Below are 57,472 nucleotides of genomic sequence, written 5' to 3' on the forward strand. Positions count from 1 at the left end.
CGACGTGCAGGTCGCCTTCCTTAACACCCCGGTCTTTAAACCCGGTTGCTTCGAGCAAATGCTTCTGAACGACGTTCGCGAAGGCTTTGCTGTCCGCACGCTCGTAATAGAAGGTTTCGGTACCGCCGGCTGTCGGAGTCGCCTTGTTCCCGTGGATTGAAAGGAACAGGTCGGCATCCAGGTTATTGGCAAATTCGGAACGGCCTTTCAGTGTGACAAAAGTGTCCGTCGAACGTGTCATATAGGTCTGGATGTTCGGTTCTTTCTCCAGCAGCTTCGCTACTTTATTCGCTACGGCCAGTACAAAATCCTTTTCTTTCTTATTGGTCAGGGAAACCGCGCCTGAATCGGTTCCGCCGTGACCGGCGTCAATAACGACTTTGTATTTGGTTTTACCCGGTTCCGGAGCTTTCAAAACTCCAACGAGCAGGTTGGCTTGTCCCGCTGCGGCGCTGATCGTAAGATCCGCTTTCGCTTTCATGTCAAGCGTAATTCTTACGGTAGCCGGATCGTTGTCGAAATTCGAAAACCTTACCTTCTCCACCATCGGATGCAGGGAAGGGGCTTCTCCGACATTGTTGACGAGTTTGGCGGCCAGCGAAGCGTCAAGCTCCGTACCCGGCAGATCGATGACGATCCGGTCCGGCGAGGTAAGCTTGAATACGTTCGCCTGGGGAGACTTCTTGTCCGTTCCGACCAGAAGCTGATCCTTGGTCAGTTCGATCGTTTTCACAAGCACCTTATCCGATACCTGACCGGGATTCGGCGTTGGCGTCGGTGTCGGAGTCGGCGTTGTGGGCGGTGTTCCCGCACCGGAGCCTTGTCCGCTCTTCGGGAAAATTTGTACTGTGCTGGTTGCTTGTACCCATTTGAAATCGTAGCCGATTTTCTGTCCGACGAACCTAACGGGAACGAGCACATTGCCCTTCACGTTCATCGGGGCGACCTCAAGTTGTTCAGCCCTGCTTCCGTTGACGACCGGATTGCGGTCCCCGACCGTAAGCTGGATCTTCATGCTGTCACGAACAATAGTCGCGGTCTGCTTCGACTGATCCCAGGTCACCTTGGCGCCGAGTTTCTCGAAAATTTGCCGAATCGGAACCAACACATTACCATCCACGTTGAGCGGGTCCACTTCGGTTGTCAGCGTCTTGCCGTCCAGCACGATTTTAGCGGTTGGGGGGGACGTTGCACCGAAAGCCAATGAGGGCAGGAGCAGAGCGATCATGAGCAGCGTGGCGACAGTGGACCAAAGTTTCATCATACACCTCTTACACTTATTTTTCAGCGTTCGTCTCTTCTCACCGAGTTGCCCGCCTCTTCTCTATTCTACCAAATTATGCTACGGTCGGACAACGAGAGCATAGATTCGACGGCGCCGAACATAGAGTTAGACGCAGGTTTAATGCCAAAAGTTGCACTATTTCGCCTAATAACCTTGTATATCGGCTTTTTGGGGGTTGTTTGATAGATTTAAAGAGATATATTGGAAAAGAAGATAACGGCGAAAAACCGCTCCCTGTGGAAGGGAACGGCTATTGGTAAAGAGGAGGACACGCCGTTTACAGATTCAGTGCAAGGCGTTCTTGATGCTGTGCTTCGTAAGCGGAAATTTTATCCACGTGCTGCAGCGTCAGCCCGATATCGTCAAGCCCTTGAAGAAGAAATTGGCGACGGTGCTCGTCAAGATCGAAATCAATTTTCAGACCGTACTCGTCGGTCAGCGTCTTGTTTTCCAAATCGACATTGAGCTTGTAACCCTCGTGTTTCGCTGTGCACTGGAACAATTCTTCCACCTGTTCTTCGCTCAGCTTGATCGGCAAAATGCCGTTTTTGAAACAGTTGTTGTAGAAAATATCCGCGTAAGAAGGCGCGATGACGACTTTGAAGCCGTAATCGAGAATCGCCCATGGCGCGTGTTCACGGGAAGATCCGCAGCCGAAGTTAGCGCGCGAAATGAGCACGGATGCTCCCTGATAACGCGGCTTATTCAGGTCAAAGGTCGGGATCACCTGACCGTCCTCGGTGAATCTCCACTCGAAGAACAAAAATTGTCCGAAGCCGGTGCGCTCGATACGTTTCAAAAATTGTTTAGGGATGATAGCGTCTGTATCTACGTTGACACGGTCAACCGGTCCGACGAGTCCGGTGTGTTGTTTGAATGCTTCCATGATTGATTTCCTCGCTTCCTGTTATCTCGTTCTGGTTACGCTTCCTGCGGCACTCTGTACGTCCAGCCGCGCACGTCCGTGAAGCGGCCTTCGATCGCCGCAGCCGCGGCCATCTCCGGAGAAACAAGGTGCGTTCTGCCTCCGCGGCCCTGACGGCCTTCGAAGTTGCGGTTCGATGTGGACGCGCAGCGCTCGCCCGGGCTGAGAACGTCCGGATTCATGGCGAGGCACATGCTGCAGCCCGCATCGCGCCATTCGAAACCCGCTTCGATAAAGATTTTATCGAGGCCTTCTTTCTCGGCCTGCAGCTTAACGCGGCCCGAACCGGGAACGACGATGGCGTTGACGTTCGCATTGACTTTGTAGCCGCTCGCCACGGCCGCCGCACGACGCAGATCCTCGATGCGGCCGTTCGTGCAGGAGCCGATGAATACGCGGTCGACGGCAAGCTCCGTCATCGGTGTTCCGGGCTCAAGGCCCATATATTCAAGCGCCTTCTCGGCCGCTTTACGCTCGTTCTCCGTCGTCATTTCCTGCGGGTTAGGCACACTGCTCGTTACGCCCGTGCCCATGCCCGGGCTCGTGCCCCAGGTAACCTGCGGAACGAGGGACGCGGCGTCGAAGTCAACGACGAGGTCGTAGGATGCGCCTTCGTCCGTAGTCAGCAGCTTCCAGGCTTCGACCGATTGATCGAAAGCCGCGTCCTGCGGTACATACTGGCGGCCGCGCAGGTATTCGAACGTCGTCTCGTCAGGCGCGATCAGTCCCGCTCTCGCACCGGCCTCGATCGACATGTTGCAGACGGTCATGCGCTCTTCCATGGACAATCCGCGGATCGCTTCGCCCGTGTATTCGATGACGTAGCCTGTCGCAAAGTCCGTTCCGTACTGGGCGATAATGCCCAGAATAAGATCCTTTGCGGTCACGCCTACGGGCAGGGCGCCGTTCACGCGGACTTCCAGCGTCTTCGGCTTCGCCTGCTGCAGCGTCTGGGTAGCCATCACGTGCTCGACTTCGCTTGTGCCGATACCGAACGCCAGGGCGCCGAAAGCACCGTGCGTGGACGTATGGCTGTCGCCGCAAACGATCGTCTTGCCCGGATGAGTCAAGCCGAGTTCAGGCCCCATAACGTGGACAACGCCTTGATCCACATGGTTCAGGTCGAACAGGGTAACGCCAAAATCGCGGCAGTTCTGCGAAAGCGTGTCGATCTGTTGCTTGGAAATCGGATCTTTGATGTTAAAACGGTCTTTCGTAGGCACGTTGTGGTCCATCGTGGCAAAAGTCAGCTCCGGACGGCGCACCCGGCGCCCGCTGAGACGGAGTCCTTCAAAAGCCTGCGGAGAAGTTACCTCATGCACAAGATGAAGATCGATATACAAGATGCTCGGTTTTCCTTCTTCCTGGTAAATCACGTGGTTGTTCCAAATTTTTTCGAATAATGTTTTTTTGCTCATGTCGCTCACCCCAGATAAAGATTCCGTTAATTAATTGATAATCTTATGCTATCATTTCTTTCTTCATTGTTCCAAGATATAATAACTATAACCTTCATAGGTAAAACCAATAATTAGAGGAGCCTTCATATGGAACTTCGCCAACTGCAATACGCCGTACAAATCGCACTGGAGCGCAATTTCTCGCGGGCGGCCGAAAAGCTTCATATCGCCCAGCCTTCGCTCAGCCAGCAGTTGTCCAAACTCGAACGCGAAATAGGCGTTCTGCTTTTCCAGCGCAGCACCAACTCGGTAGAGCTGACTCACGCCGGTTCTATTTTTGTAGATAAAGCCCAGGCCATTCTTGATTCGCTCGAGCAGTTGAAGCAGGAGATGGAAGATATCTCCCAGATGAAAAAGGGCAAGCTCGTTGTCGGAAGCATGCCGATCACCGGCTCTACGATCATGCCCTATGTGCTGCCCGTCTTCCAGTCCGCCTACCCGGATATCGAGGTCGTTCTCGTCGAGGAGACTTCCGCCAATCTGGAGAAATTGACGACCAGCGGCCAGACGGACATCTCCCTGCTCTCCCTCCCCTTGCAGGAAGATTCGCTCGTATACTCCCACCTGCTGGAAGAAGAAATCGTCATCGCTTTTCCGCCAAGCCACCCTCTTGCCAAGCGTCACATGGAAAACGGGGAGCCTGTCACGATCTCCGAGCTCGAAAACGAAGCGTTCATCGCGCTCAAGAAAGGCCAGGGGTTCCGCAAAATCAACGTCGCTCTGTGTCAGGAAGCCGGCTTCACTCCGAATATCGTCTTCGAGAGTTCCAACATGGAGACGGTTCAGTCTCTTGTCGCCGCCGGAATGGGCATCGCCTTCGTTCCTTATCTGATCGCCAAAAGAACGCGCAGCGAGCTGTCCCCTATTCACCTTCCGCTCCGGAATCATCCGTCCCGGACGCTCGTGATCGCCCACAGGCGGGGGCGTTACCTGTCGAAGGCGGCAGACGCCTTTATCGAGACGATTCAGGCGGTCATGAAGGAACAGGGCAGCTTCGAATAAGCGGATATAAGGAATTCGTGCAGCCTCCATTTGTTTCATCTCGCTTCCTGCCGGGTAGAAAAAAGTACGGCAGAATCAACAAGAGAAAGGGGAGTGGAACCATGATAGGCTTCATTATTACCATTATAATGGCCGTAGTCATCGGGATTATCGGCGACGCGATCGTCAGAAGCAATATGCCGGGAGGCATACTGGGATCCATGCTGGCCGGTTTTGTCGGAGCGTGGCTCGGTTCATTGCTTCTCGGCAGCTGGGGTCCCGAAATCGGCGGCTTCTCTGTCATTCCGGCTATTATCGGTGCAGCGTTATTCGTTTTCCTGATCGGTCTTGCCAGCCGTGCTTTTCACCGCACCAATGCTTAACACGCGGAAACACTTCACATTTCTATAAATGTATTCTGTGTTTTAAAAAACTGATATTCAGGTAAAGGAGATGGATCACATGTCTAACGAATCCAAAGGTAATGGCGTATTGCTTGGTACTCTGGTAGGTGCAGGTGTAGGCGCGATCACCGCCCTTCTTCTTGCCCCTAAAACAGGCCGTGAAATGAGAGAAGATCTCTCGGCCAAATATTCCGAATGGATGGCGAAAGGTCAAGAACTCGCATCCGACGCCAAAACGAAAGTTGCGGATGTTGCCAGCCGCGTGAACGAACAGACCAGCAATCTGGTTGACCGTTCGAAGGATTTGGTAAACAGCGCAGCGGACTCCACCAACCGCGCTCTCGATAATGTGAAAGAAATGAAAGAAGAGCGTACGGACCAGATGCTTAACAGCATGGACTCGTCCAACAAACCGATGAACTGAACCGCTTCGGGAACATCCCATTGAAATTGTTCCGAGCATCGGCAGCCAGCTTCTCTGCGGAGAGCTGGCTGTTTTGGCGAAAGCCGCCCCCAGGAGCCGTTCAAACTGACCGAAAGAGGTGCATTCCGTATGAGACATTCTTCTCCCACCCGTGAGCGCCGAGTCCCTGGAGAGGTACCGATTCCTTCCCAGGAACCGAGCCGGAAGGAATTGGCGCTGGAACGCCTTGCCACCATCCTGGAACGCTCCGAGTATAAAGATGTGCTCGAAAATTATCTCAATCCGCGCAAACGGATTATTACGAATTTTACGGCCGGCCTAGCCAGAGGCTTGGGGCTGACGATCGGTACCACGGTTGTTGTCGCTCTGCTCGGCTGGATCGTTTCCCAGTTCCTATCCATGCCGATCATCGGGGAATTTATCGCGAAGCTCGTATCCTACGTGGATATGTATAAATAAAACGAAGACTGCTCGGCGGGCCAAAGGCTCGGGCAGTCTTTTTTCTTCTACAAAAAACAGCCCGGAAGCAGATCACTCTGCCCCGGACTGTCGTTATTTCATTATGCAAAGAGTGCATTCACTTGTTCACTCTGCATCTCTTCGTTCAGAATTTTGCTGACCGGAATCGGATGTTTATCCGGCTTTACCAGGAAAGTCTCCTGCAGGTAAAACCCGTTTTCTTTCGCCTTGGCGTAGGTTTCACAAAAATGATCGGCTGCACGGACCGCACGGTAGAATTCTGAATACGTTTCCAAAACATTCCCATTGCCAAGCGGGTTCGTACTAGCACGTATACAAAGCTGATAAGTTGCTCCGTCAACTTCACGAACCAGAATCTCGCTGCCTTCACAGTCGATCGTATATTTGACTGTCATAAGACTCACCGCCTCCATTATAGTGGGAATACATTTTAATTGGGTATGGATAGTATTTACCCATGTTTCCCCCTACTTGAAACCGTTTCTTCTGGCAGCCGTCCGTTATCCGAAAAACCGGACCGGCCTCTTACGAAGCCCATCCGTTTATTTCAGATTGGAATTTTTGTTTTTCCCCTTGATAATATCGCCTGTCCAGCCCTTCCAATGAAGCCAGCCGAGGACTACAATAGGGAGAGCGACGATGAGACCCAAGGCCAGATAATAGCCCGCCGTCCACTTCAGCTCCGGCATATTCTCGAAGTTCATGCCCCATATTCCCGCCAGCATCGTAGGCGGCGCAAATACGGCCGTAAAGACCGTCAACGTCTTCGTAATCTCATTCCCACGGTAGTTCGCAATACTCGTATCCAAGGCCAGCAGAGCCTCTACCTCTTCCGTATACAGCTTCAGCCGCGTCATAATCCGCTCGATTTTGATGCACATTCTGCGGTGTTCCAATCCTTCTTCCATATTCTCGACAAACAACTCTTTGGTCGTCATCATCGTGTCTTTGAGCGGACGCACCCATTTGGTCAGGTCCAGCAGCTCGTGACGGCGGTCAAGGATGCGGTCCAGCAGTTTGGAATTGTTTCTTTTTCTCATATGCTCCCCGACCTGGCGCATCTTTTTCTCATATTCCGTCAGAACATGCAGCAGCCGCTCCGCGATATAGCCAAGGATAACGAAAAGGCCTTCCAGCGCATTCTTGGCATTCAAGGCCTGTTCGCGGATCAAGTCCGGATCGAAGGGAGACAGCAGCTCTTCTTTGAAATTGATCGTAACCAGATGATGCTCGTTGACTAGAAAATGAAAGATCGGAGTGCCTTCCCGGCATTTGGAATCAAAATCGTAATAAAAAGCCCCCTCCAGCAGCTCGCTTCCTTTATGACGGTATAAACGGGCCTCGAACGGTTCCGCTGCGGCCTGTTTCACAAGCGGCTTCAGCTCTTCGGGCAGCGCATCGACCGCTACATTCAGATCTCCTTCCTTATCATGCAGGTCGTGCCAAACCCAATTCGATGAAGATTCCAGCTCTTTATCTTCCATGTACACCCTTCCTTTACCAGAATGCTGTCATTAAAAAAGAACACGCTATAGCAACGTGTTCTTTTCTGCAGGTTCTATTGCTGCATGAACGGGTCAAGCTCCTTCACCGGGCTTGTTCTTCTCGAAATATTTGCGCAGCTTATCCAGCGCCCTTCGCTGAATACGGGATACGCTCATTTGAGAAACGCCAAGATCCTGGGCGATGGTTCTTTGCGAATATCCATCCACGTAAGCCAGCATCAGGACTTTCTGCTCCTCAGGCTTGAGGTGGCTCAGCGCCTCCTGCAAATCGAGTTTATTGTCGACATTGAGATACTCATCCACTTGAGTACCCAATACATCGCCAATCGTCGACCCGTTCTCTTCCGTTGAAAGCGGCATGTCCAAGGACACATAATGATAGCATTCACGTCCGGCCAAAATTTCAATCGTTTCCTCGACTGTCAGACCCAGCTCTTCCGCAATCTCATTGACATTGGGGGAGCGTTCCAGCCGCATCGTCAGATGATCGATCGCCTGTTGGATCTGGAATCCTTTTTCTTTAATCCGTCTCGGAACCTGAATATACCAGGACTTGTCACGAAGATAATTCTTCATGTGGCCGATAATGCTCTTCATCATATAAGCATCAAACTGCACACCGTGAGAAGGGTCAAACTGTTTAAACAGCTTCAACAGGGAGATTTGCCCGATTTGAATCAGATCTTCATACAGATCCGGTCGGTTGCGGGACATCTTCGCTGCAGCCATTTTCACAGTAGACTCGTATTGAATAAGCAAAGAGGTAGCGATATCATTGCATTCGGTTTCCTGATACTGTCGAATCAGATCATGGATATGCTCCATCTCTTTCCTCTCGGATTGTAATTTCATACCATTTCCTCACTTTTGCTGACCAGCTTCGTTAAGATAACTACAGTCCCATGATCCCCTTTCACCTCTACATGGTCCATCAGGGCTTGCATGAGATATAATCCGAGGCCGCCGCTGCTCACTTCATCGAGTGATTTGTTGTGCAAAGAGTCGGCGGAACCCACTTTCGTGACATGATCAAAGCTGAGACCCTGATCCTGCACGATAATTTTAATGCCGCCTTCCACCTCTTCGAAATGAACTTCCATTTTGCCGCCCTGGCCCGGCTCGTAAGCGTGAACCACAACGTTGTTGCAAGCCTCCGAAACGGCGACTTTCATATCTTCGATATCTTCATAAGAGAACCCCATCTTGGAGCTGATTCCATAGAGCGTCAAACGGACAAGATCGATGTATTCAGCTTCAGCAGGCAACGTTAAACTCACAGTACGATTTTTGGATTCCATAGACCCTTTTCTTTCCTTTCTTAATTCACAGTATTCGCTACAGCCGACAAAAACGGTGTCAACCCCGTAAGGTCAAACAACTTCTGGACCTTGGGAGGGATATTCTCAACCGCAAAAGACGCTTTTAAAGCGTGACGGGTTTTGATGATCGTAAGGATAACTCCGATTCCCGTGCTGTCGATATAGGTCAGTTCTTTAAGATTGAGAATAAGTTTGCGTCCCACATCTTGCACAAACGGGTCCACGTTTGTATTAAATTCGGAAGCCTTGGAAAGATCCAGCTCCCCAATCAAAGAAATGATGTTATCATCATCTGTAATTTGTTTTTCCATCCGGAATTTGTTTTCTTGCACCATTTATTTGTCCTCCTTAGTAAATGACCCACCAATTATAATAACCTGCGCATACTACTTACTTTACCCGCCATAATTCCAAGTGAAACAGCTTTTTTATCTTTCTTGTTTTTACCAGCCCGCTTCGGGCTGTTCTTTGTAAGAAGCCGTCTTACTTGACGGCTACGCTTTTGCTGTTCGTCGTGCGGCTCTGCTTCAATCTCTTCCACATATCGACCGCTACCGGAACCAGAGGCGCGATTCGGTTCACGATGCTTTTCGGAGAGTTCAGCTCTTTCTCCACTTTGTTTCTCATTGTATTCGTTACGGTAGCCGAGGTCTGGCGCACGGAAGTCGTAATCTCGCTTACCACATCCCCGACATTTTTAATGGTATAAAAGGTTTTATCGAGCGCATGCAGCTTGTTGCGCACGTCCAGGCTAACCTCATTGGTATGACGAAGCAGTTCGTTTGCTTCCTGGCTTACTACCGTCACCTGCTGCTGAACTTGCTGAATGGTCTGGTTCGTCTGGGCAACGAGATCGGTCACCGACCGGAGTGTCTTCACCAGAAAAACGACGAGCACCACAAAGGCAACCGCAATAACCGCTAAACTAATTTGCCATATCATAAGCTATCCCCTCCCTTATACGTGAACCTTGCTCATGAAACCCGCCGAATCGACCGGCTCATCTCAGTTTTACCACCTGCCGGGCTCTTTGAAACACTGGATTTCCCGCTATAATTTGTCTTGTTTCGCCGGGTGGGGCTGCGGGTAATGAGCTTGTAGAGACGACTATTCAGAGTACAAGGGAGGAAATTAACATGGCTAAAACATCTACAGCTAAAGAAAAACAAACCGTAACTTTACTGAATAAACAAGTGGCAAACTGGGGTGTCATGTACGTCAAGCTGCATCAGTTCCATTGGTACCTCAAGGGCCCTTCGTTCTTCGTTCTCCATGTAAAATTCGAAGAGCTCTATAAAGAAGCCGATCTTTACCTCGACACGATTGCCGAGCGTATCCTGGGACTTCAGGGAAGCCCGCTTTCCACAACGAAAGAATTCCAAACGAATTCTTCTATCAAAGAAGTTTCTCCGGAGCGCAATGCCGGCCAAATGGTAGAAGAGCTTATCCAAGACTTCCGCACCATTACGAAAGAATCCAAGGAAGCGATCGAAACCGCCGAAAACGAAGGCGATCCCGGTACGGCCGATATGCTGACTGAAATCTGCACCAACCTTGAAAAACACATCTGGATGCTGGAGTCTTACATAAACGACTAAGACTACCGCAATTGATTCCATAAAGGAAGGAGGGATACCCATGGATCAAGACAAAAATGTCGACATCGAGCAGAGACACATTGAGAAAAGATCGGATTCGAGCGCCGTCGCTTCTACTTTTATCAAATATGCGGCCTATCTCATCATCTTCTTTGGTTTCCTTTACTTCCTCATTAAATATGTATTCCCTAAATTTTAATAGATCTCCTTTAATCAGCCTTCTTGCAAGGCTGATTTTTTGTGTCACCGGCACCCTTGCTCCATATTCTACGCGTAGGTGTATAAGCGCCTTTGAGGCTCTCCAAATAGACAAAACCTATCGGCTGCACCTTATATGATTCTAGTTTTCCGGATCTGCCAAGTCGGCTGCCGGGTTGTCGTGTCTGGTCAATCGAGTCGAGCATAAATGCTAGGACCTAGGCCCTTTCGGGTCTGCCTTGGCCCGGTCATGGTTTCCGGCTCCACGTTACCCTACACAGAGGTGTCTGTCTCCTCCTTTTAACTCGTTACAATCTCGACTTCAGATTTTATCCGAAACAAAACAACAAAAAACCCGCTTAACGCGGGTTTTACCTTCTTAATAGGATTCAAGCAGGTCGTTCTTATTCCGTAACGCTGGAGAAGAAATGAACCGATTTTAACTGACCGCTGTTAGGGTCTACAAACAATTTCAGCGCTTGACTGTCGTGCGTGTAGACCAGGCCGTCCTCGGCTACCCAGTAAGGCTCTCCCAGCGTCTTTTCGAGCGCCTGTAAATTATTCGCCACCGGCTTGCCGTCGAGATTAATCTGTTTGTGATCCGGGGTAACTTCTACATATTCAACCCCATATTCCCCTACGGCAACGCGGCAATCCGGATACTCAAGAATTTTCGTGTCACCGAAAAATTCATCCTTCCGGATGGATTTCGGCTCTCCCTTCCGCTTCACAATCGCATTCACATCGTCGGACAGAGAGATGCCGTTTACGCGTTCCAGTTTGATGGAACCGGACGTCCCTACAGGCGATACTTCGGCCGGAGCTACCGCCGGCATTGCCGACACCGTACCGTTAGCATTAGCCGTCTTGTATCCCGCTATCTCCGTAATGGCACCTCCAGCGCCAAGAACCAAAGGAGGTGCCGCCTGAGAAATGAGTCCGTCATCCGCACCTGCGGACGCAGGCCCCTCAAGTCCATGAGCGCCGCCGAAAAGCAGCGCACCGCCAAGCAGCGCCATCGTCAGTGATTTCTTGTTCATCTGGAGTCCCTCCTAAGACGTATTGGGGTCATGAGCGGCTAAGGGATGATTACAGAGTCTGAAAATATGCTAAAAACATGATTGAAAGTGCAACCAATCGTGTGGTTATTGGCCCGCAGCGGAAGCTTCAAACGCTTGATCCGCATAACTGGCGTCATAGGCGTAAACAAACTGGCTGGGAACCGCCACGACTACAATGCGCCCCCGCGAAATTTCCTCTTCGTAATAAGGAATCGCGCTTCCTGCCAGTCCGAGCGAGATGAGCTTGGAGCGCATCGCCATGCCGCTGCCGCGGAAAACAGTCGCCATCGTATAGGCCATTTGCTCTGCGGAGAAGCCGATACGGCTCGTATAACGCGGCCTCAGCATCTCCTCCGTGTCTACCGCTTCATCGGACAGCACGTGAATGCAGTGCGGTTCGCACCCGGCGGTTTGAAGCTGACGAATGACATCGCGGATTTCCTTCTCGCTGTCGACGACAATAATGGAATGATTCACGTGAATATCCCCCTTAACCGATACGCTGCTCGAGACGAGGCAGGTAAATTTTCGGAGCTTTGTCGTTGATCTTGTAAAGCACCTCATGATCTCCGACCACACTAATCGTTTGGGCATCCGTCTTGCCTACCGTTACACCGTCGCACAATACGCTTCCCTCGCCGATAATGGCTTTATGGAGCTTTACGTTGTTCCCTATCCGGACATTCGGCATAATCACACAGTCCGTCAGAACGCTGCCTTTGCCTATGTAAACTCCATGAGAGATTACCGAGTTCTGAACTTGACCGTACACGGCGCAGTTTTCGCTGATCAGGGAACGGTCGACTTTAGCCGTACGGTCGACGTGCGGCTTTGCATTGGCAACCCGGGCCGTATACATCGGCCATTCGAGTTCGCTCATAAGCGGAGAACCGTTCAGCAGGTCCATTTGGGCCTGCCATAGGCTGTCGATCGTGCCGACATCCTTCCAATAGCCCTCATAAGAGAAGGAATGAACGCGAACACCTTCTTCGACCATCATCGGAATGACATCCTTACCGAAATCGTGAGAAGAATCCGCCGACAAATCGTCACGCTCCAGCACTTTCTTCAGGAAATCCCAGTTGAATACGTATATTCCCATCGAAGCCAGATTGCTCTTCGGCTGTGCCGGTTTCTCTTCAAACTCGACAATACGTCCTTCCTCGTCCGTGTTCATAATTCCGAAACGGCTCGCTTCGTCCCAGCCTACCGGCTTAACCGCGATCGTCGCGACCGAACCGAGCTTTTGATGCTGTTCGATCATTTTACTGTAATCCATTTGGTAAATGTGGTCGCCCGAAAGCACCAATACATATTCCGGATCGTGCTTTTCAATAAAATGGCGGTTCTGATAAACCGCGTTGGCCGTTCCCGTAAATTCGTTGCCGATTACATGTTCCTGGTTCGAGCAAAGCACTTCGACGCACCCTTTGTCCGTTTCACTGAGCCAAGCTTCACCCGTTCCGATGTGCTGATGAAGGGATTCCGGTTTGTATTGGGTGACAACACCGATCGTGTCGACGCCGGAGTTGCGGCAGTTGCTGAGCGCGTAATCGATCATTCGGTAGCGGCCCGCGAAATGAACCGCCGGTTTCGCCGTATTTTGGGTAAGCGCACCGAGTCGGCGGCCTTCACCTCCTGCTAGTAGTAAAGCTACACTCTGTTTTCTCATCTCTGTCACCTGATCCTTTCGTAGTTGTCGATTTTATTTTTTCTATAAGAAAGAGTTCTTGTTTATTTAGTCTCAAGTAAAACTTGTCTAACTTTAAATACCCCGTGCGGAGAATTCATAATCAACTTAATTTGATTTGTTCGCTTTTATTTGTACAATCTGTAAAACTATTGCTGTCAGGGGTCAGCCCGGTTTATATCGCTTCTATCTTATTCCCACCCGCCTCTATATCTTGATAGTACCTGTTCTTACACCGCCTCCCATTCCTTTGAATCAATAAAAAAAGACAACAAAAAAAGCCCCGCAAACCGCATTCTGCGCGTGTTTACGAAGCTTTTATCAAACGCGGAGTTCTTCCGCCTGTACGGTAAAAACAAATTCGGTGCCTTGGCCCTCTTGTGAGTAAACTTCCATTTTGCCGGACATGAGCTCCACAAGATTTTGACAAATGACAAGCCCCAAGCCGGTTCCTCCGTATTTCCGCGTCATCGAAGAGTCCACCTGTGTAAAAGGCTGGAACAGCCGGTTTCTTTTCTCGGCTGGAATTCCGATTCCCGTATCGCGGACCCGGAATTGAAGAATAATCCGGCTGCCGTCCCCGGCTTTTCCCAGATTCGTCACTTGAACCTTAATGCCGCCCGTCTCCGTGAATTTAACCGCGTTGCCGATCAGATTAATGAGCACCTGACGGAGCTTCAGCTCATCCCCGATGAGATGGGTCGGAACATTCTCCGCAATTTCCCGTTCCAGATTGAGGTCCTTCTTGCGGCATTCGCCGTAGAACAGATCCATCGTTTCTTCCATGCAGACGTCCAAATCGAACGGCTCGGTGTTCATCTCCATTTTGGAAGATTCGAGTTTGGTGAAATCGAGAATCTGATTGATAATATGCAGCAGCGCGGCACCGCTCCGCGAAATGGTATCGGCATATTCCCGCTGTTCATCCGAAAGCTCCGTTTCCAGGAGCAGATCGGTCATCGCCATGACCCCGTTCATGGGCGTGCGGATTTCATGGCTCATCAGCGCAAGAAACTCGGATTTGGCCCGGTTGGCGGATTCCGCCGCTTCTTTAGCCGTCAGCAGTTCCTGTGTCCGCATATTCAGCAGCTCCGACTGGTGCTGGAGCTTTTTCTGAACGAGGTACAGGTTCACGAATCCTTCGATCTTGGCTTTCAGCGTGTGAGGCACAAATGGTTTGACGATATAATCAATGGCACCGACGGAATAAGCCGCGAAGACATGCTCCTTCTCATGGGAAGCCGCTGTAATGAAAATAATCGGGATATCCTTCGATTTCTCCCGGGATTTGATCCAACGGGCCGTCTCGAAACCGTCCATGCCCGGCATCTGAACGTCCAGGACAATTACGGCGAAATCGTCGTGCAACAAACATCGAAGGGCCTCTTCACCCGAGCCCGCTTTTACCAGATGGTAGTTCTCTTCCGCAAGAACGGCTTCAAGCGCCAGCAAATTCTCGGGCTGATCGTCTACCATCAGTATTTTAATCGGTTCATCCAAGTTCACTTCGAGAAACCCCTTCCTCCAACTCGTCTCCTCATCTAATGCAGCGTCACTGCACCTTGCGGTAAATTTTGTCGGCTGTACTGACGGCTTCGTAAGCGGACGCGTGCTTGGTGAAAGTGATCGTTTCTTTATCGCCCAAAATCAGAAACCCGGACGGTCCCAGGCTTTCGTAGATGAGCGTATGCACCTGGTTCTGGAGCTGCGTATTGAAATAAATCAATACGTTCCGGCACAAAATCACATGGAACTCGTTAAACGAACGATCCGTAACCAGGTTATGCTGGGCAAAAACAATATTATCACGCAAAAAGGAATGCAACGTAACGGAATCCTTCGAAGCCGTATAGTACTTCGAGAAAGCTTCCTTGCCTCCGGACTGCAGGTAGTTTCTCGTATAGTCTTTCATGCTGCGCAGCGGATAGATTCCTTTCTCCGCCTTTTTAAGCACATCCTCGTTTATATCCGTCGCATAAATCCGGGTGCGGTCGTAGAGCCCCTCTTCGTGCAGCAGGATCGCCATGGAGTAAACTTCCTCTCCGGTGGCGCAGCCCGCATGCCAGATGCGAATCGCCGGATACTGGCGGAGCAGGGGAACCACCTTCTGGCGGAAGCTGAGGAACACCTCGGGATCGCGGAACATCTCGGTTACGTGAATCACCAGATCCGACAGCAGGCGCTCCAGGCACTCCCGATCGTGCAGCACTCTCTCCTGCAGGCCGGAAACGGTCGTCAGCTTCTCCGCCAGGATGCGGTGCCAGATCCTCCGCCGGATAGACGGGTACGAATAATTACGGAAGTCGTATCCGTAAATCCGGTAAATGCCCTCGAGCAGCAGACTGATCTCGATGCGTTCATGCTCGGCCTGCAGCCCGGAAAAAGTCGGCAGTTGATCTATAGGGTGAAAATTCGAATCCAAATTGTCTCTCTCCTTCTCCTCCGAATCGATCCTGCGGCACGTCTTTAGATGTTTCTTATTCAGAGGGTTCGCATTTGCTCCTTCTCTTACTTAAACAACCAAACGCGAATTAGAGACATTAACTGATCATTATTTATCGGTTTTGTTATATAATCCGACGCGCCGGCCCGTATACACTTCTCCCGGTCATCCCGCATGGCCTTCGCGGTCAAGGCGATAATCGGCAGATTATCGAATTGCGGCATGCTGCGGATCTCCTTCATAGCCTCATAACCGTCCATTTCCGGCATCATGATATCCATCAGAACGAGATCAAGATCCGGTTCCTTCTCAAGAATGGACAAGGCTTGGCGTCCGGTCTCCGCAAACAGCACCTTCATATTGTAGCCTTCCAGCAGGTTGGATAGCGCAAACACGTTGCGGATATCGTCATCGACGAGAAGTACCTTCTTGCCGGCAAATACCGCTTCGCTGCTGTGAAGACGCTGCAGAATCCGCTTTTTCTCCTCCGGCAGTGTTTCTTCCACCCGGTGCAGGAACAGCGCCGTTTCGTCAAGCAGCCGTTCCGGCGATTTTACGTTCTTGATGATGATGGACTCCGCGTATTTCTTAAGTCTCATCTCGTCTTTCTTATCGTATTCTTTTTCCGTGTAAATAACAATCGGCAGACGGCGAAGCTCTTCCTCCGCTTTGATCCGCTCCAGCAGATCGAATGCGGAGTGGTCCGCTAGGCCAATATCAAGAACCATGCAGTCGAAATGCCGCTCTCTTAACTTCACGATCGCTTCATCCGCCGTTGTCGCCACTTCGATAAGGACATCGTCGTGACGGATAAGCTCGATCAGATTGTTCATTTGGACGGGATCATCCTCTACAAGCAGGAGCTTCCGCAGATTTTGATCTATGAATCCTTCGAGCTCGATAAAGGCTTGCTCCAGCACATCCTTGCTGGAAGGCTTGCGCATATAGGCTATCGCGCCCATAGAGAGCCCCTGGTGCACTTCGTCGACTACCGACATCACGTGCACCGGGATATGCCGGGTCTCGGCGTTGTTCTTGAGCTGGACGAGAATCGACCAGCCGTCGACGATCGGCAGCTGGATATCCAAGATGATGCCGTCCGGTTTATACTCTTTCGCCATCTGCAGCCCGATATCCCCCTGCATCGCGACCAGAGCCTTAAATCCGCGGCTGCGGGCCATGTCGACGAGCACGTTCATAAAGTGCACGTCGTCTTCCACGATCAGCAGCACTTTATCGTTCTCGGTGATGCTGCCCCGGTCGTCCTCCACCTCTCGCTGGGCGGCTTTCGGAACCGGTTTAACCGGCACGGGCGCAGGTGCCGGAAGCTGTGGCACTGCCGGCGCGTCAGGGAGCGGCAGTGCCTGCTGCTCCTGTCCAGCGGCAGCCGCCTCGGCCGATCCTCCTACGCGCTCGGAATACTTCCGGTGCGGGATGAACAGCGTGAACGTGCTGCCTTCCCCTTCCCGGCTGCAGATTTCGATCGTACCGCCGAGGAGGCCCGCGAGCTGCTTGGAGATGGACAGCCCGAGTCCCGTTCCGCCGAACTGCCGGCTCGTCGTCCCGTCGGCCTGCTGGAACGCTTCGAAGATAATCTGCTGCTTCTCTTCGGCGATCCCGATTCCCGTATCCTTGACGGAGAAAGCGATTTGCGGCTCTCCCTCCTTGACGGGATAGACATGCAGAAGTACGGAGCCTTGGGACGTGAATTTAAAGGCGTTGGACAGCAGATTCCGCAAAATCTGCTCCAGCCGCATGCTGTCCGTATAGAGCATGCGCGGAACGCCGCTGTCGATCGTAATTTCAAAGCCCAGCGCCTTCTTGCGCGCGACTTGTTCAAACGAACGCTGGATCGTTTCCATGATATCCGGCACGAGAACATACTCGGCCTGGACCTCCACTTTCCCGGCTTCTACCTTCGAAAGGTCGAGGACATCATTGATCAATTTGAGCAAATCGGAGCCGGAAGAGTGAATCGTCTCCGCGTATTCCACCTGCTTGTCGTACAGGTTGCTGTCTTTATTCTCCGCAAGCATCTGCGAAAGAATAAGCATACTGTTAAGAGGCGTACGCAGTTCATGCGACATATTGGCCAAAAATTCGGATTTGTACTTCGAAGCCATCGCCAGCTCGAACGCCTGCTTTTCCAGCGCTTCCTTGGCTTCCTCGATCTGGCGGTTAGCCAGCTCCGTTTCTTGAACCTGGGTCTGGAGCTGCTTCGTTTTGCGGAGCAGCTCTTCGTTATTCTGCTCCAACTCTTCCTGCTGGGACTGCAGCAGCTCTTCGGACGCTTTCAGCGCCTTCGTCTGCTCCTCCAGCTTCTCATTGGAAGTGCGCAGTTCTTCCTGCTGGGAAATGAGCTCTTCGGACTGGCTTTGCAGTTCCTCCGTCAAGGCCTGCGACATGCGGAGGAGCTCCTCGACCCGTTCGCGGGAACGGATCCGCCCGATGGAAACCGCGAGATTCTCCGTCAACTGCTCCAGCAGATCCAGTTCATTCTCGCTGAGCATTTTCAGTCCCGCAAATTCAACGACGGCTCCGACTTCTTCTTCGGACACGACCGGCTCCACAACGAGATACTTCGCGTCCAACTGTCCGAAAGAAGATTGGATAGTCAAATACGTATCCACTTCGTCCTGGACCATGATCCGCCGGCCGTCGGCGGCCGCCTGGCCTACAAGACCTTGACCGAGCGCGAACTCGGGCAGAAGATTGTCCTCGGGATCTTTGTCGAAAGCGTAAGCCGAGGACAGAACGAGCCTCGTCCTCATACCTTCCCGCTCCAACAGATACACCGCTCCGAACGTGGCGCCGATCATGCGGGACGCTTCCGAAATAAAACTGTTTGTCAAGTCGTGCATGTTCGTCTGATCCTGAAGGAGCATGCTCATGTTCGCCACGTTAGACTTCAGCCATGCCTGATCTTCGTTCTGCTTGTTGAAGGTCCGTTCGTTGTGCATTAATTCTTCCAGATCGTCGGCCATCACGTTGAAAACTTCGGCTACTTTGCCGAATTCGTCCGTCGTCGTCACCTCAACGCGGTATCCCGGGTCAAACCGGCCGTTGCCGAAACCTTTGATCATGCCGGTCAGCAGGGCGAGCCCGCGGGACAAGCTGCGCATGATCCAGTACATGATCCCTAGGCCGATGACCAGAGCAGCAACCGTCAGCAGAATCGTCAAGAGCAGCGTTTTGCTGTTGGAAGCTTTAAATTCGTTAATCCCTTTTTGTACGTTATCGTCCAGATATTGCGTTAAATGATCCACGCTCTCTGTTACCTGATCTTGATAGCTAACGCCGATATCGGTTCTCAGTTTGTTCGCTTCCGCTACCTTGCCGTTGTCATAAAGCTCGATCGCCTGATTCAGGTAGGACATAAAATTTTCGGTGCTTTTGACCGTCTCATAGGTAAGCTGCTTCTCCACATCCGAATCGGCGGATTTTTGGAGAGCGGCCACCCCTTCTTTCAGCTTCTCTTTGTAAGTGTTCGCTTTAGCCAGGTTTTCCTTGGCTCCCGGCTGATTAGGATCTGAGTTAAGCAGCAGATTCGCCATATATTTGGCGATCGAATTGACGTCCGAGCGGGCCGTGTAGGCCAACCGTGTCTTGTTAAAACGGTTGACAAACGCGCTATCGAGGCTCTCGTCGATACTGCTTATCCGAGTCGTCCCGATTCCCGCCAGCACGAACATCAAGATAAACAAAAGCCCGAAACCCGCCATGAGCTTTGTTGATATTTTCATATAAAACTTCCCTCTCCCCTTTATTCCTTTCTCTGTAAACGGTCCATCCTCAAGGAATATCGATCCAGATCAGACAAATATCATCCATGTGATTGTTTTGGACCTCTTCGTCCAGCAGTTCGTCCACTACCGCGTGAAGTCCCATATCCCCTTTTTGCTGAACAGCCGTGATAAGGCGCGTCGGCAGCTCCGTCTCGGCCTCTTCTATTTCCTCGAGAAGTCCGTCGGTATAAAGCAGAATCCGTGATTTTCCCGTGTAAGTGATCCGACCGGGCTTGATATCCATTTCCTCGAAAAAACCGACCGCACAGGTTCCGTTCGCAAGGGGGATCGCCTTACCGCTGTCGTTCATAAGAAAGCCCGGCGGGTGGCCGGCATTTACGTAGTCGATGGTTTTGTTCTTCGTATCTACCAGCATATAAATCGCCGTGAAATAATAGTTCAAATGATTCTGGTCGTTATGCAGCCGGTTCATATACCGGTTCAGTTCGGCAATTACAAGCTCCGGCGTCACAAACTTAGTAATCGTATCCCGGAGGACCGAGGAGATAAACATGCAGACGAGCGACGAAGAAATGCCGTGACCCATAATGTCCAGCAGCATAACCCCGTAACGGTCTTCGTCTATGGGATACCAGTTGTACAAATCTCCCGCAAGCTCATAAGAAGGATTGTAGTACGCTTCGATTCGGATTTTCTCGGTTTCGATCGGCAGGCTGAGTACGCTGCTCTGCACGTTTTTCGCCAATTGCAGCTCGGAACGAATCCGCTTGTCGTTCTCTTTGTGCCAGTCTTTCTCGTATTTGAGCCGCAGGGCGGATTTAATCCGGGCTACCAGCTCGATTTTGTTGATAGGCTTGGTTACGTAATCGATCGCTCCCGCTTCCAAAGCCTCCGCCAGTTTAATGGAATCTCCCATGGCCGTGATGATAATAATCGGAATGTCTTTCAGTTCTTCGATTTGCTGCAATTTTTTGCAGGCTTCGATCCCGTCGATTTCCGGCATCATCAGGTCCATCAAAATCAAATCGATTTGTAAATCCGAGGAACTCGGATTGTCGATTTTCAACATGTCAAACAGTTCCATAGCAGAAGAAGCGCGGTGCATATTAGAGTAGCCCGCGCTTTTCAATATTTTTTCGATCACAATAAGATTGACCGGATTATCGTCTACAATCATGATGCTCATTCCATGTTCTCCTTTTATAGTGGAATTCTTCTGTCCGTGATTCCTTGATCTACTTGGGAGTATTTTGTAACCAAAGCCGCCCGCGTCCGCTTTCTTACCGCAGCATCGGGTAAAGCCGAAACGCGTCGGTCTGGGGGGATATATCGACTACCGCACACTTTGTCTCCCGTCGGTATCGCCAGAGATTGACGTGCGCCTGAAAATAAAGGTAGCTGCATATCTATCCTATTATATAAAATATCCTATTTAAAAGTAACCCCGAAAACGACTCTTGAATCAGGAAAGATTTGATAGTTCATATACAGGCAAATTTGTCAATAGTTTTGTTTCAGCGAAAAGGAGGGCGGTTAATAAGAGTCATGAACGACAGGCAAACAACCTGAACAACGAAGTCGCCGCGGCATCAGCAATAAGACAAGAAAGCTGCGGCTTAAACGATAAGGAGGAGAATGAATATGGAAACCAAAGTGAGACTTGCAGCTAACGAAGAACAAGCCCTGCGCGAGGTGAAAAATTTGCAGGCGGAAGGCTTTAATCTGGATGAAATTTACGTAATGACACATGATAACGACCGTACCGAAGGCGTTGCGGAAATGACGAATACGAATGAAGTCGGTGTAGCGGAGGAAGGCTTGATGACGGCCGCCGCCAACCTGTTCCGTTCGAAAGGCGATAAGCTCCGTGCCAAAATGGAATCGCTCGGCCTGAGCTCTTCCGAAGCGGATACCTATGAGAAGGAGCTTGACCGCGGTAAAATCCTTGTCATCGCTTATGCGGACCGCGACGGCGACGGCTATCCTCACGACGGACGTCTTCGCGGAGAGGAAACGACGCTCCCGCCTACGGGCATTTACATGAGCGGCCGCGATAATCAGAACAGCAATCTGTTCTAATTAAGGCAGGCAGAATGAGGCCGTGAGGCCATACATGTACAGCCGTTAACGTACTTGCACACGACCGTACCCATATAAAAATACTATCGTTTTAAAGGAGGGTTTCTCATGTTAAAATGGGCTATGATTTTTCTGATCATCGCGATCGTAGCGGGTATTTTCGGATTCTTCGGAATCGTCAGCGCCGCTGCCGGCATCGCCAAAGTCCTTTTCTTCCTGTTCCTCATCCTGTTCGTTATTACACTGATAACAGGTCGAAGATCTTCCGTCTGACGCCGGATTCCGGTTTGCATCCAACAACCCTTTTCCATTAAAAGGGAACGATAAAAACGCAGTCCTTCATCTCGAGGGACTGCGTTTTTTGGCGTTCGCTTTATTCGTATACGGCAGGCCGACGGTCGGCGAATACCGGAATTTTACCGCGTACGGAGGCCACCTCGGCCAAATCGACTTCGGCGAAAATGATTTCTTCCTCTTCCCCGCCCTCGGCCAGCACCTGCCCCCAAGGATCAATCACCATGGAATGACCGAAGAATGAGGTTCCCTTGCTTTCTCCAACCCGGTTGCAGGAAACGACGATCATCTGATTCTCGATGGCGCGCGCCATCAGAAGAGTGCGCCAATGATGAAGCCGCGGATGCGGCCACTCAGCGGGCACGAAGAGCATCTGCGCCCCGTCCAGAGCGAGCTTGCGGGTAAGCTCCGGGAACCGGATGTCGTAACAGATTACGGCTGCGGCCGGAATCCCATCCAGATCGAAACTGCCCCTTTGACTGCCGGCGGCAAGGCTCAAATGCTCGTCCATCAGCTGGAACAGATGAATTTTGGAATATTCGAGAATCTCCTCACCGTTCCGGTTAAATCCGTAGACGGTGTTTTTAACTTCCTCGCCCTTCTTCTCCGCTACGGAGCCTCCGATAATATGTACCCCATGCTCTTTGGCAAAAGAGCCGAGCATGTCCCGGGTTATACGGCCCTCCGGGTCGGCAAGCTCATGAATCCGGTCCAGGGCATACCCCGTGTTCCACATTTCGGGAAGCACGATAATGTCCGGTTTTTGCGCGCCGCCGACCGCTTCCAGAAGAAGCTGCTCTACTTTCCGCCGGTTTATTTCCGGCTCTCCGATTGTAATATCCATCTGAATAAGCGCAAGACGGACTCTGTTCGGAAACGATTGCTGATTATCCACCTGAGCACCTCCTAAATTAGTCTGCCGGGTAAGTCAGTCTGCTTTTATGATAGAGGATCGTCCCCCATAGATCAATTCTTTTCTTCCCGTCCTGCTTAGGGCAAAAAGGGACCGAACTCTCTTTCGTCAAACCATTCGGAAGGAAAATCCTGGTCCCGCGGCGAAATTCATGTTCAACCATCCAATCACGTAGCGATAAGGAGAGATACCCATGAATTCGTCCCGACCTCTCAGCAGAAGAAAGCTGCTGGCCGCACTCGGCGCGGCTGGAGCCGTTATGGCTGCCGGTTCGCTTCCTTCCGCGGTCAAAGCGCGCGGAGCGGAAACGCTTATCCATAACGTAAAAGAATACGGCGCCCTGGGGCAGGGCTCCTACGGCGACACGGACTCCGCCGGGATTCAGAGCGCCGTTCACGCAGCCGCTCAGACCGGCGGCATCGTCTACATACCCGCGGGCCGGTATATCCTGACCAAGCCGGTTCAGCTGAAAAGCGGCATACGGATTATGGGAGCGGGGATCAGTCTGACGACCCTGACGGCTACCGCCGGCTGCGCTTTTACTTCCCTGCCGCCCGCATCGGATATCGAAATCGCCAGCCTCTCCTTCCACGGCGGCAGTGCGCCCGGTCCTGTCGCTTCACCAGTCGAAGACAGCATCATTTCTCTGCTGCAAGCGAGCCATGTCAGCATCACGGACTGCCGCTTTTTCACCTTGTCCAGTCCGGTCTTGCTCAGAAACTGCCACTCGTGCCGTGTCGATCACTGCGACTTCGAGCTTATTCTGGGCAACATACCGGGTAAACCGCATTACGGCACCGGCATTTACTGCAGCGGAGGCGAAGGCCACACCTTTTTCCGCAACACATTCAAGAGCGTAACGAACACAGCCGTGTATCTGGACGGAGGATGTTCCCGGTCGGTGATCCAATCCAATGACGTCACCTACATCGATCAGTACGCCTTCCTCGTCCAATCCGATCAGGCAGCCGAACCTGCCGCCCGGATTGATATTATTTACAACCGGATCACCAATCTGGATGCCGCCAAATCGGGGATAACCGCCATTCTGCTGAAACGCAATGTCTCCGGCTGTACCGTTTCCCACAATGAAATCACCGGTCTCGACGGGGACGGCATCCGGTTGGAAGGCGATCAGGAGTCCGGCAAGCTCCAGCCCGCGGACCATACCCTTCACGGCAATGTGCTGAAAGGAATCAAAGGAAACGGAGTCGTGATCAGCAACGCGGTCCGTGCATCGGTTCACGGCGGAACGTTCCGCAATCTGGGCGCAAGCGGCATTCACATCGAATCGAGAGGGGAAACCGGTTCTCGCGAAACCGCGGCCAGCGGCAATCTGTTCAGCGGCTGCAAAACAGCCGGCATCCGGATTTCCGGCAAGAAAAGCACGGGCAGCCTGCTCTTCGGCAACGGAGGAACAGGCAACGGGCAGAATGTTCTCGACGAAGGAACGGGAACCGTTAAAGACAGCTTTTAAACGGACAATTCCGAGTGGTATACATCCTTTTGAAATCATGATAAAGTAGGGGTAAATTTAGGATCATACCGGGTTTATCCCTAACGGATCAGCATGATGGAGGCAGTAAAATCATGAACGAAAACCTACAAACCGGCCGGTCCACGCAGCCGGATCATAGCCAGTCCCCCTCAACGAACGCGCCTGTAAGACCTTTGCAGATCGAAGCGGCCAGCCGCATGGCAAGCCTGCCTTCGCAGTTTTTTGCGGGACTCGTCAAAAAAGCCAATGCCCAAATCGCTCAGGGGCATGATGTCATCAATCTCGGACAAGGGAATCCCGATCGTCCCACCCCTTCTCATATCGTAAAATCTCTTCAGGAATCCGCGGAGAACCCGCTGTACCACAAGTATCCGCCCTTCAGCGGGTACGGCTTCCTGAAAGAAGCGATTGCCGCACGCTACCGGGAGGATTACGGCGTCACCCTGGACCCGGAGACGGAAGTGGCGATTCTGTTCGGCGGCAAAACCGGACTCGTCGAAATCAGCCAATGCCTGCTGAATCCGGGAGACGTCTGCCTCGTGCCGGACCCGGGCTATCCCGATTACTGGTCGGGTGTAGCGCTAGCCGGCGCCGAAATGGCCTTCATGCCTTTGCGTGAGGACAACGCCTTCCTGCCGGATTACGGATCGTTGTCCGAGAACGACGTAAGACGCGCCAAACTTATGTTCATCAACTATCCGAACAACCCGACCGCTTCTACGGCTTCCGCAGCCTTCTACGACGAAACGATCGCTTTCGCCGCGAAGAACGGGATTGTCGTGGCCAGCGATTTCGCTTACGGCGCGATCGGATTCGACGGCGGCAGGCCCGTCAGTTTCCTCGAACGGCCGGGCGCCAAGGAAGTCGGCGTAGAGTTTTATACGCTTTCCAAAACCTACAACATGGCCGGGTGGAGAGTCGGGTTCGCGCTGGGCAACCCGGACATTATCCGCATCATCAATCTCATGCAGGATCATATGTACGTCTCCCTGTTCGGCGGGATACAAGCCGCTGCCGCCACCGCTTTGACCGCTCCCCAAGACTGCGTGCACGAGCTGAGAGCCGTCTACGAAAGCCGCCGCAATGCGCTTTTCGGCGCTCTGAACGAAATCGGCTGGGAAGCCAAACCTTCACAGGGGTCCTTCTTCGCCTGGCTTCCGGTGCCCCGCAAATACAGTTCGGCTGAATTCGCCGATCTGCTGCTGAACGAAGCCAAAGTCGTCGTGGCGCCCGGCATCGGATTCGGCACTCACGGGGAAGGGTACGTACGGCTCGGATTACTGACGGGTGAAGAACGCCTGCAAGAAGCTGTTCGTCGTATCGGCAAGCTTCATCTGTTCGACAAGTAATCCGCAAATAATCCGCCGAAGCGGACCCGGTTCTCCTTCCCGGAGAGCCCTTCTTTACAACCGGCGGCACGCGTGCTATCCTAGTAAGAAAACATCGAACGTTGTGATGGGAATAGTAAGGATTACCCGCTTTGCTTCAGAGAAAAGCTCCCCGGCTGAAAGAGCTTTGCAGCAGTTTTCCCGAACCCGCCCCGGAACGGTCAGCGACGAGCTGAACAGTCCCCTGCTGTTATCAGGGACAGAGATGGATGTGCATCTCGATCGGACCTTGTTTATGTATGGCCCCTGTTCTCAACGGGTGCCGGCAGGTTCGCTCAGACGGCGCGTCAACCGAAGGTGGTACCGCGGAAGCCCAGGCTTTCGTCCTTACGAGGACGAGAGCCTTTTTTGCATTCTCCCGTTCGGCTCATCCCTGCCGTCCTGCCCGCGTTCTTTTGAAGAAGGTACAGCAAGACCGGAATCAATCGTAAACTAGACGGTCGTACGGACCGTTTTCCTAAGGAAGTGAAAATATGCAGCAGCGAATCGTTGTAAAAATAGGAAGCAGCTCGCTTACCTCGGATGCCGGAGGATTAAACCCGGCTCCTATCGCCTATTTCGCCGCCGAACTCGCCCGGCTTCAGCAAAACGGCTTCGAAGTCGTACTCGTCACATCGGGGGCCGTGGCGGCAGGCTTCTCTTTCCTCGGCTATAAAACAAGGCCGAAGCTGCTTCACGAAAAGCAGGCGGCCGCTTCCGTCGGTCAGGCGCTGCTCATGCGCGCTTATCAGGAAGCTTTTCACCAATACGGTATCGGCGCTGCCCAGATCCTGCTGACCCGGGACGATTTCACGAGCCGCAAGCGGGTCTCCAATGCGACCGCAACGATGGAAGAGTTGCTCCGGCGCGGCTTTATTCCGATTATCAATGAGAACGACACCGTGTCGGTCGATGAGATCAAATTCGGAGATAACGATACGTTGTCGGCTCTCGTAGCCAATCTGCTCAAAGCGGGGCAGCTGATCATCATTACGGATACAGATGGCTTGTATACGGACGATCCCCGCAAAAACAAAGACGCGCGCCGGATCGAGCGTGTCGATGAAATCAGCGACGAGCTTTACCGAATCGCCGGCGGGTCCGGCAGCTCCGTAGGCACCGGCGGGATGCGCTCCAAAATCGAAGCGGCCCGCATCGCCATGCGCGGGGGGATTCCCGTCTTCGTCGGACGCGCCACGGAACCGCATGATTTGAGGCTGGCCGCTGAAGGGAACGGCCGGGGGACGTATTTCTCCGCCGCCGACCATACGCTGTCCATCAAAAAGCAGTGGGTCGGTTTTCACTCCGTTCCCCAAGGCAAAGTAACCGTCGACCAAGGCGCGGAGAACGCTCTCCTGTCCGGCGGCAAAAGCCTGCTGCCTGCCGGCGTGACCGCCGTCGAAGGCGACTTCCACCCCGGCGATGTAATCGAGGTGTGCGGCGAAGACGGCTCCGTGATCGGACGCGGCGTCGCCAATTACGTGGCCTGGCAGCTCCAGGCCGTTATGGGACTGGGCACCGGGGAAATCCAGCGCAGAGTCGAGGTTCCCCGCATCGAGGTCATTCACCGGGATGAGTGGGTCACTCTTCAAGCTTACCGCGCTTCGCAAAACACGTGACGTCTGCGGCGGCCCCGTGCCTTTATCGAAGCGGCTGCCGTAAAACGGAAAAAATCCCGGAACGCCGGATTGCCGGATTGTAGGATTCGGCTCCGTTGTTTTTATTGAAAAATGAAATCCAATTCGATTAGCCAAGGAGTGAGCCCCATGAGTGAAGTCAGACAAAAAGCAACCATCGCGAAAGATGCATCTTCCCGTCTCGGCAACTTAACCACCGGTCAGAAGAATACCGCTCTCTTAAGAATGGCTGAGGCCCTGGTAGCCGAGCAAGACTCCATTATCGCAGCCAACGCCGAGGATCTGAAGCGGGGCGCCGATACCGGCCTTAGCACTTCTCTGCTGGACCGGCTGGCCCTCACACCCGAGCGGATCGAAAGCATGGCCGAAGGGCTCCGCCAGATCATCGAGCTGCCCGATCCGATCGGCGATCAGCTCGAATCGTTTGCCCGGCCCAACGGTCTGCGCGTCGAGAAAATCCGCGTGCCGCTCGGTGTAATCGGCATTATTTACGAAGCCCGTCCGAATGTGACCGTCGACGCCGCCGGACTTTGCCTGAAAACGGGAAATGCGGTCGTTTTGCGCGGTGGCTCTTCAGCGCTGCGCTCCAATGAACGGATCGTAGAAGTGCTGCAAGCCGCACTGGCAGGCACGGACGTCCCTCCGGGCGCCCTGCAGCTTATCTCCGATCCCGACCGGGCTTCGGTTGATGAAATGCTTAAGCTGAACGGACTGCTTGACGTGCTCATTCCCAGAGGCGGAGCTTCCCTCATTCAAAACGTGGTCAAAAACGCGACAGTGCCCGTTATTGAAACCGGAGCCGGGATCTGCCACACGTTCGTCGACGAATCGGCAAAACCCGAGATGGCCGAGAAGATTGCCATCAACGCGAAAGTGCAGCGCCCCTCCGTCTGCAATTCGATGGAAACGCTGCTCGTACACCGCAGCCACGCCGAACAACATCTGTCTGTCTTGGCCGGAAAGCTGTCCGCTCTGGGTGTCGAGCTGTACGGCTGCCCTCAGTCCCGCGAGCTGGCCCCGCAAATTAAAACGGCGGCCGACGAGGCCTGGGATACCGAATACAACGACTATGTCTTGAATGTCAAAGTCGTGGATTCCCTGGAGGAGGCTCTCGCTCATATCCGCCGTCACGGAACCATGCACTCTGAGTGTATCGTGACGGAGAACGAAGCTCACGCATCCCGCTTCCTGCAGGAAGTCGATGCGGCCGCCGTTTATCACAACGCCTCCACCCGCTTCACGGACGGTTTCGAATTCGGCTTCGGCGCGGAAATCGGCATCAGCACACAAAAACTTCATGCGAGAGGTCCGATGGGACTTCCCGCATTGACTTCCACCAAATACAGAATTTATGGCGACGGCCAAATCCGGGAATAATTCCTTGAACAAAGAGATCCGTTCCGCGAAGGAACGGGTCTTCACAAACAGGAGAGTGAGACTTGTGAACAGCATAATTCATACTAAACGCATCGCTTTTGTCGGTGCAGGCTCCATGGCTGAGGCTGTTTTGCGCGGCCTCATCGAACGGGGAATCACGACGCCCGGGCAAGTTTTTGCATCCAACCGGCAAAATGAAGAACGGCTGCAAGAGCTGAGAGAGCGGTACGGCGTCGAAGCGAGCTGTGATCCGGTGGTCAAAAGAGAACGTATCTCGTCCGCCGACATCGTCGTGCTCTGCATGAAGCCCAAAGACGTGGAAGCTTCGTTCGACGAGCTTAAACCGATGCTTAACGGCAGCCAGCTTCTCGTGTCCGTCATCGCCGGGCTGACGATCCGCAAAATCGAAATTTTGCTGGATACCCAAATGCCGATCGTACGGACCATGCCCAACACTTCGTCGACCATCGGCCTTGGCGCAACCGGCATGAGCTTCTCCGAAAGCGTGTCCGAGGAGCAGCAGGAGCTCGCGACGAAAATGTTCGAAGCCGTCGGAATGGTGACGGCCGTTCCCGAAGATTACTTAGAAATCGTAACCGGACTTTCCGGAAGTGGTCCCGCTTATGTATACTATTTTATGGAGGCCCTAATTCAGGCGGGCATCGCGGGCGGACTCGACGAGAACGAAGCGCGCCGGCTCACCATGCAGACACTGCTCGGAGCCGTTCACATGGTAGAACGTACGGGAGAAGAACCCGCGGAGCTCAGACGCAAAGTGACTTCCCCGAACGGTTCGACCTTGGCCGCTCTGCAGACGCTGGACCGCTACAAGTTCCCGGAAGCCGTAGCCGCAGCTGTTTTCAGCTCCGCAAAACGCGCAAAGGAAATGGGCGCAGAAATCGCTCCCCATATCCGTTAAGGCGTTCTGCCTCCTATTCCTTTCTTAAGCAGGTGATATGTTGTGAGTTCCTACTGTTTGGCGACTTACCGCTGTTATGACGATACAGCCGATTTTAACAAAAAAGCGCAGGGGATCGCAGTCGGTCTGACCGTCGGAAGCTGGACCGATCTGCCGGAAGCCCGCAAAGCCCAGATGCAGCAGCATCTGGGTCATGTAGTCTCCGTCGACGTCAGCGAAGCCGGGGAAGCTTCACCCGAATCCAGGCGTTACGCGGACATCCGTATCGCGTATCCCGATGTGAATTTCAGCCGGGACCTTCCCGCCCTGCTTGTCACCGTTTTCGGCAAGCTGTCCATGGACGGGAAAATCAAATTGACCGACCTGTCCTTTTCGGAGTCGTTTCTTTCGGCTTTTGCCGGCCCCAAGTTCGGTCTTCAAGGCGTAAGGGAGCTGCTCGGCGTACACGACCGGCCGCTTCTGATGAGCATTTTCAAATCCGTCATCGGCCAGGATCTAGAAGGGCTCGGGGAACAGTTTTACGCGCAGGCGGCAGGCGGCGTGGATCTCATTAAAGACGACGAGATCTTGTTCGAGAACCCGCTTACCCCTATCGAGAAAAGGGTAGCCGTCTGCATGGAAGCGTCACGCCGCGCATACGATGTGACGGGACAGAAGCTGCTCTACGCGACGAATCTGACCGGCCCGACGTCCAAGCTGGCCGATCAGGCGAGGAAAGCGATCCATGCCGGAGCGAACGCGCTTCTGTTCAATGTGCTCGCTTACGGATTCGATACGCTGTGCGAGCTCAGCGCCGACCCGGACATCTCCGTGCCGATTATGGCGCATCCCGCTATGGCCGGTGCGTTCTACCCTTCTCCGGAGTATGGCATTTCCGCCTCCCTGCTGCTCGGCAAGCTGATGCGGGTAGCCGGGGCCGATCTCGTCCTGTTCCCTTCCCCGTACGGCTCTGTGGTGATGCCACGTGAAGAGAACCTGGCGATTAAACAGGTCCTGCTAACAGAGAACCTCGAGCAGGACTATCTGTATCGGCATTCCGCGGCGGAAGGCCCTGAACGTGAGCCGTCCGCTTCGGCAAACGTACGCGCAGCGCTTAAAACAAGCTTCCCCGTCCCTTCGGCAGGAATCCATCCCGGACTTGTTCCGCTCATCTTGCGTGATTTCGGCACGGATGTCGTGGTTAACGCCGGCGGCGGGATTCATGGCCATCCCATGGGCGCCATTGCCGGCGGACAAGCTTTCCGGCAGGCGATCGGGGCAACGCTGGACGGGAAACCGCTCCAGGAAGCCGCTCAGCAGCATCCAGAATTGAAAGCCGCAATCGAAGCCTGGGGGGTTAAATCTTGAGTACCCGACAAAAGATCGTGTTCTGTGATTTCGACGGCACGATTACCGTTAGCGACAACATCGTAGCGATTATGAAACATTTCGATCCGCCCGGCTGGGAAGCGATCGTGAAACGTCTCGTGGAAGAAAGGGCGATCTCCGTCAGACACGCGGTCGGCGAAATGTTCCGGCTGCTCCCTTCTTCCCGTCAACAAGAAGTAATTCAATTTGCCATCTCGAATGCGGTCATCCGCGAAGGCTTCTCCGATTTCGTCGCCTATTGCAAACAAAACGGCATCAAACTGCTCGTGACAAGCGGCGGGATCGACTTTTTCGTCTATCCGCTCCTGGAATCGTTTGATATCCCCCGTGAGCATATTTACTGCAACGGAAGTTCATTCGAAGGCGAAACCATCGAAATTTTGTGGCCGCACGCCTGTGACGAGCACTGCGGAGCGGACTGCGGAATGTGCAAAACGTCGATTATCCGTTCCTATCCCGCAGACGACTATGAACGCATTCTCATCGGGGACAGCGTAACCGATTTTCAGGGAGCTAAGCTGGTGGAGAACGTCTATGCCCGCTCTCATCTTATTGAGCTTTGCGAGGAACTAAAGCTGTCTTACGTGCCTTTCGAAACGTTCCACGATATTATCCGCGACCTGGAGGCGACGATACAAGCATGACCGAATTGACCTTGGAGCAAAAACAGCACGCGTATGACGAACTACGCGAGATCAAAGCAAATCTGGCCGCCCGGGGCTGGTTTCCGGCTACCAGCGGAAATCTGTCCGTGCGCGTCGGCGAATTCACCCCCGACAAGTTCACATTTGCCGTGACATCCAGCGGAAAGGACAAGTCTCTGCAATCTCCGGAAGACTTCCTTCTCGTCAATGAAAAGGGAACACCGGTCGAAGCGACCCGTTTGAAGCCTTCCGCCGAAACCCTGATCCACTGTGAAATTTACAAGTATACGGGAGCAGGCGCCATTTTACATGTGCATACCATGTTTAACAACCTAGCCTCCGAGCTGTACGGCGAGGAAGGTTTTATCCCGGTTGAGGGTATTGAAATCATCAAAGCGCTCAACATTTGGGAAGAGGATGCCACCATCCGCATTCCCGTCCTGCCGAATTACGCCGACATTCCGAAAATCGCCGAACTGGTGCAGGGGGCCATTGTCCCGCGCATTCCGGGGATCGTGCTGCGCAAACACGGGATCTATGCCTGGGGCGCAAGCGTGGCCGAAGCCAAGCGGCATCTGGAGGCATTCGAATTCATGTTCGAATATGTATACCGCTGGCACCTTCTTAAAAAATAAGCAACACGCAAAAACCCCCGAAGGAATCTCATTAAGAGAATCCAATCGGGGGTTTCTTGTTAGCGGGCGGACTGCTCAGTAAGAACGAGAGGACCCGACTAGCGGTTGCCTCTGAACTTCTGTGTAAATTCTTTCGCCTGCTCCACTGTCGTAATCCGGTTCCGGCTCCATTCCAGCAAAATGCGGTCCACATAGCGGAAATGGACTTTGCCCGCGAAAACGGCCTCTTTGAGGGCGGCCAGCACAAGCTCTTCCTTGTAGCCGTCCCTATCCAGCCAGCTCGTTATCGTTTCTAGCTCCATCGGAGTCAAAGGCCGGGCAAATTCCGCTTCGAAGATCGAATAGACGTCCTTTTCCCGTCCGGGCTGTGCTTCCGGCTTCTGGGCCTCCGCCTGCCTGGCCGCTTTCTGAAGGAGATCCTCCGCATAGCAGCCCGCGATTTTTTCGTACATCGGCCTCAAATTGTACCGCTCGTACTGGATATCCGACACGCTGTCGATTTCCTGCTCAATCCGGAGCACACCGCTGTTCACAAGCTTTTGAATCGCTTCGATCACTTGATCCTGCGGGGTAGTCATCCGGTCTTGAATCTCATCGTGCGTCGGGAAATCTTTCTTTTCATTCTCCTGGAAAGCCAGGATATGAATAAGCAGCATGACTTCAAGTTCGGACAGCTTCATCCGGTGATAATACCTCAAAAGCAGATGCGGAACGGCCACGGTTCCTGCTGTCATTCCTGCAAGGAGAGCCCGCTCTACCCGCTTGCGATCGTTATCGTTCGGTTTCAAATCCATCCTCCTCTTTCTAGCTCGGCCGGTGTGACCGGCCACCCCGTACGTAAAGGCTGCATTGCTGCCGTATTACGGGTACAGACGGTAAAGCAGACGCGGGAACGGAATCGTCTCACGCACATGCTCCAGACCGCAGATCCAGGCGACCGTGCGCTCCAGACCGAGTCCGAATCCGGAATGCGGAACCGTGCCGTATTTGCGCAGATCCATATACCACTGGTACGCTTCGGAAGACAGCTCGTGTTCCTTGAAACGCTCTTCCATCAGCTCCGGATCGTCGATCCGCTGACTGCCCCCGATAATCTCGCCATACCCTTCGGGTGCGATCATATCGGCGCAAAGCACGACTTCCGGACGGTTCGGGTCCGGTTTCATGTAGAAGGCTTTAATGCCCGTCGGATAGTGTGTAATGAAGACCGGCTTCTCGTGCTTCTCGGCGATAGCCGTTTCATGAGGAGCGCCGAAGTCATCTCCCCAAGGGAATTCATGCCCATTGTCCTGCAGGAACTGAACCGCTTCATCGTATGTGATGCGAGGGAACGGAGCCTGGATTTTCTCCAGCTTGGAGATATCGCGGCCCAACGTTTCAAGCTCGCTGCGGCAGTTTTTCAGAACGGTTTGGACCACATGGGAAACGAACTGCTCCTGCACGCGAAGACTCTCTTCGTGATCGACAAACGCCATTTCAGGCTCGATCATCCAGAACTCGATCAGGTGACGGCGCGTTTTGGACTTCTCCGCACGGAAAGTCGGCCCGAAGGAATACACTTTCCCCAGCGCCATAGCGGCGGCTTCCATGTAAAGCTGACCGCTTTGGGTCAAATAAGCGTCTTCATCGAAATATTTCGTATGAAATAAATTCGTCGTCCCCTCGCAGGAGGATGGCGTCAAAATCGGCGGGTCGACAAGCTGAAAGCCCTTGTCATCGAAAAACTGCTGAATCGCACGGATAATCTCCGCGCGGATAACGAGAATGGCGCGCTGACGCGGAGCACGCAGCCACAGGTGGCGGTGATCCATCAGGAAATCGACGCCGTGTTCCTTCGGCGTAATCGGATAATCCTGGGTAATCTGAATAATTTCCACGCCTTCAACCGTCAGTTCATACCCGCTCTTGCTGCGCGGTTCTTCGCGAACCGAGCCCGTCACGTAAAGCGAGCTTTCCTGGGTTAATTTCGAAGCGGCTTCCCAAACTTCCTCGCTCACTTCGCTTTTTACGACAACCGCCTGAATAAAGCCGGTTCCGTCACGCAGCTGCAAAAATTGAATTTTGCCGCTCTTGCGCTTGTTGTGCAGCCAGCATCCGATTCTTACGGATTCGCCGACATGGTCCTTGACTTCATGAATCGTACTCACACTGCTCATCTAACGTCTTCCTCCTTGGGTTGACATGGAAAGACGGCTCTATGGCCGTCTTCTCCCATCCACCTATTGTACTATAAACCAGTGGTAAAAAAAATCATTTACCGCTACGCTTCGTTCAGCCCGTTCACTAGTTCAAACGTATCCCGCGCGATCATCCACTCTTCGTTCGTCGGAATAACCAGCACTTCTACCTTCGAATCGTCCGTCGAGATACGCTTCTCGATTCCCCATCCGTTAATGTTGCGCTCGGAGTCGAGTCCAAGACCGAGATAGGACAATCCCTCACATACCGCTTTGCGCAAAATAACGGAATTTTCGCCTACGCCCGCGGTAAAAATCAATACATCAATGCCGTTCATCGCAGCCGCATAAGAGCCGATAAATTTACGCAGCCTGTACGTATACATGTCGAAGGCCAGTTTCGCGTTTTTGTCGCCGCTGTCCATCGCTTCCGTAATTTCACGCATATCGCTGCTCAGTCCGGATATCGCCTGCAGCCCGCTGTGCTTGTTCAGCATGGAGTTCACTTCATTGAGGGACAAGTCCTCTTTGCCCATTGCAAATGTGACGACCGCCGGATCGAGATCCCCGCTCCGCGTCCCCATCATCAAGCCTTCAAGCGGGGTAAGCCCCATGCTCGTATCCACGGATTTGCCGCCTTGAATAGCCGTGCAGCTTGCGCCGTTCCCGATATGGGCCGACACGATTTTTAGCTCTTCCAGCGGACGGTCCAGGAACCGGGCGGCACGCTCGCTCACATATTGGTGAGAGGTGCCGTGGAAGCCGTAGCGCCGGACTTTATGTTTGCTGTACCAGATTTTCGGAATCGCATACATGTAAGCGTGAGAAGGCATCGTCTGGTGGAAAGCCGTGTCGAAAACGACCACCTGAGGCACGTCGCCCATGTTCGCTTCGACGGCGTTAATCCCCAGCATGTGAGCAGGGTTATGGAGCGGCGCCAAATCGAACAAGCGCTTGATCTCCTTCTTCACTTCTTCCGTAACGACTACCGAGGAAGAAAACGCTTCCCCTCCATGTACGATGCGGTGACCCACCGCATCGATTTCATTCACCGTCTTTAAAACCCCGTGCTCTTTATGAACGAGCTTATCCAGCACTTTTTTGATCGCCGTCGTATGCTCGAGAATTTCGCTGACCTCACGGACCTCGGTCTTTCCTTCCGGCTCGTGGGTGAGAATGGCCGAATCCAGCCCGATCCGCTCTACGCGACCTTTAGCCAGAACGGTCTCATCCTTCATGTTGTACAACTGATATTTGACCGATGAGCTTCCTGCATTAATGACGAGAATATTCACATTCTGTCACCTTCCTTATCGTACCGGAAAAATCCTTCGCCGGTTTTAACGCCCAAATGTCCGGCATGCACCATCTGCTTCAGCAGGAAGGAAGGCCGGTATTTCAATTCGCCGAATTCACGGAACATCCGGTCCAGTGCGGCCAGCACCGAGTCCAGTCCGAAGCGGTCCGCCATCTCGAGAGGCCCGTGCCGGAACTCATAGCCTTTGCGCATCGCCAGATCGATATCTTCCGCAGAAGCCACACGCTCGGCGAGCGTATGAACCGCTTCGTTAATGAGCAGACAGATAAGCCGGGACGTGACAAAACCAGGCGACTCGTACACCTTAATCGCCGTTTTCTGAATCACATCTTCCACGAATCGGCGTGTCAGCATGTACGTGTCTTCCGAGGTTTTCAGACCGCGGATAATTTCGACAAGGTCGATTTTCGCAACCGGATGAATAAAATGAAGGCCGATCACCCGCTCCGGGTGCTTCGTAGAAGCGCCCAATTCCGTAAGACTAAGCGTGGACGTATTGGAAGCCAGAATCAGATCCGGGCCGCAAATTTCGTCCAGCTTTCGGAATAAACTCTTTTTAAGATCCAGATCCTCTGAAATCGTCTCAATCACCATATGGCAGGAAGGAAGCTCTTTCAGATCCGTCGTTTTATGAATGCGAGATAGAATCAGTTTCTTCTCCGCACCGGTAATAGCCCATTTCTCCAGCTGTTTGTCCAGACTCAGCTCAATCATGGCCCAAGAATGTTCCATTCGTTCGTTATCTTTCTCCACCAGGACAACTTCAAGGCCTTTAGCCGCCAACATCTCGGCTATCCCCTGCCCCATCGTTCCTCCACCGATTACACCTATCTTTTTATATTGCATCCCTATTCTCCTCTTCGTCCGTTAATCTAGGGTTGTCGATTTTTATATCTCTTTTCAAGTCCATCATACAACGTTTTCATACCTTTTTCATTAGTATACACAAAACTTTCAAAAGCAAATGCGCAATTTCGACAACTTTCGCAAGCTGTGAAAAAGGACACAGACAACCACGCTTCATTATACGGTTTCTTACCCGTTTAGAAATAGTGGAAATCTGGAATTTTCAAAAACCGTAATTAAAGGTAACTGCTAGATTTACGCGTTAAAATAGGATCAAAAAGATTCAATATTGCCCGGGCAATGGCCGCTTCGTTTTGTAAAGAAAAAACCAGCCTGGCTGTAAACAGCCTAGACTGGTTCTCGTTTTGTATACGATTATACGATTTAAGCCAATACCGGCTCCAGATGTCTTTTGCTTCCTTCAAGCAGATCACGGAACTGCTGCCCGGAAATGACTTCTTCCTTAAGCAGAATATCCAGCGATTGCTCGAATACGATCCGGTGCTTCGTCAGAAGCTCTTTTGTACGAGCCATCAACTCATCGAGGATGGCATTGTTTACTTCCATCAGCTTCTGCTGCGGAACCATTTTCAGATCGACAATGCCGAGAGATGTCAGGCCCGAAGAAATCATCGTGCGGACCATGTCGATGGACTTTTCGAAGTCGTTGCTAGACCCAGTACTGCGGCCGCCGTAAATAATCTCTTCCGCAGCCGCGCCGGCCAGCGCGATCATAATCTGATCTTCGATCGCTTCTTTGGAATACAAATACTGGTCCTGCGGCGGGTTGTGGCGCACATAACCGAGCGCTTTGCCGCGAGGCCGCAGGGAAACCTGGGCGACGGAATCCGGACGCACCAGCTCTGCGATAATGGCATGGCCGAGTTCGTGATAGGCAACCCGGATCTTCTCTTCCTGGGTCGCTTCACGGTCTGTCTGTTCGCCCATCATCACTTTATCGATGGCGGCGAGCAGATCTTTCTGCATGACGGTCTCCTGCTGGCCGCGCAAGGCGTAAATGGCCGCTTCATTCAGCACGCTTTCGAGCTGCGCTCCGGAAAATCCGAAGGTTTGCTCCGCGATTTTCTCCAGATCCGCCGCTTCGTCCAGCGGCTTGTTCTGGGCATGAATGTTAAGAATGGACAGGCGTCCCTTCTTGTCCGGCAGCTCGACGTCGATATGACGGTCAAACCGTCCCGGACGGAGCAGAGCCGGGTCCAGCATTTCTTTGCGGTTGGTCGCCGCAATGATCAGAATGCGCGGCGTCGTATTTGTATGAATGCCGTCCATTTCCGTCAGGAGCTGGTTCAGCGTCTGGTCGTACTCGCGCTGCTGTCCGCCGTCACGCTTGCCCCCGATCACGTCGATTTCATCGATAAAAATAACGGCGTTTTCTTTGTTTTCCTTTTGGGCTTTCGTTCTGGCTTCCTGGAAAAGGGTTCGTATCCGTGAAGCACCTACACCGACATACATCTCTACGAATTCACTGCCGGAAGCGGCAATGTAAACGGAATTCGTATGATGGGCGGCCGCTTTGGCCATCAGCGTTTTCCCCGTTCCCGGAGGACCGGTCAGCAGGATGCCCTTCAGAGGGCGGATGCCAAGCTTCTTCGTTTCTTCCTGTTTGACGAGAAAATCAAGCGCTTCGACAAGCTCTTTCTTGGCGCGTTCCTGACCGCCGATCTGATCGAAGCTGAGGTAGGAAGGCTGCCGGGATTTCCCGCGCGTACCGGCTCCCGCGCCGATTCCGATGCCGGAACCCCCACGGCTTTTCATCATATAAAGAACGGCTGTAATAAGGGCGGCTGTAAACAGTAAAGGGATAATGTTGACTTTAATAAAGGCCAGAAAAATGAATAGTACCGGAGCAGCGCCAATCGCTATCTCTTTTCCGTATTTGCTCATTTAAACACCCCAACTTTTTCGGCATTTCGCGGCAGCACCACGTATTTGTGCTGATCCCCTTTTTGCAGATGAACATAAACGTTCTGCTCGTCCATTTCGGTTTTCACGACCAAATTGCTATCTTTGTCTGTTTTATGCTTTTCCAGTGCCGTAGGTATATCGGCATAGTGACGGGTTTCCATCGCCTGGGCGACATCAAATAACGCTTGCGCCCACCATTTATCGAGATCCGGAGATTCTTTTGTATTGACCGACAGTTTCACGCCACGGGAACCGATTGTCGAGGCCCCTTCTTTTGTAATGCGGCCGTACACTTCTCTTAAGCTGGTGTCAGGTTTGAGGGACAGACGGATCGAAACTTCTTTATCATTATATGTGACCTGGGATTGCTCAACCCCCGGTGTTTCTTTCACGATATTGCCTAGCGGTTTTCCGATGGCGTAGGTTTGATAAGCGAACCAGCCGCCAAAAAGGAAAAAAGCGGTGATGACGACACTTAAAAGGACGGGCAAGAGACGTATTTTACGCAACTTACGTCCCCCTTTCTATATCATTCGTATTTAGCAAATGCTATACGAATAGTATATCACAGTCCGTAACCCATGGGCAAAAAAAACGATGGAGACTTTGACAAAATAACGAAATGAGAGAAAAGCTCACCCTATTGAAGGCTGAGCTTAAACGTATCTTCGAGTGCACCCGTCTTTAAATTGTAATAATCATAGAACGCCCGGTCCTGCTCGTCTTTATAAAAGACTTCCCAGACATACTTCCCTTTGAATTCGCCCGCGTTAACGCGCAGAATATCCAGCTTGGCGTTTTTCTTCGCCATGATTCCGCGCACGGCTTCTTCCGTTATGTTCTCGGCGGTCATTTCCGTATGAATCTCGTCGATGGCCAGACCGGTTCCGTCCTGTTTGAGCGGCACCCAGACGATCAGCCCGTTGCCGAGCTTGTCTTCCCCGTACACGACTTCATAGGAGCGGGCTCCGTGAAAAGCTTCGACCCGGTTAGCCTTGGTCATCGTCGTTTTCTCATAAGCCGCCTGAACGGCCTCGGAATTTCTTTCCCAGTGGTTCGCCTGCACGTTCACGTAAAAACGGTTAATGCCGAACCCCGATGTCAGCACGACAAACAGTCCGATCCAAATGGCTTTTTTAAGCATTTCGTTCCCTCCTTCCTCTTGCTGAAGACTAGCTGTTCGTCAAACGGGCGAAGCACGATTCGAATTCCCGTTTAATCTTCTCTTCGTCAAGTGTCAGGCATTCGCGGCCGCTTACGATCCAACTGCCGTCTACGCACACATCTACCACATCATGGGCGGATGCCGAATAGACGATATGGGAAACATAATCCGTACGAGGCAGAAAATGAGGCTGGTCGATATCCAGCGCGATAAAATCGGCCTTCATGCCAGGCTGGAGCGTGCCGATATCGTCAAGCCAGATGGAGCGCGCGCCCATCGATGTGCCCATGCTTAAAGCGGCGGCGGCCGGCACCGCGGTCGGATCGCCGGTTACGCCTTTGTGGATCAGGGCGGCAAGCCGCATTTCCTCGAACATGTCGAGGTTATTGTTGCTCGCGGCACCGTCCGTGCCAAGGGACACGTTTATGCCGGCTTTGAGCAGCTCGGGCACGCGGGCAACGCCGCTGGCAAGCTTCAGGTTGCTCCCCGGATTGTGCGAAACCCCGACGTTGTATTTGGCAAGAACGGCGATCTCTTCGTCCGTCAGGTGAACGCCGTGAGCGACGAGAGTCGGCCGCGTGAAAACGCCCAGTTTTTCCAGATGCTCGACCGGCCGTGCCCCATACTGCTCTGCGTTCGCTTCCACTTCTTTTAAAGTCTCGGACATATGGGTATGAATAGGCAGGTCCAAATCGTGGGCGGCTTGGACAAACCGTTCGATGTAATCCGGCGGGCACGTGTAAGGAGCGTGCGGGGCCATCATCGTCGTAATGCGCCCGTTCGCGGCGCCGTTCCAGTCCTTGGCGAATGCGATCGCTTCCCGGAGCTTGGCTTCCTGAACGTCGGCCGGACACAGTCCGATGACACCGCGGGTCAGGCGCGCACGCATACCGGAATCGGATACGGCCTGGGCCACTTCGTTCATATGGTCGTACATGTCGACAAATGTCGTTGTGCCGCCTTTGATCATTTCCAGGATGGCCAGGAGCGTTCCGTAGCGCACATCCTGCGCCGTGAACTTGCCTTCCATCGGCCACATCTTCTCCTCCAGCCATACCTGGAGGGCGAGATCGTCTCCGTAGCCTCTCAGCAAAGTCATCGCCGCATGGCCGTGCGTATTGACGAGTCCGGGCATGTAGAGCTTGCGGTCCCCGCGAATGACTTCGTCATAAGTTTCGAGCGGCTGCGGCGCATCCTTTCCTATATATGTAAGCTGATTCCCTTCCATAACCATACAGCCTTCGATTACGGGAGCAGCGGCGTCCCCGGTTACGAACAAACCGTTTATGATAATCGTTTTTTTCATCCGTTAGCCCTCATTCCGTATAAATCCGCCGAAATCGGCAGTTATTCTTATCTTTTCAATGTACAACGTCACTTGTTTAAAATCAAGCGAAGCAAACAATTGAAAAAACGCTCATCCAGTGATTGCTTTCTGGGGAAATGTTATGATATTTTTAAGTTTGTGAGTTTAAGCTACAAAATTCTACATACATTAAACTTAACTTCACGGAATCTTTACAATCGAATCACTAGGAGGAACCGTAATGGCATCGCTTTTTAGCAGTAAAAGAGGAGACGTCGATTTTTTAAACCTGCTCATACGGGCGGCAGAAAACACACTCCATGCATCCCAGATGTTCAGAAACGCGATGATGGGAGATAAAATTCCGGAAAACTTTTTCCAGATGATCAAAGACATTGAGAGCAAAGGCGATCAGATCACCCACGAAATCTTTAAAGAGCTGAACAAAGTCTTTATCACTCCGCTTGACCGTGAAGATATTATGGAGCTGGCTTCCAAGCTCGACGACGTACTGGACGGCATTGAAGCGACAGCGGCACGTTTTGACTATCTCAACATCAGCCAGACAGACAAGGTTATGCAGGAATTCTCCGCCGTGATCGTGTCCAGCTGCCAACATATGCTCGATGCCTTCAAGCTTCTTTCCAAAAAGAAGTACATGCAGATCCCGCAACATACGGTTGAAATCAATGCGCTTGAAAACGAAGCCGACCGCTTGATGCGCGAAGGCATCCGTGAAATTTTTATCACCAAACGCGATCCTTACGAAGATTTCAAGCTCAAAGAACTTTATGAACGTCTCGAACAGACCACCGATGCATGTGAAGACGTTGCCAACATCTTGGAAAGCGTCGTGCTGCGCTACTCGTAGGCCCAGCAGTTTAGGAGGATTTCATGACGACAACAGTTCTTATTACCTTGATTGCGATCGTTTTTCTCGCCCTTGCCTTTGATTTCATTAACGGTTTCCACGATACGGCGAACGCGGTAGCGACTTCGATCTCTACGCGTGCGATGAGTCCGAAAGTGGCTATTATATCCGCCGCATGTCTGAACTTCGTCGGCGCCTTGTATTCTTCGGAAGTGGCCAAGACGATCGGCAGCGGGATCGCGGACCCGTCCAAGATCAACCACGGTGAATTTATCGTCATCGCGGCCCTGCTTTCCGCCATTATCTGGAACCTGGCAACCTGGTATTATGCCATTCCTTCCTCTTCCTCCCATACCCTCATCGGATCCATTGTCGGAGCCGTGCTGGCCGGGGCGGGAGCCGACTACGTCAAATGGGGCGGTCTCGGCAAGATTGTGCTGATTCTGGTGCTTTCGCCGATTGTCGCATTTGTGGCCGGCTACATCATCATGACGATCATCAAATACCTGGTTATCCTGACAGGCAACAAATCCCGTTCGAAGCTGAACCGCGTATTCAAGTTCTTCCAGATTTTGTCCGCCTGGCTGCTGTCCTTCTCCCACGGGGGGAACGACGCTCAGAAAGCGATGGGCATTATCGTATTCGGACTCGTCGCTGCCGGAGCCCAGACAACCATGGACGTGCCGTTGTGGGTGAAAATCGCCGCTGCGACCGCAATGGGTCTCGGCACCTCGATCGGAGGCTGGAAGATTATCAAGACGATCTCCAAAAACTTGATCAAAATCGAGCCGATCAACGGATTCGCTTCGGATTTAACTTCCTCCATCGTGATTCAGACTTCCACGCACATGGGGATGCCGCTTTCGACGACTCACGTGATTTCCTCCGCGATCATCGGTTCGGGTTCCGTACTCCGGTTTCATGAGGTGAAATGGGGTACCGTAACGCGCATGATCGTTACCTGGATCATTACGATTCCGATCAGCATCATTTTGTCTTATGTGCTGTACACCGTGTTGTTTAAGTTCTTCGTATAACATGTAATTCAAATAGCGAGTTCCATTAAAAAACCGCCATACGGCCTAAAAGGCCCATATAGCGGTTTTTCTGGTTTTCAAGACCAAAACCCTCACTTGCTTATTCCGGAAGGTAATAGGCCAGGCTCTGGAGCTCTGCCGTAAAGTCCGCATGATGCACGCGGATTTCCTCCGGTACTTTCAGAATCGACGGAGCGAAGTTCAGAATCGCTTCGATCCCCGCCTTTACGAATTGGTTGGCGACATTCTGCGCTTCCGGCGCCGGAACGGTTATGATGCCGATTCGAATGCTGGAATCCCGGATAACATCGGCCAGATGCTCCATGGGCAGAACGCTCATGTTATTGATGACCTGGCCGATCTTGTCCGGCGACGAATCGAAAATCGCCGTTATTTTCATCTGATCGCGCAAGTAGATGTTATAGTTGCACAGCGCCCGCCCCAGGTTACCGGATCCCACGAGGGCAACCGGTATTTGGCGGTCAAGCTTCAGAATCTGCCGGATCTTCTCGATAAGATAGGTCACATCGTACCCGATCCCCTTCTTACCGAATTCACCGAAGTAAGCCAAATCTTTGCGGATTTGGGCCGGGTTCAGATTCAGTTTCTGCCCCAGATCCTGGGACGAAACCGTTAATACGTTTTTCTTTGATAGTTCATTTAGAAAACGCAGATAGATCGGCAGCCGTTTTACGACCGCCTCGGATATTTTAAGTGACTTCAAGCGAATTCTCTCCCATCCATTCCTGAATTCTCGGTACGATGCGCTCTACAGGCATATGCTCAATCTTCGGTCCCGGCAGGGAGTAGAGAAAGTGCTTCCCGTACTGCGTCTCAATGACTCGCGTATCGTAAATCAGCACAATCCCTTTGTCCGAAGCCCTGCGTACAAGTCGGCCGAAGCCCTGCTTGAATCGGATGACGGCCTGAGGCACCGACAGCTTCATGAACGGGTTCTGATTCCGTTTTTTCAGGTTTTCGCTCTTCGCTTCAACCAGCGGATGGTTCGGCGGCTGGAAAGGCAGCCGTACGATGGCCAGACAAGTCAAGGCTTCTCCCGGAATGTCCACCCCTTCCCAGAATGAACTCGTGCCGAGCAGCACGCACGCTTTATGCTCTTGGAAGAGCCGGGTCAGCTTGCTGCGGTTGCCGGTGTCCACCCCTTGGCCGAGCACATGGATGCCGTGCGGGCGGAGATTCTCCTTCAGAACCGCGTGGGCAAGCTTCAGCATCCGGTTCGAAGTGAACAGCACGAGCATCCTCCCTCGCGTAGCCACGGCCACATCCGTAAGCGACTCCGTCAGCGCTTTGAGGAACTCCTCTTCGCCGCTGCGGCCCCGGATCATCGGAAAGTCCCGCGGTATGCAGACAAGAGCCTGCTGCCGGTACTGGAACGGAGACGGAAGCTGGACGGTTTTCAGCTTCGGATTCTCCTCTTCTTCGACCGGCAGTTTCAGCCCCAGCTGATCCGCCGAATACTGGAACGATTTATTGACCGAGAGGGTGGCCGATGTGAGAATAACGCTCTCTTTGTTGTCAAAGAAATGTTCGCGGATAAGCGGACTTACGTCCATCGGCACGGAGATCAGGTTGATCGAACGGCTTTTGTTGTACGTCCCCGCTTCCACCCAGTAAACGAAGTTATCGTCCGCCATCTTCATAAAGAAGCGGAGCGTCTCTTTCGCTGCCTGGAGTTCCTTCGCCACGCCGCCGAGATCGGTTACGAAGCTCTGGACGTCGTATTCTTCCTGGACTTCTTTCAAATCCTGCACAAGCGAATCCACGGATTTATACACTTCTTGAATATGCTGTTCCAAAATCTCCTCAAGATCCGTGAAATCGCTCCAGTTCGGGGGTAACGATTCTTTCTTCAGACGCATCACCAGGGAACCGGGGTCGATTTGGCCGGGCTCGGAATTCGTCTGGAGCAGCTCGTAAAACTTTTCACAGAGTAAATCCCAAGCTTCCTTAATGAGCAAGGTTTTCGGGAAAAGGTTGTCGATTCCGTTCATCCAGGTAGCCGCCCGGTAATCGTCGTCATACCGTTGAAGCTTCGTGCGAAGCGCCGGCAGCTGCCCGTTCCGGCTGTCCTTAAACAGCCAAAGAAGCTGATTCGTCAACCCCAGGTAGTGAAGCTCCTTGCCCAGATGCTTGCTTGCCACTTCTTCGAAATGGTGGGCCTCGTCCAGAACGAGATGCTTATAAGCCGGCAGCACCCGGTTCTCGGCCTTCATATCGGTAAACAGCAGCGAGTGGTTCGTAATGACTACGTCCGAATTGTTGGCGTCATGGCGCGCACGGTGATAAAAGCATTTTTTGAACCACGGACAGTGCCGGTTCTGACACGACTCGGCATCGCTGGAAACGGTATGCCAGAAAGCGGCCCCTTTGTTCCCGAAATGCAGTTCCTCCTCGTCGCCGTTCTGCGTCTGGCTCAGCCAGACGACCATCTGGGCGGCCGTAATGGCATCCTCCTTGCCCGTATCGAACTCCTGCATGGAGATGCGGTTCTCGAATTTGCGGAGGCACAAGTAGTGGCTGCGGCCTTTGAGAACCGACGCTTTGAAATTTACCGGAAAAATGTCGTGAAGCAGCGGAATATCCCGCTCACGCAGCTGCTCTTGCAGATTGATCGTATGCGTGCTGACGACCACCTTCTCGTCATGCTTAATCCCGTAATAGAGGGACGGGATCAAATACCCGAGCGATTTGCCCGTGCCCGTGCCAGCTTCGATCATGAGGTGCCGGTCGTTCTGGAAGGCTTCTTCGATTTCACGAATCATGATTTCCTGGGCTTCGCGGCTTTCGAAATGCTCGAACTTGGCTTTCAAAGCTTCTTTGACCTGATCGTAAACGTCTTCAAAAGAGTCGCTCAATTCCAGCACATCGTTCTCGTCACGTACCGGATCTTCGTCCCCCCAGTCCTGCACATTCAGCGCGAACTGGCGGTAATACTGGTGAATCGACTGGTCCAAGGGAGTCTGCTGTTCCTTGAACCGGGCGATTTCCGACATAAACCAGCCGAGATCGCTCGTCTCGGCCGGCAGGATTTGAGCCAGCCGCTGAACCGTCAATAAAGGCAGGGACAGAAGCCTGTCCAGGCTCATCGTCCAGATTTCCGCCGTAACGTCCGCATCGCTGTCGGCCTGATGGGGCCGCTCATGTTCGATGCCGAAGGCCGAAGCCACCATGCCGAGCTGGTAAGTCGGTAGAGAAGGAAACACAATTCTCAGCATGTCTATCGTATCCAGAACGCGCCCGGTAAAATCGGGATAGCCCGTTTTGCGCAGGGCCCGCTGTAAAAAACCGAGATCGAACGAAGCATGATGGGCCACGAGAACACAGTCAAAAAGCAGCGGATACATCTCCGCCATAATATCGTCGACCTTAGGGGCATGCTCCACCATCTCGTCGGTAATGCCCGTAAGCTCCGTAATCGAAGAAGGTATACTGATCCCCGGATTTACCAGGGAAGTATACCTGTCGGTTACTTCCATATCATCTATAATAACGAGACCGACTTGAATAATATCGTCAGCCGGGCCCGTTCCAGTCGTTTCAAAATCCAAAACAGCAAATTTCATAAGTTCAAGCCTTCTTCCTTTCTCCAGCTTCTATCCTAAGCATACCACATTTAGAGGTCCAGAGGGGAAGTTAGTTTGTCAATTCCGCAAATAAGGAGATCATCCGTTCTTATTCTTTTTATTCGTTTGATGCGGAAAAAAGCTCCAGGCAGTCCGGATCGGCATGGTAGGCCTTTTTGAAATACTCAAGCGCCTGTTCCAGGTTCCGGTTCTGAAATTGAATGCAGCCCATCGCGTTGTAAGAGATGGCTTTCATCTGTTTATTTTCGGTGAGTGCCAGAAGAAGGGTAAAGTGCCGGGCGGCTTCCTCGTTGTCTCCCTGGCGCAGATACCCCATGGCGAGATAAGCCCTCGCAAGTAAAAAGTCCGGTTCGCGCGTAAGCAGAGCCTCGAATTCCCGGGTTGCCTGCTCGTACATAAGCAGCATATAAAACCCCTGTCCGCGGATAAACTCCACCGCATCCTTCCCTTCGGCCGAATGAGGCTGAGCCTCTTCGGCAGGCTGCGGCACGTTCTGCAGCTGATTCGAATCGGCGGCTGAGGCTAAAGAGGACGTGACGGACGCGTTTCCGACGGACAGGGTTTTCCCAAGCTTCTCCTCAAAGAGGAGCCAGTGCTCGATACAATCGTCACTAATGGCCTTCAGGGCCCCAAGCTCTTCTTCAAGTTCCGCTTTTAACGCACCTTTTGCATTCGGCAACTGAAGCAAAATTTCATCCAACACTTCATTCATCGTGGCGAACAAATGTTTGAACACTGTGCATCCCCCACCCTTCGGCTTTGCTGTCGTACACTCATTCTGCGTTGCCGAAGGGCTTTTCATACAAGTTCTTTAAGGGTGCCAGACGTTACAGTACAGTTGCATGCATTTCCTCTTTTAACAGCTGGGCCACTTTATTGTTTTCTCCCATAATGGCAACGGTCGGCTTGTGGCGCCGCGCCTCTTCTTCCGTCATCATCGCGTAAGAAATGATGATAACGGTGTCGCCTGTCTGCACGAGCCGCGCCGCGGCACCGTTAAGGCAGATGACCCCCGTTCCGCGCGGACCCGGTATAATGTACGTTTCCAGGCGGGCCCCGTTGTTGTTGTTAACGATCTGAACCTTCTCGTTGGGCAGCATATCGACCTGATCCAGCAGATCCTCGTCGATCGTAATACTTCCGATATAATTAAGATTCGCCTCGGTCACCGTCGCACGGTGTATTTTGGCCTTCATCATTGTTCTGAACATGCGATCACTTCCCCAGGGTTAAAATGGTGTTGTCGATAAGCCGCGTGGCGCCGAATTTGACCGCCAGCGCGACGATGAGCCGCACGGGTACGCCGGCTTCCACCGCTTCCGGCTGCTCCAGCTGCGGGTACGTCAAAACCTCCACGTAATCGATATCGGCGAGAGGAGCTTCTTCGATGACGGCTTTTACGGCGCCGCGGAGGTCTTCCGCCCGAAATGAAGCGTGCTCCCGCACCCAGGCTTCCGCAGCTTTCAATGAGCGGCTCAGAACCAGCGCCTGTTCGCGTTCGTCCTTGCTCAGGAATACGTTCCGGGAGCTCATGGCAAGTCCGTCTTCTTCGCGCAAAATGGGGCAGGCCACAATGTCCACGTTCATGTTCAGGTCCTGCACCATCTGAGAAACGACGGCAACCTGCTGCGCGTCCTTAAGTCCGAAGAAAGCTTTATCGGGCTGAACGATATTGAGCAGCTTGGCAACTACCGTAGTCACCCCGTCGAAATGCACGGGTCGTGAAGCGCCGCAGAGCACCGAAGTGATGCCCGATACCGAAACCGTCGTTTTGACCGGTCCCGGATACATTTCTTCGACCTGGGGCAGAAAAACGATGTCCACGCCGGCTTCTTCCGCCAGCTTCAGGTCACGCTCGGTATCCCGCGGGTAACGGTCCAGATCTTCGGTAGGACCGAACTGAAGCGGGTTGACGAAAATGCTGAGCACGACGATTTCACTCGCTTCGCGGGCCGCTTTGATCAGACTCAAGTGCCCTTCGTGAAGATAGCCCATCGTGGGCACGAAACCGACCGGGGCTTTAAGGGACGCCCCGATCCCGGATTTTTTCTGTTGCAACGTGCTGCGCAGCAAGGCTACGCTTTGAATAACTTCCAACGTCTCTCTCTCCTTCGGGACTAAAGCTAGGATAACCGTTTATTTCACGGCCGTTCCGTACAAATACTGGAGAACTTCGTTGTCTCCTTTAAAGCCGTGCTGCTCGGCCGGGAATTTGCGGCCCTTCACTTCGGCCACATACTGCCCGATCCCTTCGCGGATGGCCAGGCCGACCTGCGCGTAAGCTTTAACGAATTTTTTGGCCGGAGCGTCCGGCTCGTAGCCTAGCATATCGTGAAAAACGAGAACCTGGCCGTCACAGGAAGCTCCTGCTCCGATACCGATCGTCGGGATGGACAGCTTGCTTGTGATCCATTCCGCCAGTTCTTCCGTTACCAATTCCAGTACGATCGCGATTGCGCCTGCTTCTTCCAGCGCTTTGGCGTCTTCCATCAGTTTGCGGGCCTGTTCGGAATTTTTGCCCTGTATGCGGTAACCGCCCAGCACGTGAACCGACTGGGGCGTCAATCCGAGATGACCGACGACAGGAACGCCCGCCTGGGTCAATGCTTTAACCGCATGGGCGATTTCCGCGCCGCCTTCCAGCTTCACGCCTTTGGACAGACCCTCGCGCATAATCCGTCCCGCGTTCTGAAGCGTCGTATCAAGGCTTCCGTGATACGTCATAAACGGCAGATCCGTCACGACAAAAGCCGATTTCACGGCACGTGTCACCGCTTTGGTATGATAAATCATTTCGTCCAGCGTGACCGGCAGAGTGGATTCATGTCCCTGAATGACATTTCCCAGGGAATCTCCTATCAGAATCATGTCTACTCCCGCTTCGTCAGCCAGTTTGGCCGTCAGATAATCGTAGGCCGTCACCATTGAAATCGGTTCCTTGCTCGCTTTCATTTTTTGCAGCTTGACAGTCGTCACCGGTTTGCGCTCTTGCGCCATGTCAATCCCACGCTTTCTTTTTTAATGTGGAAAAAATAAAACCGTGCTTCCGTCCAAGCCTTGACCGGGTTCTAAGCATCAAAAAACCCCTTCAGCAAACAGACTGAAAGGGCGCATAGTCAAAGAATCGTGAATCGTATGATCCTTCTGTCTCGGTCCTTCAGGCTCAGAGCAGAATCAGAAAACACACAAACGTACTTTATGCAATTGTCTAAAGCATTAACCGTATAAGTGCAGTTCCGAAGATACCGCCTTACGGTGACAGTATATCAAAAACCCGGTCTTTTGAACAGACGGTTAGCGTAATTCGACATCGCCGCTGTAAATTTTAACCTTGCGGCCGTCGTCTGTGATCACGGTCAGCGCCCCGCTGTCATCGAGCGAATCCGCCCGTCCTTCCACCGTTTCCTGGCTCGTTTTGACCCGGATGGGACAATTCAGCGAGACGCTCATCGCTTCCCACATGATCCGGATCGGAGCGAATCCGTTTTCCAGATACAGGTCGTACAGCTGCTCCAGCTCATTCAGAAAAGCCGCAATCATCGCCTCCCGCCGAACCGGCGCTCCCGATTCCAGGGCAAGTGAAGTGGCGACCGGTTTCAGGTCTTCCGGGAAGTCGGCTTCGGTCAGATTCGCCGTGATGCCGACACCGATTATGACGTATTTCAGCCGCTCGTCTTCCCCGCTCATTTCAAGCAGAATCCCGCTTACCTTGCGGCCCTTCACGAGAAGATCATTGGGCCATTTGATGCCGATATCGATGCCGCATACCTTGCGGATAGCCCGGCAAAGAGCTACCGCGGTAAGCAGCGTAAGCTGGGGAACGAAGTAAACCGGCACACGCGGCTTCAAGATCAGGCTCATCCAGATGCCCTTCCCTTTCGGCGAATGCCAGTGCCTGCCCATCCGGCCGCGGCCGGAGGTCTGCTCTTCGGCAAAGATCAGCGTCCCTTCCTCGGCCCCTTCCGCGACGAGCCTGTGCGCTTCGTTCATAGTGGATTCTACCTCTTCGCGGACTTCGATGTGCCGGCCCATAAAGCGCGTTTGCAAGGCTTCTTCTATATGAGCCTTCCGGAGCTTGTCAGGCTCTTCTGTCAGACGGTAGCCTTTACGTGTGACGGCTTCGAACTGAAACCCGTCCTGCCGGAGGCTTTCGATATGCTTCCAGACGGCTGTCCGGCTGCAGCCCAGCTCCCGGCTGATTTGCTCGCCGGACAAATATACGCCCGGATTGCTCCGGAACAAGTCTACAATTCGCTCGCGTACCGTCATGAGTCATTCATCTCGCATTTCTGTAGGACGGAAAGCTTCCGTCATTAAAATTTCTAGGATGTTTTCCAGCTGCCCTAAGGCAACCCGCTCCAAAAGCCTATTCAGCGTTTCGCCTATCCAGGGTCCCGCTTTCTGTCCGCTTTGCGCCATCAGGTCGCTTCCGCCGACGGCGAGATCTTTGACACTATAGACCGGCATCACCCGTATCCATGGTTCACCGTTTTCCAGGTAGACGTTAGCTTCCTCCGTCATGAAGCTGAAAAGCTCTTCCAGACATGCTTTATCGGCAGACGTATGCATTTCTTCGTCCGTGGAGAGACCCCCGGAAGCTTCGTACCGACCGGATGCAAGGCGTGGCACCACCTGACTAGGCTGCCCGTGCTTCGCAGACGGCTGAGCGTCTTGCTCCGGGCGCTGGGCTCCCGCGCGGGATGCTTCAAGGCAGTCTGACTCACCTTGAGCCACTGCCAAGCCGGACTGCGCCGATTTCCCGGGCAGCGTCCCATATTGTCCCGTACGCCCGGTGCCCGCGGGTGAAGCTGCTCCCGTTCCGGCCTGCCGTTGCCGCCACGCTGCGCGCAGCAGCCCGGCCGCGCGCAGCCAGCCGCGCACAGCCTCTTTGCCGTGAGCAAGCACGGCAAGCTTGAACCGCGCGGCTGCGCGCTCTTCCGCGGACGCCTGCGCCTCCGGCCGCGGCCTCACCGCCGCATCTTCAGCGTCACCGCTCTGAAGATGCGCGTGCACGGCGAGGATGCGCGTCAGACGCGCGATGTCCTCGCCGGGGAACGTCAGCGCGCGCAGCTCCGCTCTGACGGCTTCAAGCTGCTGCGAACCGATCAGCAGCAGCAGAACCGCCCATCTGTCCTCTTCCGCAGGGATAGAGGACAGATGGGCGATAACCGCCTGCGCATGGGGATGCCCCCATGCGGCGAAGTGCAGCGCGAGCGGCATCTTCGCGTGCCGCCAAAGACCGCTCGCGAGGAGCAGCCCCGTGGCGCGGGCCGGGTCCGCGCCGCCCACCATGCGCTGGAGCTCCGCGCGTACGCGCTCCATCGCGATGTGCCGCAGCAGAGGGGCCTGCCGCAGCAGAGCCTGCCACGTGGCCTCTTCGATCTCGAGGCCGTATTCGGCTGAGAAGCGGATGCAGCGCAGCATCCGCAAGGCATCCTCCCCGAAACGTTCGGCCGCCTCTCCCACACATCTCAGAACGCCTCTATCCATATCGCTGCGGCCGCCGAACGGATCGATCAGGTTCCCTTCGACATCCATGGCCATCGCGTTCATGGTAAAGTCGCGTCTTTTTAAATCTTCTTCCAAATCCGTAATATATTCGACTTCCGCCGGTCTGCGAAATCCCTCGTATTCCGTTTCCTTCCGGAAGGTAGTGACTTCAAAACTGTAAGCCCCCGTCAGAACGGTTACCGTACCGTGCTGAAGTCCCGTAGGCACCGTCTTGGAGAAGGCTTCCATCACCTCTTCGGGTTTGGCCGAAGTCGCGATGTCCACATCCTTCACGGGCCTTTCCAGAACAAAATCCCTGACAAACCCGCCGACAAAATAAGCTTCATGCTGACGGGATTGCAGTTTCTCAAGCACACGGCGCCCTTCTTCGATCATGGTCCGGTTTTTCTCTTCCATCGTATGTACTCTTCCTTCCGTTACCGGAACACGCTTACCTTTCCGCGCAAGCTTGTTTGTCCACCCGGTGCGACGGAGGCAGTTCTTTTCCGAGAACCCGGTAATAGATTTCCTCGTACTGCATCGTAATCCAGTCATTGCAGAAGGTCGTGCGGGCACGGTTCAGACATGCCGCCGACATTTTTTCGTACTGCTGCGGATCGCTGAGCAGTTCCACCGCGTAGTCCGCCATCTTCTCCGTGTCGCCGATTTCCGCTAGAAAGCCGGTCTCGCCGTGCGTCACCAGCTCGGGAATTCCGCCCGCTATCGAACCGACAGTCGGTACTCCGCATGCCATCGCTTCCAGGGCGACAAGTCCGAAGCTTTCTTTTTCCGAAGGGAGCAGCATAACGTCCCCCAGAGAGATAAGCTGCGCGACATCATCCTGTTTGCCGCAAAAGTTGACCCGGTCGCTAAGGCCTAGTTCTTTCACGTACGAAATCACTTTGGAGAGCTCGGGACCTTCCCCTACAAATAGAAGACGACTCGGGATTTTTTCACTGACGCGCTTGAAAATATCGACCACGTCCGTGACCCTTTTGACCGGCCGGAAATTCGAAATGTGCAGCAAAATTTTCTCGTCGTCCCGGGCGAATTCTTTGCGAAGCGACTTCACGTCCCGCGGGTAATACACCCGTTTGTCCACGAAGTTGTAAGTCAGATCAATGTCGCGGGAAATATCGAGCGTTTCTCTCGTTTCCGCGATCAGATCGTTGGAAACGGCCGTAACCGCATCGCTTTCGTTAATGGCGTACCGGATCAGGTCGCTGATGGACTGATCTTGAGCGAGTACCGTAATATCCGTCCCGTGAAGGGTCGTAACGACCTTCAAATCAGGTCCTACCATCTGCTTGGCCAGCAGAGCGCAAACGGCGTGGGGGATCGCATAATGCACATGCAGCAGATCCAGCTTCTGCATCTGCGCGACCTGCGCAAGCTTGCTCGCGAGGGACAAATCGTAAGGAGGGTAGCGGAAAACGTAATAATCGCTGACCTCAACCTCGTGATAATAAATATTGCGGTGAAATTTACCCAGCCTGAAAGGCATGCTGTGCGTTATAAAGTGGACCTCGTGGCCTTTTTCCGCGAGCAGCTTGCCGAGCTCCGTCGCAACCACTCCGGAACCTCCCAGGGTAGGGTAGCACGTGATTCCGATTTTGAGCTTATCGTTCATGCTCAGGTTCCTTTCTTGGGTAGAAAGTATTGAAGTGCAACGGGCAGCTTAGACATAAACCCTTCCGCATAAGCCATCATCCGCTTCTGTCCGAGCAGCGCGTCTCTTGCTTCCACGCGTTCCACGTAATTACGGTTCAGGGGGGTCAGCACGATGTCTTCCCCGACCTGCGGAGGCGTGAATTGGGAACGGTAAGCCTGCAGCACTTCTTTCTTGCCGGGATAGGCGTCCGAGACATCCACTACGATGTCCGGATCAATGGTATCGTTAATAAAATAAAAGAATAGGCTCTCGACTTGAAAAGCTTCCGTTTCAGGCAAATATCGTCTGAGTTTGGCATTGAAAACCGCTTCCTGCACCAGATAAGAGCATGCGATATGATCGGGATGGCGGTCTTCCCAATAAGGAGCAAAGACGATTTTCGGCTTTCTCAGCCGGATTTCCTCCGTAATCGCGTCAATCTGATCCTTGGAACCGGCCGATAAGCCCCGGTCGGGAAGTCCGAGATTGGAGCGGAGCACGATTCCCATCGCTTCCGCCGCTTTGTTCGCTTCCTCCAGCCGGTTTTCAGGCGTTCCGTTCGATGACATTTCCGAGCGGGTCAGATCGCACAAGCCGACCTTATACCCCGCTTTTGTGTGCTTCAGGATCGTACCGGCCATTCCGATCTCCGCGTCATCCGCATGTGCTCCGAATACGAGGATATCCACCGTCTCCATTAAGCTTCACCCGGCTTATACTTGTGGACAAGCTCGCGCCAGGCGAAATCCCCTCTGTCCAGAGCACGGACAAGAAGCTCCGCGGTTGCGATATTCGTTGCGACGGGGATCCCCATTACGTCGGACAAACGGAGCAGCGCAATGATATCGGGTTCATGAGGCTGAGCCATCAAAGGATCCCGCAGGAAAATAATCAGGTCCATCTCGTTTTGAGCTACCATAGCACCGATCTGCTGATCTCCGCCAAGGGGGCCTGACATAAACCGGTGGATCGTCAGACTTGTATTTTCCATAATTCTTTGGCCCGTGGTTCCGGTTGCGAAAAGCTTGTTCCCGTCGAACACATGCTCATAGGCGGTCACGAAATTGACCATCTCGTCTTTTTTGCGGTCGTGGGCGATTAAGGCAATATTTAAGCTCACTGGTAAACTCTCCCTTCCCTGCCTTCAGGGGGTCTGCTGATATGTATGGTTCGTAGAGAAGCACGATAAATAAATAGTAGTAATTAGGAAGTCCGATTGAAAGAATGAAGAACAATCAGTCGATAAAATGTTCGAACCCGTAGATCATGCCTTCATAGGTCATCACTTTATGCACGGCCGTATTTACGCCTGGCATATAAGCCGCGCGCTCATAGGAATCATGCCGGATTTTGAGCGACTCCCCGTACGCCCCCATAATAACTTCTTGCTGGGCAAAAACACCCGGAAGCCGGACGCTGTGGATCCGGAAGCCGTTATAATAAGCTCCGCGCGCTCCTTCAAGCTGCTCCTCTTCTTTGGGATTTCCTTGCCGGAACTCTTCCCGGTTCTGGGAGATAAGTTCCGCTGTTTTCACGGAAGTACCCGATGGAGCATCAAGCTTCTGGTCTCCGTGATATTCGATGATTTCGAGGTGCGGGAAATATTTGGCCGCCTGTGAAGCGAATTTCATCATCAGAATAGCGCCGATGGAGAAATTGGGGGCGATCAGTCCGCCGATTTTTTTATCCTTGCATTGTTTGTCCAACTCTTCGATATCTTGGGTCGTAAAACCCGTCGTTCCGATTACCGGTCTGACACCATGACGAATAGCTAGCGCCGTATTGGCGACAGCGCTCTGAGGTCCGGTGAAGTCTACCAGAACGTCCGCTTTGCTTTCAACCAAAGCCAGCTCCAGATCGTTGGACATTTTAACGCCGCAATCCGGAAGACCCACCAAAGACGCGGCGTCTACCGGACCGGAGGACCGGTCAACGGCAGCCACCAGCTTCAAGGAGGAATCTCCGAGTACCATTTTTACCACTTCACGGCCCATTCGTCCGCTTGCTCCGGCAACCGCTACATTAATTACTTCCTGAGTCATCACATATACCGCCTTTCTTATCTTGTGCAGTGTTTAAGGTTTCAAATACTGGCGCAGTTTCCTGCGGTACTCATCCAGCAGTCCCGCTGCCGCCTTGTTCAGCGGTTCGAGGCGAATGGCCTCTTTGGCCGCGTGTACGGCCAGATCATAGTCGTCTGCCTCCGCGTACGCGGCGGCAAGCTTCAAGTAGGCTTCAGCACTCAGCGGATCCAAAGCAGCCGCCTGCTTCAGCAGACCGATCGCGGTTTGAAGCTGTTCTTTTTCCCGGCTTTGATCCAGACACTTGTCCGCTTCCGCAATCAGAACTTTGGCTTTCAGCGTAGTCAGATGATACTGATAAGCTTCGCTTTCAGGTTCCAGCTCATAAGCGGCAACCGCATGATCAATCGCTTTTCCGAGTTTTCCGCTCCTGGCGAACGTAATCGAGAGCTTATAATGGTAGGAAGCGTTGTCTGGCTCCGACAAAACAGCCTTTTCGAACCATGCGATCGCATCTTCGAAATCATTGTTCAAAATAGCCTCGTAAGCCTTCTGAATTTCCTGTTCCCCATCCATTCGTCCATCCTCCTTCCGCCCGCAACAGAGCCGGGGATGGTACAGCATATGAGGGTTAGTCGGAATCGGTGTGTATTTTCGTCCACCTGTCCGCATCACGTGTGTTGAATTTCTTCATCACTTTATCGTGCGCTTCCGTTAAATCAATGCCAAGCGAATTCGCGAAGCAGATGGTAATAAATAAGATGTCGCCGAGCTCCAGCTCTATCGAGTTTTCTTCTTCGGATGCCTTTTTGGGTTTCTCACCGAACTGATGATTGACTTCCCTGGCCAATTCCCCGACTTCCTCGGACATTCTGGCCAGCATGGCAAGAGGACTGAAATATCCCTCTTTGAATTGCGATATGTATGTATCCACTTCCTGCTGCAGATCCTTCATTGAACGTTCCGGCATAATACGGCCTCTCTTTCCTTCCAGCCTAACTTCAATCTTATCAACATCTTATTATAGACTCGTTTTTATTGCAATTTTCGATTTTCGGACAACACTTTCCTTGTATGACATTTAGGGTAGAGGGAAAACCAAAGATAAGCAGCAAACGAAGCCAACCAGGAAGGCGGGAATCAGATGAAACGGCTGTACAGTTTTTTACTCTGCGTTATGATGTTTTTGACCGTTAGCGGTACCTGCATCGCACAATCCGCTGAGCGCGGCATAAAAGGAGAACCCGGAACGCTCGGTTACCCGGATCAAAAGCCCTCATCTTACGGAACTCAGCAGATCAAATCAGGCATAAGCGGCTCCACCGGAACGTCCGATCCGTCTCAGTATTCAAACGGCGGCGTAGGCACAAGTCTGCCCCAGCCTCCATTAAACCCTGTTCCCAAGCCGGGAGACTATCCTCCATCCAAAAAGTACAACGTCAACCTGATGCCGTTCGATTCCAAAGTATCGGATTCCGCGAGGAGAGACGATCCGACCTGGGACTGGCTGGGCTTCATCGGTGTGCTCGGTTTAGCCGGATTTATCGGCAAATACCGCAAAAAAGAATTTTATTAGCGTCCTCTCTACCTATGCAAAAAAACAGGCCAAGGAAAGGAATCCGGCCTGTTTTTCCCTATGATCCGCAGAAACAATCAAGTCGCCTCCGGCGCCCGGATGACAACGGACCCGAATTTCATTACAATAGGATTGGTGATTAGTGGCAAGTCAGGGAAGGAGGAGAAAACAATGGCACTGGCATTAAAAGATAAGACAATGCCGTATTTGAAGCAGTTCTTGCCGATCGCATT

Annotated in this window: 59 protein-coding genes (2 of these 59 only partly in view); 20 read left to right on the plus strand and 39 right to left on the minus strand. The window is 52.9% G+C overall.

Features of this window, described 5'->3' with window-relative positions:
• The 3 genes from PCH01S_RS08320 to leuC form a co-directional block, all read right to left on the minus strand.
• Positions 1–1,261: the 5' portion of an N-acetylmuramoyl-L-alanine amidase family protein gene (locus PCH01S_RS08320; protein WP_042228342.1), read on the minus strand. 149 nt of this gene lie to the left of the window's left edge; the window shows 1,261 of its 1,410 coding nt (coding positions 1–1,261); it begins with the start codon at positions 1,259–1,261; its stop codon lies beyond the left edge, outside the window.
• Positions 1,262–1,562: 301 nt separating this feature from the next.
• Entirely contained in the window at positions 1,563–2,171 is a 609-nt protein-coding gene (leuD, locus tag PCH01S_RS08325; protein ID WP_042228344.1) for a 3-isopropylmalate dehydratase small subunit, read from the minus strand.
• Between the two features lie 35 nt (positions 2,172–2,206).
• On the minus strand, positions 2,207–3,628 hold the full coding sequence (gene leuC, locus PCH01S_RS08330; RefSeq protein WP_042228346.1) for a 3-isopropylmalate dehydratase large subunit: 1,422 nt from the start codon (positions 3,626–3,628) through the stop codon (positions 2,207–2,209).
• A gap of 129 nt (positions 3,629–3,757) precedes the next feature.
• Between leuC and PCH01S_RS08335 the strand changes: the two genes are divergently transcribed.
• The 4 genes from PCH01S_RS08335 to PCH01S_RS08350 all read left to right on the plus strand — a co-directional run bounded on the left by PCH01S_RS08335 (position 3,758) and on the right by PCH01S_RS08350 (position 5,938).
• Entirely contained in the window at positions 3,758–4,672 is a 915-nt protein-coding gene (locus tag PCH01S_RS08335; protein WP_042228348.1) for a LysR family transcriptional regulator, read from the plus strand.
• A 101-nt stretch (positions 4,673–4,773) separates the two neighbouring features.
• Positions 4,774–5,034, plus strand: coding sequence for a GlsB/YeaQ/YmgE family stress response membrane protein (locus PCH01S_RS08340; RefSeq protein WP_009675502.1), 261 nt, complete (start codon positions 4,774–4,776; stop codon positions 5,032–5,034).
• Positions 5,035–5,113: 79 nt separating this feature from the next.
• Entirely contained in the window at positions 5,114–5,479 is a 366-nt protein-coding gene (locus PCH01S_RS08345) for a YtxH domain-containing protein (RefSeq protein ID WP_042228349.1), read from the plus strand.
• Positions 5,480–5,608: 129 nt separating this feature from the next.
• A complete protein-coding gene (locus tag PCH01S_RS08350) occupies positions 5,609–5,938 on the plus strand; it encodes a DUF5665 domain-containing protein (RefSeq protein ID WP_042228351.1) in 330 nt (109 codons plus the stop codon).
• A 101-nt stretch (positions 5,939–6,039) separates the two neighbouring features.
• Here the strand turns inward: PCH01S_RS08350 and PCH01S_RS08355 are convergent, their stop codons facing one another.
• The 6 genes from PCH01S_RS08355 to PCH01S_RS08380 form a co-directional block, all read right to left on the minus strand.
• Positions 6,040–6,354: a hypothetical protein gene (locus PCH01S_RS08355; RefSeq protein ID WP_042228353.1), complete on the minus strand. Its 315-nt coding sequence runs from the start codon at positions 6,352–6,354 to the stop codon at positions 6,040–6,042.
• Positions 6,355–6,501: 147 nt separating this feature from the next.
• Positions 6,502–7,443, minus strand: a complete 942-nt coding sequence (locus PCH01S_RS08360; RefSeq protein ID WP_042228354.1) for a magnesium transporter CorA family protein — start codon at positions 7,441–7,443, stop codon at positions 6,502–6,504.
• A gap of 93 nt (positions 7,444–7,536) precedes the next feature.
• A complete protein-coding gene (locus tag PCH01S_RS08365; protein ID WP_042228355.1) occupies positions 7,537–8,316 on the minus strand; it encodes a sigma-70 family RNA polymerase sigma factor in 780 nt (259 codons plus the stop codon).
• Entirely contained in the window at positions 8,313–8,762 is a 450-nt protein-coding gene (gene rsbW, locus PCH01S_RS08370; RefSeq protein ID WP_042228356.1) for an anti-sigma B factor RsbW, read from the minus strand. The genes PCH01S_RS08365 and rsbW overlap by 4 nt, the downstream gene beginning before the upstream one ends.
• A 20-nt stretch (positions 8,763–8,782) precedes the next feature.
• The gene (locus tag PCH01S_RS08375; protein ID WP_042228357.1) at positions 8,783–9,118 is read right to left on the minus strand and encodes an STAS domain-containing protein; all 336 of its coding nucleotides are present in this window, start codon (positions 9,116–9,118) and stop codon (positions 8,783–8,785) included.
• Positions 9,119–9,266: 148 nt separating this feature from the next.
• Complete coding sequence (locus PCH01S_RS08380; protein ID WP_042228358.1) at positions 9,267–9,725, minus strand: DUF948 domain-containing protein; 459 nt, start codon at positions 9,723–9,725, stop codon at positions 9,267–9,269.
• 194 nt (positions 9,726–9,919) lie between these two features.
• On the opposite strand from PCH01S_RS08380, the gene PCH01S_RS08385 reads away from it, so the two are divergent.
• Both PCH01S_RS08385 and PCH01S_RS30835 read left to right on the plus strand, forming a co-directional pair.
• A complete protein-coding gene (locus PCH01S_RS08385; protein ID WP_042228359.1) occupies positions 9,920–10,381 on the plus strand; it encodes a Dps family protein in 462 nt (153 codons plus the stop codon).
• 40 nt (positions 10,382–10,421) lie between these two features.
• Positions 10,422–10,580 (plus strand): hypothetical protein, encoded by a 159-nt coding sequence (locus PCH01S_RS30835; RefSeq protein ID WP_164977122.1) that lies wholly within the window; start codon positions 10,422–10,424, stop codon positions 10,578–10,580.
• Between the two features lie 403 nt (positions 10,581–10,983).
• Here PCH01S_RS30835 and PCH01S_RS08390 read toward each other — a convergent pair whose 3' ends face one another.
• The 7 genes from PCH01S_RS08390 to PCH01S_RS08420 form a co-directional block, all read right to left on the minus strand.
• A complete protein-coding gene (locus tag PCH01S_RS08390) occupies positions 10,984–11,619 on the minus strand; it encodes a hypothetical protein (RefSeq protein WP_042228361.1) in 636 nt (211 codons plus the stop codon).
• A gap of 105 nt (positions 11,620–11,724) precedes the next feature.
• A complete protein-coding gene (locus PCH01S_RS08395) occupies positions 11,725–12,117 on the minus strand; it encodes a general stress protein (protein WP_042228363.1) in 393 nt (130 codons plus the stop codon).
• Positions 12,118–12,130: 13 nt separating this feature from the next.
• Positions 12,131–13,312 (minus strand): glucose-1-phosphate adenylyltransferase, encoded by a 1,182-nt coding sequence (locus tag PCH01S_RS08400; RefSeq protein WP_042228365.1) that lies wholly within the window; start codon positions 13,310–13,312, stop codon positions 12,131–12,133.
• Positions 13,313–13,651: 339 nt separating this feature from the next.
• Positions 13,652–14,836, minus strand: coding sequence for an ATP-binding protein (locus PCH01S_RS08405; RefSeq protein WP_084706558.1), 1,185 nt, complete (start codon positions 14,834–14,836; stop codon positions 13,652–13,654).
• A gap of 46 nt (positions 14,837–14,882) precedes the next feature.
• Positions 14,883–15,752 carry a CheR family methyltransferase gene (locus tag PCH01S_RS08410; RefSeq protein WP_042228366.1) on the minus strand — a complete coding sequence of 290 codons (870 nt, stop codon included), beginning with the start codon at positions 15,750–15,752 and terminating at the stop codon, positions 14,883–14,885.
• Positions 15,753–15,838: 86 nt separating this feature from the next.
• Positions 15,839–19,516, minus strand: a complete 3,678-nt coding sequence (locus PCH01S_RS08415) for a response regulator (RefSeq protein ID WP_042228368.1) — start codon at positions 19,514–19,516, stop codon at positions 15,839–15,841.
• Positions 19,517–19,565: 49 nt separating this feature from the next.
• Positions 19,566–20,705, minus strand: a complete 1,140-nt coding sequence (locus PCH01S_RS08420) for a SpoIIE family protein phosphatase (protein ID WP_042228369.1) — start codon at positions 20,703–20,705, stop codon at positions 19,566–19,568.
• A 455-nt stretch (positions 20,706–21,160) separates the two neighbouring features.
• Between PCH01S_RS08420 and PCH01S_RS08425 the strand changes: the two genes are divergently transcribed.
• Both PCH01S_RS08425 and PCH01S_RS29670 read left to right on the plus strand, forming a co-directional pair.
• Positions 21,161–21,598: a general stress protein gene (locus PCH01S_RS08425; RefSeq protein WP_042228370.1), complete on the plus strand. Its 438-nt coding sequence runs from the start codon at positions 21,161–21,163 to the stop codon at positions 21,596–21,598.
• A 108-nt stretch (positions 21,599–21,706) separates the two neighbouring features.
• Positions 21,707–21,871 (plus strand): DUF1328 domain-containing protein, encoded by a 165-nt coding sequence (locus PCH01S_RS29670; protein WP_042228371.1) that lies wholly within the window; start codon positions 21,707–21,709, stop codon positions 21,869–21,871.
• Between the two features lie 100 nt (positions 21,872–21,971).
• Here the strand turns inward: PCH01S_RS29670 and PCH01S_RS08435 are convergent, their stop codons facing one another.
• The gene (locus PCH01S_RS08435) at positions 21,972–22,787 is read right to left on the minus strand and encodes a carbon-nitrogen family hydrolase (RefSeq protein WP_042228372.1); all 816 of its coding nucleotides are present in this window, start codon (positions 22,785–22,787) and stop codon (positions 21,972–21,974) included.
• Positions 22,788–22,998: 211 nt separating this feature from the next.
• Between PCH01S_RS08435 and PCH01S_RS08440 the strand changes: the two genes are divergently transcribed.
• The 8 genes from PCH01S_RS08440 (at position 22,999) to mtnB (ending at position 32,250) form a co-directional block, all read left to right on the plus strand.
• Positions 22,999–24,282, plus strand: a complete 1,284-nt coding sequence (locus PCH01S_RS08440; protein ID WP_042228373.1) for a right-handed parallel beta-helix repeat-containing protein — start codon at positions 22,999–23,001, stop codon at positions 24,280–24,282.
• 113 nt (positions 24,283–24,395) lie between these two features.
• Complete coding sequence (locus tag PCH01S_RS08445; RefSeq protein WP_042228374.1) at positions 24,396–25,652, plus strand: pyridoxal phosphate-dependent aminotransferase; 1,257 nt, start codon at positions 24,396–24,398, stop codon at positions 25,650–25,652.
• 512 nt (positions 25,653–26,164) lie between these two features.
• Positions 26,165–27,289, plus strand: a complete 1,125-nt coding sequence (gene proB, locus PCH01S_RS08450; RefSeq protein WP_042228375.1) for a glutamate 5-kinase — start codon at positions 26,165–26,167, stop codon at positions 27,287–27,289.
• A gap of 147 nt (positions 27,290–27,436) precedes the next feature.
• The gene (locus PCH01S_RS08455; protein ID WP_042228376.1) at positions 27,437–28,684 is read left to right on the plus strand and encodes a glutamate-5-semialdehyde dehydrogenase; all 1,248 of its coding nucleotides are present in this window, start codon (positions 27,437–27,439) and stop codon (positions 28,682–28,684) included.
• Positions 28,685–28,748: 64 nt separating this feature from the next.
• Positions 28,749–29,603, plus strand: coding sequence for a pyrroline-5-carboxylate reductase (proC, locus tag PCH01S_RS08460; protein ID WP_042228378.1), 855 nt, complete (start codon positions 28,749–28,751; stop codon positions 29,601–29,603).
• Between the two features lie 42 nt (positions 29,604–29,645).
• Positions 29,646–30,950 (plus strand): 2,3-diketo-5-methylthiopentyl-1-phosphate enolase, encoded by a 1,305-nt coding sequence (locus PCH01S_RS08465; protein WP_042228379.1) that lies wholly within the window; start codon positions 29,646–29,648, stop codon positions 30,948–30,950.
• Complete coding sequence (locus PCH01S_RS08470) at positions 30,947–31,615, plus strand: 2-hydroxy-3-keto-5-methylthiopentenyl-1-phosphate phosphatase (RefSeq protein WP_042228380.1); 669 nt, start codon at positions 30,947–30,949, stop codon at positions 31,613–31,615. Before PCH01S_RS08465 ends, PCH01S_RS08470 begins: the two co-directional genes overlap by 4 nt.
• Positions 31,612–32,250 (plus strand): methylthioribulose 1-phosphate dehydratase, encoded by a 639-nt coding sequence (gene mtnB, locus PCH01S_RS08475; RefSeq protein WP_042228381.1) that lies wholly within the window; start codon positions 31,612–31,614, stop codon positions 32,248–32,250. Before PCH01S_RS08470 ends, mtnB begins: the two co-directional genes overlap by 4 nt.
• Before the next feature lie 98 nt (positions 32,251–32,348).
• Here mtnB and PCH01S_RS08480 read toward each other — a convergent pair whose 3' ends face one another.
• From PCH01S_RS08480 to PCH01S_RS08515, 8 genes are all read right to left on the minus strand, one after another.
• On the minus strand, positions 32,349–33,038 hold the full coding sequence (locus PCH01S_RS08480; protein ID WP_042228383.1) for a DnaD domain-containing protein: 690 nt from the start codon (positions 33,036–33,038) through the stop codon (positions 32,349–32,351).
• Positions 33,039–33,110: 72 nt separating this feature from the next.
• Positions 33,111–34,406, minus strand: a complete 1,296-nt coding sequence (gene asnS, locus PCH01S_RS08485; protein ID WP_042228384.1) for an asparagine--tRNA ligase — start codon at positions 34,404–34,406, stop codon at positions 33,111–33,113.
• A gap of 104 nt (positions 34,407–34,510) precedes the next feature.
• Positions 34,511–35,722: an acetate/propionate family kinase gene (locus tag PCH01S_RS08490; RefSeq protein WP_042228386.1), complete on the minus strand. Its 1,212-nt coding sequence runs from the start codon at positions 35,720–35,722 to the stop codon at positions 34,511–34,513.
• Positions 35,719–36,591 (minus strand): 3-hydroxyacyl-CoA dehydrogenase family protein, encoded by an 873-nt coding sequence (locus tag PCH01S_RS08495; protein WP_042228387.1) that lies wholly within the window; start codon positions 36,589–36,591, stop codon positions 35,719–35,721. Before PCH01S_RS08495 ends, PCH01S_RS08490 begins: the two co-directional genes overlap by 4 nt.
• Before the next feature lie 384 nt (positions 36,592–36,975).
• Positions 36,976–38,496: an AAA family ATPase gene (locus tag PCH01S_RS08500; RefSeq protein WP_042228388.1), complete on the minus strand. Its 1,521-nt coding sequence runs from the start codon at positions 38,494–38,496 to the stop codon at positions 36,976–36,978.
• Positions 38,493–39,026 (minus strand): hypothetical protein, encoded by a 534-nt coding sequence (locus PCH01S_RS08505; protein WP_042228389.1) that lies wholly within the window; start codon positions 39,024–39,026, stop codon positions 38,493–38,495. The genes PCH01S_RS08500 and PCH01S_RS08505 overlap by 4 nt, the downstream gene beginning before the upstream one ends.
• Before the next feature lie 131 nt (positions 39,027–39,157).
• Positions 39,158–39,661, minus strand: a complete 504-nt coding sequence (locus PCH01S_RS08510; protein WP_042228391.1) for a cell wall elongation regulator TseB-like domain-containing protein — start codon at positions 39,659–39,661, stop codon at positions 39,158–39,160.
• A 28-nt stretch (positions 39,662–39,689) separates the two neighbouring features.
• A complete protein-coding gene (locus PCH01S_RS08515) occupies positions 39,690–40,988 on the minus strand; it encodes an amidohydrolase (RefSeq protein ID WP_042228392.1) in 1,299 nt (432 codons plus the stop codon).
• A 241-nt stretch (positions 40,989–41,229) separates the two neighbouring features.
• Between PCH01S_RS08515 and PCH01S_RS08520 the strand changes: the two genes are divergently transcribed.
• Together PCH01S_RS08520 and PCH01S_RS08525 are read left to right on the plus strand one after the other, a co-directional pair.
• A complete protein-coding gene (locus PCH01S_RS08520; RefSeq protein ID WP_009675522.1) occupies positions 41,230–41,859 on the plus strand; it encodes a DUF47 domain-containing protein in 630 nt (209 codons plus the stop codon).
• 23 nt (positions 41,860–41,882) lie between these two features.
• A complete protein-coding gene (locus tag PCH01S_RS08525) occupies positions 41,883–42,896 on the plus strand; it encodes an inorganic phosphate transporter (protein ID WP_042228393.1) in 1,014 nt (337 codons plus the stop codon).
• A 100-nt stretch (positions 42,897–42,996) separates the two neighbouring features.
• On the opposite strand, the gene PCH01S_RS08530 is transcribed toward PCH01S_RS08525, so the two are convergent.
• The 14 genes from PCH01S_RS08530 to PCH01S_RS08595 form a co-directional block, all read right to left on the minus strand.
• Positions 42,997–43,620, minus strand: a complete 624-nt coding sequence (locus tag PCH01S_RS08530) for a redox-sensing transcriptional repressor Rex (protein ID WP_042228394.1) — start codon at positions 43,618–43,620, stop codon at positions 42,997–42,999.
• Positions 43,607–46,507 (minus strand): ATP-dependent DNA helicase DinG, encoded by a 2,901-nt coding sequence (dinG, locus tag PCH01S_RS08535; protein WP_255246834.1) that lies wholly within the window; start codon positions 46,505–46,507, stop codon positions 43,607–43,609. The genes PCH01S_RS08530 and dinG overlap by 14 nt, the downstream gene beginning before the upstream one ends.
• 91 nt (positions 46,508–46,598) lie before the next feature.
• The gene (locus PCH01S_RS08540; protein WP_042228396.1) at positions 46,599–47,237 is read right to left on the minus strand and encodes a tetratricopeptide repeat protein; all 639 of its coding nucleotides are present in this window, start codon (positions 47,235–47,237) and stop codon (positions 46,599–46,601) included.
• A 91-nt stretch (positions 47,238–47,328) separates the two neighbouring features.
• Positions 47,329–47,712 carry an aspartate 1-decarboxylase gene (gene panD / locus PCH01S_RS08545; protein WP_009675514.1) on the minus strand — a complete coding sequence of 128 codons (384 nt, stop codon included), beginning with the start codon at positions 47,710–47,712 and terminating at the stop codon, positions 47,329–47,331.
• 4 nt (positions 47,713–47,716) lie between these two features.
• Positions 47,717–48,598: a pantoate--beta-alanine ligase gene (gene panC, locus PCH01S_RS08550; protein WP_042228398.1), complete on the minus strand. Its 882-nt coding sequence runs from the start codon at positions 48,596–48,598 to the stop codon at positions 47,717–47,719.
• Between the two features lie 39 nt (positions 48,599–48,637).
• On the minus strand, positions 48,638–49,498 hold the full coding sequence (gene panB, locus PCH01S_RS08555; RefSeq protein ID WP_042228399.1) for a 3-methyl-2-oxobutanoate hydroxymethyltransferase: 861 nt from the start codon (positions 49,496–49,498) through the stop codon (positions 48,638–48,640).
• Between the two features lie 297 nt (positions 49,499–49,795).
• Positions 49,796–50,770, minus strand: a complete 975-nt coding sequence (locus PCH01S_RS08560) for a biotin--[acetyl-CoA-carboxylase] ligase (RefSeq protein ID WP_042228400.1) — start codon at positions 50,768–50,770, stop codon at positions 49,796–49,798.
• A gap of 3 nt (positions 50,771–50,773) precedes the next feature.
• Complete coding sequence (locus PCH01S_RS08565; RefSeq protein WP_042228401.1) at positions 50,774–52,408, minus strand: CCA tRNA nucleotidyltransferase; 1,635 nt, start codon at positions 52,406–52,408, stop codon at positions 50,774–50,776.
• 34 nt (positions 52,409–52,442) lie between these two features.
• Positions 52,443–53,621, minus strand: a complete 1,179-nt coding sequence (gene bshA / locus PCH01S_RS08570; protein WP_042228403.1) for an N-acetyl-alpha-D-glucosaminyl L-malate synthase BshA — start codon at positions 53,619–53,621, stop codon at positions 52,443–52,445.
• Between the two features lie 2 nt (positions 53,622–53,623).
• Complete coding sequence (bshB1, locus tag PCH01S_RS08575) at positions 53,624–54,340, minus strand: bacillithiol biosynthesis deacetylase BshB1 (protein WP_042228404.1); 717 nt, start codon at positions 54,338–54,340, stop codon at positions 53,624–53,626.
• A complete protein-coding gene (locus PCH01S_RS08580) occupies positions 54,340–54,762 on the minus strand; it encodes a methylglyoxal synthase (protein ID WP_042228405.1) in 423 nt (140 codons plus the stop codon). The genes bshB1 and PCH01S_RS08580 overlap by 1 nt, the downstream gene beginning before the upstream one ends.
• 115 nt (positions 54,763–54,877) lie before the next feature.
• A complete protein-coding gene (dapB, locus tag PCH01S_RS08585) occupies positions 54,878–55,684 on the minus strand; it encodes a 4-hydroxy-tetrahydrodipicolinate reductase (RefSeq protein WP_042228406.1) in 807 nt (268 codons plus the stop codon).
• A 33-nt stretch (positions 55,685–55,717) separates the two neighbouring features.
• Positions 55,718–56,239, minus strand: coding sequence for a tetratricopeptide repeat protein (locus PCH01S_RS08590; protein ID WP_042228408.1), 522 nt, complete (start codon positions 56,237–56,239; stop codon positions 55,718–55,720).
• A gap of 55 nt (positions 56,240–56,294) precedes the next feature.
• A complete protein-coding gene (locus PCH01S_RS08595) occupies positions 56,295–56,633 on the minus strand; it encodes a nucleotide pyrophosphohydrolase (RefSeq protein WP_042228410.1) in 339 nt (112 codons plus the stop codon).
• Between the two features lie 174 nt (positions 56,634–56,807).
• Between PCH01S_RS08595 and PCH01S_RS08600 the strand changes: the two genes are divergently transcribed.
• A complete protein-coding gene (locus tag PCH01S_RS08600) occupies positions 56,808–57,239 on the plus strand; it encodes a WGxxGxxG-CTERM domain-containing protein (protein WP_042228411.1) in 432 nt (143 codons plus the stop codon).
• A gap of 171 nt (positions 57,240–57,410) precedes the next feature.
• On the plus strand, positions 57,411–57,472 hold the start of the coding sequence (locus PCH01S_RS08605; protein WP_042228413.1) for a YitT family protein. 817 nt of this gene lie beyond the right edge of the window; 62 of the gene's 879 nt are visible here — the first part of the coding sequence; it begins with the start codon at positions 57,411–57,413; its stop codon lies beyond the right edge, outside the window.

The organism is Paenibacillus chitinolyticus NBRC 15660 (assembly GCF_000739915.1).
In the GTDB taxonomy this organism is placed as follows: Bacteria; Bacillota; Bacilli; order Paenibacillales; family NBRC-103111; genus Paenibacillus_F; species Paenibacillus_F chitinolyticus.

Coding starts and splice junctions, on each gene's coding strand:
- leuD (WP_042228344.1), bottom strand. CDS start 2,171: ATGGAAGCATTCAAACAACACACCGGACTCGTCGGACCGGTTGACCGT.
- leuC (WP_042228346.1), bottom strand. CDS start 3,628: ATGAGCAAAAAAACATTATTCGAAAAAATTTGGAACAACCACGTGATT.
- PCH01S_RS08335 (WP_042228348.1), top strand. CDS start 3,758: ATGGAACTTCGCCAACTGCAATACGCCGTACAAATCGCACTGGAGCGC.
- PCH01S_RS08340 (WP_009675502.1), top strand. CDS start 4,774: ATGATAGGCTTCATTATTACCATTATAATGGCCGTAGTCATCGGGATT.
- PCH01S_RS08345 (WP_042228349.1), top strand. CDS start 5,114: ATGTCTAACGAATCCAAAGGTAATGGCGTATTGCTTGGTACTCTGGTA.
- PCH01S_RS08350 (WP_042228351.1), top strand. CDS start 5,609: ATGAGACATTCTTCTCCCACCCGTGAGCGCCGAGTCCCTGGAGAGGTA.
- PCH01S_RS08355 (WP_042228353.1), bottom strand. CDS start 6,354: ATGACAGTCAAATATACGATCGACTGTGAAGGCAGCGAGATTCTGGTT.
- PCH01S_RS08360 (WP_042228354.1), bottom strand. CDS start 7,443: ATGGAAGATAAAGAGCTGGAATCTTCATCGAATTGGGTTTGGCACGAC.
- PCH01S_RS08365 (WP_042228355.1), bottom strand. CDS start 8,316: ATGAAATTACAATCCGAGAGGAAAGAGATGGAGCATATCCATGATCTG.
- rsbW (WP_042228356.1), bottom strand. CDS start 8,762: ATGGAATCCAAAAATCGTACTGTGAGTTTAACGTTGCCTGCTGAAGCT.
- PCH01S_RS08375 (WP_042228357.1), bottom strand. CDS start 9,118: ATGGTGCAAGAAAACAAATTCCGGATGGAAAAACAAATTACAGATGAT.
- PCH01S_RS08380 (WP_042228358.1), bottom strand. CDS start 9,725: ATGATATGGCAAATTAGTTTAGCGGTTATTGCGGTTGCCTTTGTGGTG.
- PCH01S_RS08385 (WP_042228359.1), top strand. CDS start 9,920: ATGGCTAAAACATCTACAGCTAAAGAAAAACAAACCGTAACTTTACTG.
- PCH01S_RS30835 (WP_164977122.1), top strand. CDS start 10,422: ATGGATCAAGACAAAAATGTCGACATCGAGCAGAGACACATTGAGAAA.
- PCH01S_RS08390 (WP_042228361.1), bottom strand. CDS start 11,619: ATGAACAAGAAATCACTGACGATGGCGCTGCTTGGCGGTGCGCTGCTT.
- PCH01S_RS08400 (WP_042228365.1), bottom strand. CDS start 13,312: ATGAGAAAACAGAGTGTAGCTTTACTACTAGCAGGAGGTGAAGGCCGC.
- PCH01S_RS08415 (WP_042228368.1), bottom strand. CDS start 19,516: ATGAAAATATCAACAAAGCTCATGGCGGGTTTCGGGCTTTTGTTTATC.
- PCH01S_RS08420 (WP_042228369.1), bottom strand. CDS start 20,705: ATGAGCATCATGATTGTAGACGATAATCCGGTCAATCTTATTGTGATC.
- PCH01S_RS08425 (WP_042228370.1), top strand. CDS start 21,161: ATGGAAACCAAAGTGAGACTTGCAGCTAACGAAGAACAAGCCCTGCGC.
- PCH01S_RS29670 (WP_042228371.1), top strand. CDS start 21,707: ATGTTAAAATGGGCTATGATTTTTCTGATCATCGCGATCGTAGCGGGT.
- PCH01S_RS08440 (WP_042228373.1), top strand. CDS start 22,999: ATGAATTCGTCCCGACCTCTCAGCAGAAGAAAGCTGCTGGCCGCACTC.
- PCH01S_RS08445 (WP_042228374.1), top strand. CDS start 24,396: ATGAACGAAAACCTACAAACCGGCCGGTCCACGCAGCCGGATCATAGC.
- proB (WP_042228375.1), top strand. CDS start 26,165: ATGCAGCAGCGAATCGTTGTAAAAATAGGAAGCAGCTCGCTTACCTCG.
- PCH01S_RS08455 (WP_042228376.1), top strand. CDS start 27,437: ATGAGTGAAGTCAGACAAAAAGCAACCATCGCGAAAGATGCATCTTCC.
- mtnB (WP_042228381.1), top strand. CDS start 31,612: ATGACCGAATTGACCTTGGAGCAAAAACAGCACGCGTATGACGAACTA.
- asnS (WP_042228384.1), bottom strand. CDS start 34,406: ATGAGCAGTGTGAGTACGATTCATGAAGTCAAGGACCATGTCGGCGAA.
- PCH01S_RS08495 (WP_042228387.1), bottom strand. CDS start 36,591: ATGCAATATAAAAAGATAGGTGTAATCGGTGGAGGAACGATGGGGCAG.
- PCH01S_RS08500 (WP_042228388.1), bottom strand. CDS start 38,496: ATGAGCAAATACGGAAAAGAGATAGCGATTGGCGCTGCTCCGGTACTA.
- PCH01S_RS08510 (WP_042228391.1), bottom strand. CDS start 39,661: ATGCTTAAAAAAGCCATTTGGATCGGACTGTTTGTCGTGCTGACATCG.
- PCH01S_RS08515 (WP_042228392.1), bottom strand. CDS start 40,988: ATGAAAAAAACGATTATCATAAACGGTTTGTTCGTAACCGGGGACGCC.
- PCH01S_RS08520 (WP_009675522.1), top strand. CDS start 41,230: ATGGCATCGCTTTTTAGCAGTAAAAGAGGAGACGTCGATTTTTTAAAC.
- PCH01S_RS08525 (WP_042228393.1), top strand. CDS start 41,883: ATGACGACAACAGTTCTTATTACCTTGATTGCGATCGTTTTTCTCGCC.
- panD (WP_009675514.1), bottom strand. CDS start 47,712: ATGTTCAGAACAATGATGAAGGCCAAAATACACCGTGCGACGGTGACC.
- panB (WP_042228399.1), bottom strand. CDS start 49,498: ATGGCGCAAGAGCGCAAACCGGTGACGACTGTCAAGCTGCAAAAAATG.
- PCH01S_RS08560 (WP_042228400.1), bottom strand. CDS start 50,770: ATGACGGTACGCGAGCGAATTGTAGACTTGTTCCGGAGCAATCCGGGC.
- PCH01S_RS08565 (WP_042228401.1), bottom strand. CDS start 52,408: ATGGAAGAGAAAAACCGGACCATGATCGAAGAAGGGCGCCGTGTGCTT.
- bshA (WP_042228403.1), bottom strand. CDS start 53,621: ATGAACGATAAGCTCAAAATCGGAATCACGTGCTACCCTACCCTGGGA.
- bshB1 (WP_042228404.1), bottom strand. CDS start 54,340: ATGGAGACGGTGGATATCCTCGTATTCGGAGCACATGCGGATGACGCG.
- dapB (WP_042228406.1), bottom strand. CDS start 55,684: ATGACTCAGGAAGTAATTAATGTAGCGGTTGCCGGAGCAAGCGGACGA.
- PCH01S_RS08590 (WP_042228408.1), bottom strand. CDS start 56,239: ATGGATGGGGAACAGGAAATTCAGAAGGCTTACGAGGCTATTTTGAAC.
- PCH01S_RS08595 (WP_042228410.1), bottom strand. CDS start 56,633: ATGCCGGAACGTTCAATGAAGGATCTGCAGCAGGAAGTGGATACATAC.
- PCH01S_RS08600 (WP_042228411.1), top strand. CDS start 56,808: ATGAAACGGCTGTACAGTTTTTTACTCTGCGTTATGATGTTTTTGACC.